We start from the raw sequence: 54171 nt of genomic DNA on the forward strand, positions 1-54171 counted from the left end.
GACACGTTGATCAAGTTCGCGCGGGGTGAGGGGTCTTTGCTGGATGTGGCGTTCGCTGCGCTGGACTGTATTCCGGGGATGCGGGGGCTGACGACGCTGGGCGGTCTCGCCCGTGGCATCCGCGGTGGTATCGGCGCCGCACGCACCGGACTACGCGGCATCACCCAGGGCGTACGCGGTCTCGGCCAGCGCCTGCGCGGCATGGCGAGGGGCGGCGACGACCTGGTCTGCCGCACCGACCCCGTGGACATGGCCACCGGCGAAGTGGTCATGGACGCGACCGACGTCGAACTCCCCGGCGTCCTCCCGCTGATCCTCACCCGGCACCACCGCAGCAGCATGCGGCAGGGCCGCTGGTTCGGCCCCTCGTGGACCTCGACGCTCGACCAGCGCCTCATCCTCGACGACACCGGCGCACGCCTGGTCACCGAGGACGGCCGCGTCCTCGACTACCCGCGCCCGCTGCCCGGCGCGCCCGTCCTGCCCGTGGAAGGCCCCCGCTGGGAACTGACCTGGGACGGCAGCCCCGCCACCCCCCTGACCGTCCACCGCCACGACACCGGCCGCCTCCTGCGCTTCGCCCCCGTCCCCGGCCGCAGAGGCGGCGAACTGCCCCTCACCGCCATAGCCGACCGCAACGGCAACGAGATCCACATCCACCACGACGATCACGGCGCCCCCACCGACATCGTGCACCACGGCGGCCACCACATCGCCGTCACCACCACCGGCCGCCGCATCACCCGGCTGACGCTGCTCAGCGACCCGGCTCACCCCGTTCTCCTGCGCTACGCCTACGACACCCGCGGCGACCTGTCCGACGTCACCAACACCTCCGGCCTCCCCCTCACCCTCACCTACGACAACCATCACCGCCTCACCGGCTGGTGCGACCGCAACAGCACCTGGTACCGGTACGCGTACGACGACGCCGGCCGCTGCGTGGCCACCACCGGCCAGGACGGCGTCCTCTCCAGCCGCGTCGCCTACGACACCGACGCCCACCGCACCCTTTTCACCGACGCCCTGGGCAACACCACCACGTACCAGTTCGACGACTGCCACCAGCTCCGCACCGTCACCGACCCCCTCGGCAACACCAGTCACCACACCTGGGACCGGTACGACCGGCTCCTCACCCACACCGACGCCCTGGGCCACACCACCGCCTACCGCTACGACGAGTACGGGTCGCTCGCCGCCGTCGTCCGCCCCGACGGGCACCAGGTCACCGTCCGCGCCGACGCACGCGGCCTGCCGGTCGAGGTCACCGACGCGGACGGCACGGTCTGGCGCCGCGCCTACGACGGGCGCGGCAACCGCACCGAACTCGTCAATCCGGCGGGCGACCGCACCACGTACCGCTACGACGGACGCGGCGCCCTCCTCACCGTCACCGGCGCCGACGGCGCCACCACGGCCGTGCGCTGCGACGCCGCGGGACTGCCGGTGGAGGTCACCGACCCGCTCGGCGCCACCACCCACTACCGGCGCGACGCGTTCGGCCGCCCCACGGAGATCACCGACCCGCTGGGCGCCGTCACCCGCCTGACCTGGACACCCGAAGGCCTCCTCGCCCGCCACGAATCCCCGCTCGGCGCCACCATGGCCTGGGAGTGGGACGGCGAGGGCAACTGCACCGCGCACACCGACGAGACCGGCCGCACGACCCGCTTCACATACGGCCCCTTCGACCTCGTCCGCACCCTCACCGAACCGGACGGCTCCCGCTGGGAGTTCCGGTACGACGCGGAGACCCGCCTCACCCAGGCGCGCGGTCCGCACGGCCTGACCTGGGAGTACGCCTACGACGCGGCGGGCCGCCCGTGCGGCGAGACCGACTGGGACGGCCGCCGCGTCGCCTACGAGACAGACGCGGCCGGGCGGCTCGCGGCGCGCGTCAACGCGGCGGGTCAGCGTGTCGCGTACGAGCGGGACGGCCTCGGGCGGCTCGTCGGCAAGACGGGCGACGGCGTGGACGCCGCGTTCGCCTACGACGCCGCCGGGCGCCTCGTCGCCGCCCGGCACGGGGACATCGGCCTCACCCGCACCTACGACCCGCTCGGCCGCACGCTCACCGAGACGGTCGACGGCCGGCGCACCACCCACACGTACGACCCCCTCGGCCGCCCCCTGACCCGCACGACGCCGAGCGGGCACACGAGCGCCTGGCACCGCGACGCGACCGGGCGGCCGGAGCGCCTGGTGACGGCGGGGCGTGTCGTCGCGTTCGACCACGACGCCGCGGGCCGCGAGACGCGGCGGCGCCTCCCGTTCGCGGCGGCCCTCGGGCGCGAGCCGGACGCGGCGGGCACCGTCACCGTCCAGACGCTCACCGGCCCCACCGGCTGGCGCCGAGCGTACGAACACCGCGCGGACCGGCTCCTGACCGCCGTGCGCGACTCACGCGGCGGCACCGCCTCGTTCACCCTCGACGCGGCGGGCCGCGTCACCGCCGTGGACGGACCGGAGGCCACGGAGGGCTACGCGTACGGCACGGCGGGCCGCCTCACCTCCACCGCGCGCACCGCACCCCCGTCCGGCGGCGGGGCCACCGACTACCGGACCGTGACGCTGACCGGCACCCGCGTGGAGCGGGCCGGGGCCGTGCACTACACGTACGACGCGGCGGGCCGCGTCACGCGCCGCCGCCGCAAGCGCCTCTCCGGCGCCGACGAGACCTGGGCGTACGCCTGGGACGCCGAGGACCGCCTCACCTCCGCCACCACCCCGGACGGCACCGTCTGGCGCTATCTGTACGACGCCCTCGGCCGCCGCGTCGCCAAACAACGGCTCGCGGAGGACGGCTCGGTCGCCGAGGAGACCCGCTTCACCTGGGACGACACCACGCTCGTCGAGCAGACTTCGGCGAGCGGCGCCCAACGGACGTCGCTGACCTGGGACTACACCGCCGACGTGCCGCTGGCGCAGACCGAACGCACCTCGGCCGACGACATCGACGGCCGGTTCTACGCCATCGTCACCGACCTGGTGGGCGCTCCCGTCGAACTGCTCGACGACGGCGGCGCGACCGTATGGCGTGCGCGGCGCACCCTCTGGGGCGCCGACGACGGCGCGCCCTCACCCGTACCCCTGCGTTTCCCCGGCCAGTACGCGGACGCCGAGACGCAGTGGTCCTACAACCTGCACCGCCACTACGACCCGGACATCGCCGCCTACACCACCCCCGACCCGCTCGGCCTCACCGCGGCCCCCGACTGCTACGGCTACGTGCCGAACCCCACGGCGTGGACCGACCCCCTCGGACTCATCCCCTGCCGCCTATACCACTACACGGACGAGGACGGCCTCCAGGGCATCCTCGACAGCCAGGAGATGTGGCCCTCCCTGCGCGCCACGAACCCCAAGGACGCCCGCTACGGCGACGGCCAGTACCTCACCGACATCGTCCCCGGCACCCGTACGCTCGGGCAGTTGTCCTACGCGTTCCTGCGCATACCGTGGGCGGGCCGCAGATTCACGCACTACGTCGAGATCAATGTGCAGGGTCTCGACGTCATCCAGGCCGCCGACCGTCCGGACGTCTTCGTGATTCTCAACCAGGGTAATCTCGATCTCACCGGCCGGATTCTCAGCAGCGGGAGGAGCACCTAGGGGTGCGGTACTGGAAGGTCTACTGGCACCACGACTTCACCGCGGAGCCCGTCGCGATCTACAGCGAGATCGGCCCTGACGACGGGGAATCGCGCCGGGTGGAGGAGTTCAGGGGCGGCCGCACAGGGTGGGCGGACGAGCGGCGCGAGCACGGCGGCACGTCGCTGGCGGACGTGCCGTTCGGGGACATCGAAGAAGTGCGGGCGCAGGCTGAATTCACCGCTTTCGTCATTCTCCGCGAGGAATTCGAAGGCGCCTGGAGAAGGGCGACGGGAGAATCCGCGTGAGGGGCGCGGCATGACGGTCGAGGAACGCGAAGGCGACCTCTTCTCCGCCGTCACGCTCGCGGACGCCGACGCCCTCGCGCACGGTGTCAACTGCGCCGGAGCCATGGGCCGCGGCATCGCCGTCGCCTTCCGCGACCGCTGGCCCGCGATGTACGAGGACTACCGCGCGGCGTGCCGCGACGGCCGTCTCGTGCCCGGCGCCGTCCTCCCGTGGCGCGCGCCGGACGGCCTGTGGGTCTACAACCTCGGTACCCAGAAGCACTGGCGCTCCCCGGCACGGCTGCCCGACGTCCGCGCCGCCGTCGCCGCGATGGTGGCGCACGCGGCCGGTCACGGCGTGCGCCGGATCGCCCTGCCACGCGTGGCGGCCGGGCTCGGCGGCCTGCCGTGGGAGGACGTCCGCGCGGCCCTGCACGAGGAATCGGCCACCACGCCGGTCGCGCTGGTGGTCGTCACACCGCCGTAGCCCTCACATCCCCCCGCACGGGAGCGGTGAGCAGCGCCGTGTACGCCTCCTCCGCCACCCGGCCGGGCGGCGTGTCCCCGGGGGCGTGGGCGAGGAACGACGCGGTGTCGCCGGTGTGCAGGACACGGCCCTCGTCCAGGACGGTCACGCTGTCCGCCTCCTCCGCCAGGTCCACGACGTCGTGCGTGGACAGCAGGACGTCCACCTCGTCGCCGAGGCCCGCCAGGACCGTGCGGAAGACCCGCCGCTGCCGGGGGTCCATCCCGGCGGTCGGCTCGTCCAGCAGCAGGACCCGCGCGTCGTGTACCAGGGCGCCCGCAAGGCCGACGCGGCGGAGCTGGCCGCCGGAGAGGCGGGTGGTGCGTTCGTCCGCGCGGTCGGCGAGTTCGACGCGCTCCAGCGCGCGCAGGGACCGGTCCCAGGCGTCGGCGCGCGACATGCCCTTGAGCCAGCCGGTGTACGCGACGTACTCGCGCGCCGTCAGCGACCGCAGCGGCGTGATCGTCTGCGGCATCCACGCCACCGCCGCGCGGTACGCCTTCGAGCCGAACGCGACACCCGCCATGCCCACCGCGCCGCCCGTCGGCGCGATCACCGAGGCGGCGAGCTTCAACAGGGTCGACTTGCCCGCGCCGTTGGGCCCCAGCAGGATCGTCAGGCCGGGCGGTACGCGGTAGTCGAGGCCGGTCAGGACGGGGGCGCGGCGCCATCCGTACCGGTAGGTGCAGGAGGAGAACTCCACCGTCATGACGCGCTCCTTGGGCCGCGCGCGGTGGCGGCCAGTCCGAGTAGGAAGACGACGGCGCTCGCCGCCGCCGCGTGGGGTGCCCCGAGCGGCTCGGGCAGCACGGTCCAGGGGTACGGGTCGTGCCGTCCGTGGAAGCCGAGCATCGCCACGGCCACCGGCCACACCACCGTCGCCATGACCGCCGCCTGCCCGGCGAACGGACGCGCGCACAGGGCGAGTCCGGCGAGGAACGGCGCGTTGCGCGCCGCGCTCAGCACGCCGTCCGAGTCCAGCAGGAGCCCGAGCAGCGCGCACAGCGCGACGGCCGCCGCCATGACCGCCGCGACCAGCCCGGCGTCCCATACGGCGATCCGCCGGCCGCCCGACGCCTCGGGCCCCGGCAGGCGCGAGTCGAGCATCAGCAGGAGCGTCGCAGCCAGCGGGATCGGCGCGTACATCATGAGGACGGTCTCCGCCGCGCCCAGGTTCAGCGACGGCAGCATGGCGGTGCTGTCGCGCAGCAGGACGGCGAGCAGCGCGAGCGACCCGAGACCGGCGGGCACCAGGAGGTGGGCGGCCCGTGCCCTCAGCCAGAGGGGCATCAGGGGCCGGTCCGGCATGCCTCGTCCAACTGCGCGTAGTACCAGGCGAGTTGTTCATCGGGCGGCAGCGTGAGTGCCTCCTCGGCCATCGCGCGCACCTCCTCGACGGACCGCCACGTCTCGGGCACGTGCTCCGCGCTCTCGGGGTAGCCCTCGGCGATGCCCATGCGGGTGAGCAGCCACAGGACGGCCGGTCTGGTGTCGCCCGCCCGCCCGGTGCGGCAGGGCAGGTCCATCGCGTCCCACATGACCACGTAGCGCACATCCCCGCGCCGCTCCGCGCCGGTGAGCCCCATGTGCCAGGTGTCCGCCGTCGAGGGCAGGTGCGCGAAGCCCTCGGACGTCGAGTCGGTGACGAGGCGCGGTGGCGGGGCGAGCCCGATCTCGGCCAGGTCCTCCACGGCGGCGGTCACCTCGGCGCGTACGGCCTCGATGTCGCGGACCGTCGCCTCCGGCATGCAGACCTCGGGGGCGGTGCCCGCGCAGCGCATCGCCACGAGGCTGTGGCGCATCGGCGCTCTGAACCCCCAGTCCCGCGTCATGGACTGGGCGGTCAGCGTGCAGGCCGCCACCAGCGCCACCGCCGCCACCAGCCGTACCGGCAGCCGGCTCACACGGACCCAGAGCAGCGCGACGGCCACGGCGAGGGAGGCGGTCGGCAGGAGCGGCGCGACGACGGACTCGAGCGTGGCGCCCTCGCCGAACTGCGGAGTCGTCCCGAAGTCACCGGAGATGTGTCTGCGCCCGGACGACTCGCCCGTGCCGGACGTCGCGACCGTCAGCCACACCGCCACCGCCATGACCGGCGCCGCGATCACGGGCGGCACGCGCAGCCCGGCCGCGAAGCCGATCACGGCGTGGGCGCAGCACAGGGCCAGCCCGAGGAGCAGCGGCGGGAGGCTGTCGGGGGTGGGCCAGGCGCCGCCCTGGGCCAGGGAGAGGCCCGCCGGGACGAGCAGCATCAGCCAGCCGAGGGCGACGACGGGGAGCAGCGCGTCGGCCGCGACCCGGAAGCGGGAACGGGCCGGTGCCAGCGCCCAGATGCCGCCGCGCCGCAGGCGGCCGCTCTCCCAGGCGCCGAGCGCGGACACCGTGGCGTAGGAGAGGGCGTACGCGGCGTTCAGCGGCCTGACGACCAGCGTCGGCGCGTAGCCGTAGTCGTTGCCGTAGGTCTCCGTCGACGCGTAGTAGAACAGCGTCAGCGCCATCGCGAACGGCATCGTCCACAGCGCGCTGCTGGCACGCCATCGCGTGCGTGTCCTCATGGGCCCCCCAGGGCAGAGCGAACGGCGCGTGGGCAGCGCCGCGTGAGCCGCGTCGTCCCCGTGGCTGGGGTGGGGGGCCGGACGACGAAGCGTCAGATGTTAACCACTCGCGACAGAAAGTGACAAGTTCTTGCCGTTGCTGTGAACAGGCATGCCTGCTCAGCGCGTTGGGGACCCGGGGGCAGGCGGTCAGTAGACCCGCACGCGCCAGCGGTCGGCGGTGTGCCGGGTGCGGGTGGCGGAGTCGGTCATCGTGATGCGGTCGCCGTCCACGGAGGCCACCCAGCCGTAGACCGTGCGGTCCGGCAGATCGACGCGGACCACGTCCTCCTCGCCGATGTCCTGCTCGACGGGCCTCGTCCAGCGCGTGCCGCACTCCGCGCAGTGGTACGCCACCAGCGCCCGCCCGTCCCGTTCGACGGGCTCGCCGGGCGCCGGGTCGTGGCCCAGCCTGCCCCTGCACCGCGCCAGCCGGCGGCGCTCGCGCCATGTCCCCATGGGGCGAGGGTACGGGGCGGCGGGTCTCAGACGGAGAACGAGGCGTACATCCCGTGCCCGTCGCGCTCGGCGGCGCGCGCGATGGTGCGCAACTCGCCGATGACGTCCGCCAGTTCGTTCGGGTCCTCGGGCATCACCCAGTTCTCGGACGCCGCCCAGCGCGCGGCCAGGGGCAGCAGCGCGTCGTCGGCGAGGGCGGACAGGACGGTCACGTCCTCGCCGTGCAGCCGCAGCAGCGGCGCCGTGCCCTCCTCCGGCGGCTCGTCGTCGGCGTAACGGGCCACGCCCTCCTCGGCCGTGAAGTCCTGCCCGCGCGCCAGCGCGCACAACTCGCCGAGCAGCACGACGGGATCGACCCACTTCACCTCGGTCTGCGGCACGCCGGTGCTCTCCGGGCCGTTCACCACGCAGGCGGCGGCCTCGTCGGGCGTGGCGGCGAAGTAGCGGAAGTACTGCCCCATTCCAACCTCCCAGCTCCCCGGGGTGCGGCGGTCCGCGCCGCGTCCATCTCTCCCGGGTGCCCGCATCGCACCGCCTTCACCACATCCGTTTCGCCGGGGGTGGCAGTGGGCGTGACGCCGCCCGCGGGGGCGGCCGGTCCGGGTCAGGCGTCGGCGGTCACCGCGTCCAGCAGCGCGTTGACACGGTCGGCCAGGTCGGGGCCCGGCACGAAGCCCCCGTCGCCGCCGATGTGCTCCGCGATGCCGGGGATCGACACGGTCGGCTCGGCCACCCGCAGCCCGACGCGGCCCAGCACCGGCCGCAGCATCTCCAGCGCCGGCGCGCCGCCGGACGGCCCCGCGCTGTAGCTGACCAGCCCGGCCGGCTTGTCGCGCCACTCGCCGTACAGGGTGTCGATCGCGTTCTTCAGCGGCGCGGTGAAGCCGCCGTTGTACATCGGCATGACGATCACGAACGCGTCGGCCGCCGTCACCGTCGCGCTCCACTCCTTCGTGGACGCGTGGACGTACCGGCCCTCGGAGGGCAGTTCGGGCTCGTCGAGGAGCGGCAGGTCGATGTCGCGCAGGTCGATCAGCTCGGTCGCCAGGTGCGAGCGGGCCTGCGCGAGGCCGGTGATCCAGCGGGCCAGGGGCCGTCCGGCCGATACGTGGCGGGTGCTCGCGGAGAGGACGTGCAGGGTGCGGACCATGGGGGTTCCTTCACTTCTTCCGAGGGGGGTCAGGCGGGTGCGGCGGGCGGCGGCACGGTGAGGCGGCGCAGGGCGAGCTGAGTCAGCGGCCCGATGGCCAGCGCGAACAGCACGGTGCCGACGCCCACCGTCCCGCCCAGCAGCCACCCGGCGGCGACGACGGTGATCTCGATGCCCGTACGCGCGGCCCGGACCGAGACGCCCCGCGCGGCGAGGCCGGTCATCAGCCCGTCGCGCGGCCCGGGGCCGAGGCCGGCGCCGACGTAGAGACCGGTCGCCACCGCGTTCAGCACGATGCCCGACAGCAGCAGCGGCGCGCGCACGGCGAGGGCGTCCGGCTCGGGGAGCAGGGCGAGCGCGGCGTCCGCGACGACGCCGACGACCAGCACGTTCGCGATCGTCCCGACGCCGGGCCGCACGCGCAGCGGTATCCACGCGAGGAGTACGAGCACCCCCACCGCGTTGACGACCCAGCCGAACGGCACGCCGGTGCTGTCGGCGACGCCCTGGTGCAGGACGTCCCACGACGGGACCCCGAGCCCGGCCGACAGCATCAGCGCCACGCTGACGCCGAAGAGCACGAGCCCGCCGAAGAGGCGCGCTGTTTGTTGACGTGTCACGCAAGCAGCGTACGGCGGGATAGGTGACATGTCAACTAGGTCGGGCGTACGCTTGTCCCGTGACTTCCTCCCCCCGCTGGCTGACCCCCGAGGAGCAGAGCGCCTGGCAGGCGTACCGCCGCATGACGCTCCTGCTCAACGCCCGCATCTCCCGCGAGCTCGCCGACGACTGCGGCCTCTCCGACCCCGACTACGACGTCCTGTCCACCCTGGGCGAGAGCGCCGACAGCCGCCGCAGGGTCAACGAACTGGCCGACCGCATGCTGTGGTCCCGCAGCCGCCTCTCCCACCACCTGACCCGCATGCAGCAGCGCGGCCTCATCGCCCGCGAGCACTGCGTGGACGACGGCCGGGGCGCCGTCGTCGTCCTGACCGGCGAGGGCCGCCGGAAGCTGGAGCAGGCCGCGGCGGGCCACGTGGAGGCCGTCCGCCGCCACTTCATCGACCTCCTCACCCCCGAGGAGATCACAGCCTTCACCACCATCGGCGACAAGATCACCACCCACCTCACCACCCCCGACCCGGCCTGATCCCCCACCGGGTCGGTACGTGGAGCCGGTCGCCGGACGGCGCCAGCCGGGTGTGCCAGGCCGTCAGAGCCGGCCGGCCGAGCGCGGTCCACCGAGCGGCGTGCCGTACCACGTCGTCGGCGAGCCGCCGCGCGCCGGACGACGGCAGGAGGGTGCCGTCCGGCCGGAGGTAGACGGCGGCCGGCGGCTCCCCGGGGCTGGTGAGCGCGCACCCGGCGTGGGCGCCCCCGGCGCAGGTGGTCCTGCCGTCGTGGAGAGCGAGGTAGAGCCACAGGTCGATGTAACTGCTGTGCGGATCGAGTTCGGCGACGGTGCGCGCGGCGGCCGGGTCGGGCTCCGGCAGGGCCGTGCCGCTGGCCGAGGGGGAAGGGGCGGCGCGCTCGTACAGGGCGCCGGTGGCGGCCATGAAGTCGGCGGAGGCCAGGAGTACGGCCCGGGGCTGTCCGCCGTCGATGGTGACCCGGGTCAGGGGGTGCAGTCCGCCGAGAGCCAGCGGGGCGACGATGACGCCTCCGGGGGCGAGCTGTCGCAGCCAGGCCGTCGCGATCCCCGCCACTCCGCAGGTGACCGCGATCCGGTCGTAGGGGCCGCCGTCCCGACGGCCGGCCAACCCGTCGCCGGTGTGGACGGTGACGCCGGTCGTGCCCGTCGCGGCCAGGGCGGACCTGGCCTCGTCGGCGACGACTGCCGACGCCTCGACCGTGACGACGGGCGCTCCGGTGATGTGGCGGACGAGGGCGGCGTTGTATCCCGTGCCGCTGCCGATCTCCAGGACCCGGTGACCGGGCTGGAGATCCGCCGCGTCCAGCATCCTGGTCACGACGGACGGTTGTGACGCGCTGGAGTACGTCCTGGCCGCGTCGCCCGGCAGGTGGGTCATGATGCCCCGGTTGGCGTAGGCCAGGTCCAGCAACTCGGCGGTGGGGGCCGCCGGATCGGCGGCGATCCGCGTACCACCGGAGTAGTAACCGGGGATGAAGGCATGGCGCGGCACGGCGGCGACGGCACGGCCCACCGCTTCGCTCCGCACGGCCCCCTCCCCGCGAAGGGAGGCGACGAGCGCGGCTGCGCGCGGACGCCAGCCATCAGTAACGGTCACATGTGCTCCCAAGGGTGATGGAAACGGACGGGTACATACATGCGGCGCGGATCGGCGGGCTCGCCCGCAGGCTGTCCTTCCCCCTCGACCCACGCGTGCACCATCGCGGTTCCGGGACGGACGCCGACGACCAGCACGGGCACAGCGCCGTATGTGGCGCGGCAGTACAGCAGGGCGGCGAGCGACCGGGGCAGGCAGGCGCTGGTGCCTCCCAGAGCCAGCCGGACACTTACGACGGCCGCGACGGCATGCGCGGCCTGACCCCATGTCGCGGGCCGGGCTCCTAGCATCACGGCGCGGACGACACGCTCCGGGTGTCGCGCACACCGGGTGGCCACGACAGCGGCCCCCCACGCGCGTAACCGCTGGCGGGGGGTGAGGCCGATACGGGGCGGCAGCGCGACCGGATGGCTCACCGGACCACCCCGGCTTGACGCAGGGGCGCCAGACAATGGGCGAGGTCCGCCCGCAACCGCTCACGGGGTATGTGCGGCCACCGGCGGAGCAGCGCGTCCTCGGCGGCAGTTGCCGATCCCCCTTCCACGAGGGCGGCCAGTGCGGTGGCCGCCGGGGCGTTGAGCAGCCACACGCTGCCGTCGCCGGTCACCAGAGTGGCCCGCCCGCTGGCGGGGTCCGCGACCCATCGGACGTCGGCGGCGATCATCCGTCCTCCCGCGAATGGAGATGGCGGCCCAGGGCGCCGCGCGCCCAGACCTCGGCCTGGAGCGTCAGCGCGACCAGGAGGTCGTCAGGGCCGCCGTCGCCCCACTGCGCGAGGGGCGCTGTCAGCGGGCCGGGGTCCACCAGGCCCAGCTCCACTAGAACGCTGCTTCCTTCCAGCAGCTCAACGGCCGCACGCCGGTGCTGGCGTGCCGCGAGGTCGTCCCCGGCGCCGTAGCCGCTCTTGGTGCGACGGGTCAGGGATACGTCCGGCACGATGCCGCGCATCGCGGCCCGCAGCAGCGGGCGGACTTCGAACGGTGACGTGCGTTCTTCGGCACGGCAGCCCAGCACCGCCTCGATCACCTGGCGGTCGGCGAAGGGGTATCCGATCCGGAGGTCCGTTCTGGCGAGGGCGGCGGCGGCCTGGAGCCGGTTGAGCCTCGCCATGGCACGGACCGCCGCTACGGCGGTGTGCTGGTGCGGCCGGTCGTGCAGGGGGAGAGGTCCCGCCTGGGCAAGGGCCTGTTGCAGCGCGTCGCGGCCCTGCTGGGACAGCCACCGGGGAAGCATCGGTGGGGCCTCCCAGCCAGGCGTGCTCCTGCGCCGTGGGCTCAGCGACAGTGCGAGCCAGCGCTCGTAGGGTCCTGGGTGTGCCGCCTGCACGCGGAGCCGGGCCGGGGGTGCGTTCCACAGCGCCGCCCAGCCCACCAGATGCGCACGGGCAACCAGACGGTTGCGCCGCCGGGCGTGGTGCAGATACGGAAGCGCGGTCAGCATCACCTCGTCGCCGCCTTTTCCGCTCAGCAGCAAACGCGCACCGGTACGGGCGACTGTGCGCCACCAGCCCACCGACCGCCGAGGCGACAGCCCTGTCGGGCCTGGCGCATCCATCGGCAGTACGTCGCCGAGGCCGTCGAGAGGGGCGGCGATGACCTCGGGACCTGCCAGGTGGTGCCGGGCTTCCGGCATTGCCGCAGCGGCGAGTTCCGCCCAGTGCACGTCGTCGGTCGGATCCGCTGCTGCGCCACGGGTGAACAGTTCCACGCGCGCACCGCACTGTCCGTAGGCGATCGAGGCGAGTGACGTGCTGTCCATGCCGCCCGACAGCTCGCATCCCACCGTTCCCCGGTCCGGTACCCGGACTGCGACCGCCCGTTTCAGGGCCGCCCGCAGAGCTGTAGCGGCCTCCCGCACAGGCAGTTCGTCGTCCGGAGGTGTCCACCACCTGCGGGAGGTGATCCGGCCGTCGCCGTCGATCCGCACCGACGACCCCGGCGGAACGCTGCTCACCCTGGTGAAAGCGCTCGCGCCGGACTCGGAGAGGGCCAGGGGCGCCACCGGCGAAAGGAGTGCCGACGCCAGGAAACCGGTGTCCGGCCGACCGTCACCCAGCGCTCCTGCCAGCACCGCAGCGTCGGACCCCACCACCGGGCAGTCGTCGATCCGTGCGGTGAACGCCTGCCGGATGCCCGCCACGTCTCCCGCCACCCATGATCCACCCGCCACGACAGCGATCGCGTGGTAGCAACCGCTGAATACCGTCAGGACGTCTTCCGGCGCATGCCCCCGGGAAATCAGCCCCGCCACCCGGATCAGCTCTCCGGCCGACGCGTCATGGTCGCCGCACAGCATGACGCCCACGTCCCGCCCGTTCGCCATGGACAACGGCCGTGCGGCGCGGCCGACAACCACGATGTCCCGGCCGAGCCGGCCAAGGAGCCCGCTGCCCGGATCGGCGGCTTCCAGCGCACGACGGGCTCGCGGTGCTGCCGGGTGCCGACCCGGCAGCACCGCGAACCATTCAGCGGATGGAACCGACACAACCGCTGCCTTCTGGCTTGTACTTGGTGGTCCAGTAGTCGCCGTCGTCCGACTCGCCGTCGCTGTAGCTGCCGGCGGCCAGCTCGGTCAGCGTGCCTATCCGGGTGGCACTCGGCGGCTCGTACTCCTCGCTCGTTCCCTGCTCCATGCCGCGCTCTCCTCAGCGGTTGACATCCCGGCACCGGAAGTCGGCACCGCAGACACCCTCCACTGTGACCGTCGATGCGCGGTGAGTGAATCTTCAGGGCGTATCAGTCCACCTCCCGATACGGCGCCGGGTGATACGGGACGTAGCAGTCATGTATCAGCGGACGCCCACCGCCGTGCCCAGGATCGCTGCCAGCTTCCGCATCTTCGACGTGGTGGCGTTGCTTGAGCCGACCTTCTGTGCGATGACACCGGGAAGGCCCTGGTGCCGTGCCCACCCGGGGGCGGAAGAGCACACGTCGAGCAGGGTGTCCAGGGCAGCGTCCGGCTGGCGGGTGTCGGCCTGAGCCAGTGCCACGTCGAGCAGCAGGCGGTGACGCGCCGAGGGGGTGAGGGCCGACGTGTCGCCGATCTCCCTGTAGAGACTCAGAGCCTTGGCCGGACGCCCGGAGGACACGCTGATGCCGATTGCCTGTGCGTTCACCGTGGCCGGCCCGAAGGCCGTCCCGTTGACGGCGACATCACGGCCCATCCGCGCAGCGACCGCCCTGCCGTGCGAAAGCATGTCCTCGGCGGTGTCCACGTCTCCCGACCTGGCCGCCACAACGGCGCCGAACGTGACGTGCCACCCGTAGGTCGCGAGATGCGCGGCGTCCCGGTCGCTGTAGCGTGGCTCGATCGTTTCGAACGAATGCCTGGCCGCTACCGCAGCCTGGTCCAGCCGGGAATCCCGAAGACAGATCCAGGACCTCCCCGACGCGATCATGGCCTCCCGCACGATGTCGCCGGAGCGCTCGGCCTGGGCTTGCGCGTGCCCGATGCCCGCGTAGGCGAGGTCCCGGGCACCGAACTGATTCGCCACGTAGGCGGCCAGCCGATATGCGTCGGCGAGCAGCCCCCGTGCCGCTCCTTCCTCCCCCGGGCGTGCCCCTCCCACGGCAACCGCCGTCTCTCTCAGCGCCGGAGCGACCCGTGTTCCGGCGCCGATGAAGTCACCGGCGCGATAGCGCTCCCAGGCGGAGGCCAGCCCGAGCGCCACCTCCCGGGGCGCGATGGGCTCCACGTCGAGACCGACTCCGACCGCCGTGTCGTGAACGGCCGTGGACAGTTCCCGCAGCATCGCGCGATCTCCTCCACGCATCGCCCGCCGGGGCGCCTGCTGCCCGAGGATCACCGACACGTCCGTGTGCAGTGCCGACGAGATGCGCATCAGCGTCGTGAGGCTGACGCCCAGATCCCGCTCGGCCTTGCGGATCGTCGCGACCGATACTCCTGCGGCTTCGGCCAGTTGCTCCTGCGTCAGCTCCGCGCCCCGCAGCAGCTTGATGCGCTCGCCGTCCGAGTAGCCACTCCACTGCACCATGCAGTCCTCCTGCCCGAGGGTCGCCGTCCTCGCAAGGTACCCGCTGAACCGACCCCGGCGGGATGGACGGTCGACTCGGTGCGGACTGCTGATCGGTGAGTGGGGCCGGTGTGGTGGGAGTGTCTGTGGTGCGGGGGCGGCCACGATGCGTTGGAGAACGCCGGTACTCACCCGTGCGTCGCCGTGGGCGACATCGGCGGCCCGGACGCGGCGCCGTCGCGGACGGATTGAGCCTGCTGCACCGCATGGATCTGTACCGTCAGGTCGATGGAGTTGGCGGCCACGCGCCACGTCGCGCCCCCTGCGACCGCCGGAGCGGCGTGGGACAACAGGCCCACGTGGGACAACTGGGCGAAGAGCCCGGCCCCCTTCGACAACCGACCGACCTGGGACAACTGGAACAAGAAGAAGTAGCCGTGCCGCCGGCGGCGCCCTGGGGTGCCGGCGACCGAGTCACCGCGCCGAAAGGCTTTTGATGGACACGCGCACGATCCGCCGTACCAGCGTTGCTCTGCCCGCCCTGGACGAGCCGGGCCTCCGCCTCTCCCACGTCACCTCGCTGGAGAGCAGCCGTGGCCGCGTGGCGGAGTTCCACTACGCCGACGCCGATCTCAGGACCCTTGACCTGGCTGACACCCACCTGCTGGACGGGCGGATCACCGGCCTCAGGGCCCCGCGCGCCCGGCTGGAGGGTCTTCGCGTCGACTCCCTGGAACTCTCCGGCTGCGAGCTGGCCTCCTTGCAGTGGACCGACAGCAAGCTGTCCCGTGTCGTCTTCCGCGACTGCAAGCTGATGGGCGCCGCCCTCGAAGACGTCACACTCGACAACGTCCTGTTCGAGAACTGCAAGCTCGACTACAGCACCCTCACCCGGCTCCGGGCCGCCGGACCCGTGATCTTCACCGGATGTTCCCTGCGAGAAACCGCCTTCTCCGCCGCCGACCTCGGCGCTGCCATGTTCGACGAATGCGACCTGCGACTGACCGAGTTCGACGGCGGGAGCTACCGGGGCACGGACTTCCGGGGCAACGACCTCTCCCACGTTCGCGGTCTCGCCTCCCTCAAGCGGATCATCATCGACCGGGCCCAGACACTGCAGATGGCCGAAGCCCTCACCGCGGAGCTGGACGTCACGTTCGGCGAAGCCCTGGACGACAGGTAGTCCCGCACGTGCCCGGGGACGCACGGCATGGGCCCGCGACTCGTCTTCGGCACCTTCCGCGACATACGCGGCCGGTGTGACGTCGTTCCGGTCCGGTCTGCCGACGGGGGCCGACCACGACGACGGCGTCTTGGTCCCGCTCGCGTTTCCGGTGGAGACGCGGCGTGCGTTCGTGGCTGGAGCGTCGCTCCCGTCGTGCGGCGGGTCGCCGGGGTGGGATGGGTGGGTCCGTAAGGCCGCACGGGACGCGAGGTGAGCGTCATGAGGACCCCGCCCGACTGGCTCGTCGCCCTCTCCTGGGTGTCGCTCGGCGTCGCGTTCGCGTGCGCCGGGTGGATCCTGTACGACACCTACGGGCGCGGGTGCCGTCAGCCGATGCGTGTGATGGAGGCGGTCTGGCCGGTGACCGCGCTGTACTTCGGCCCGATCGCCGTCGCCGCCTACCGCGCGTTCGGCCGCCCCGGGGCGACGAGGCGCCCGCGATGGGCGTCCACCGCGCTCGGCGTCTCCCACTGCGGCGCGGGCTGCACGCTGGGCGACGTGATCGCCGGGTTCGCCGTCTTCGCCGTCGGCGCCGAGATCGCCGGGCACAGCCTCTTCGCCGAGTACGCCGGCGACTTCACGCTCGCGCTGCTCCTCGGCATCGCGTTCCAGTACTTCGCCATCGCGCCGATGCGCGGCCTGTCGCCGCGCGCCGGGCTCGTCGCCGCCGCGAAGGCCGACGTGCTGTCGCTGACGGCCTTCGAGATCGGGCTGTTCGCCTGGATGGCGGTCCAGTACTTCGTCATCTTCCCCGCGCCGGACCACATCGCGCCGGACAGCCCGGTCTACTGGGCGGGCATGCAACTCGGCATGATCGCCGGGTTCTGCACGTCCTGGCCGGTGAACGTGTGGCTGATCAGGCGGGGCATCAAGGAAGCCATGTGACCTCGTGGCGGCCCGGTCCGACCGGGCCGGTGCCCGTGTCGGCGGGGGATCTACGATGATCGGCATGTCGCACGAGGAGCCCCCGTCTTCCGTCTGGCCGGTCCTGCACTACGACGACACGAGGGCGGCGCTGCGCTTCCTCGTGGACGTACTGGGTTTCGAGACGGCGGTCACGGCGCCGGACGAGCACGGCGGCATCGGGCACGCCGAGCTGCGCTGGCCCGGCGGTGGTGCGCTGGTGTTCGGCTCGACCAGGCACAAGGACAGCGTGCACGGGCGGATGCGGGCGGGGACCAGCGCGGTCTACGTGGTCGCCGAGGACGTGGACGCCGTCCACCGGAGGGTGTGCGACGCGGGCGGCGAGGTGCTCGAACCCCCGCACGGCACCCGCTTCGGGTCGGGCGCCGAGGCGTATCTGTGCACCGTCCGGGACCCGGAGGGCAGCCCGGGGCCCGGGTAGCAGGACGGACTGACGTCACGTCACCGTCGGGGCTCGGCTGGGTCGTTCCCCCTCCCGATGTCAGTGCGGGCCCGTAGGATCTGTCGCGGTGGTGCGGGAGACGAAGGGGGGCACACCGTGACATTCGCGCTGACGCTGGCCGATCCGGAGGGGGAGACCTTTCCCTGTCCGGCGTCCCCGGTGATCGTCCGGGCGCGGCGGCGGAGCCTGCGTGTGCGGCTCGTCTTCGTCGCGCTCCTGTGGTGCGTGTCCGGCGCGCTGCTCTCCGGGGTGACGACGGGGCTGTTCGTCGGTGAGCCGTTCGTCCCGGCGCCCGACATGGGCCCGTTCATCCCGCTGAGCACCTACCTCGTCCTGCCGATGATCGCCCTCACCGCGATGTCGGTGGCCGGGAGCGCCCAGAAGCTCATCTACGGCTACAGCACCCACATGCTCATCGGCACGAGGAGCAACAGCAACGCCCCGGCCCACGGGCTGCCCGTCAACCGCTGCACCGCCGCTGCCGGATGCCTCGCGGGCGTGGCCGTCGCGCTCGTCCTGCTGCCCTGGGGCGCGTGGGCCGACGCCGCCTGGTGGCGGCAGGCGCTCGCCGCCCTCTGCACGGTGCTGCTCGTCGTGATCGCGCTGCTCACGCTGCGCTTCGAACTGCCGCAGATACGTGTCGCCCGCGAACGACACGAGGCGGAACGGCAGCGGTTCCGCGCCGTGCTGGACGGTGGCACCCACGAGACCGCGCGCGTCACCCGTGTGGAACGCACCGGCAAATGGCTCGACGCCCTGCCCGTCTTCCTCGTCGGGCTGACCTGGCCCACCCCCGAGGGGCCGCGCGACGTGACGATACGCATCAACGAGTACCCCTGCTGGGCGCCCGTCCTCGGCAACGAGTTCGACGTCTGGTACGACCCCGGTGCGCCCGGCGACGACAGCCGCGTCCACCTGCGCCGCCGGCTCATAGGCCAGCGCTTCCCCGACAACCCCGAACGGCTGCGCGCCCCCGCCGAGGGCGACACCGGCTCAGGGCCCGTCACCCCGCGCTGGATGCCGTCCACGCCCGTGCCGGGCGGGGCAGGCGCACGCTGGTTCTACGCCGTGCTCGCCCTGCTCGGCGCCGCCGTCGCCTGCGCGGCCACCCTCCTGACACCGACCGCGTTCCCCGGCATGCCGGGCGTCGCCTGGCTCGGCATAGCCGGGGAGACCGGCGCTCTCCTCGCCAACGCCGCGCTGTGGCTCGCGCTCGCGTCGCGCCGCCCACGCTTCGCCCAGGGCGCCGACCTGGCGTGGGTGACCGCCCTGCCGTTCCTCGCCGTCTTCGGCTTCATGCCCGCCGTCATCAGCTCGGACCCCGTGTGGCTCTTCGACTTCGACCGGGACGTGGAGGTCCTCACCGTCTGGCTGTACGGCGGCATGGCCCTGGCCGCGCTGATCGCCTTCTTCCTCACCTTCACGATGATCGAGTCCTCCCACCGGATGCTCAACGCGGGCGTCAGCGCGCCGCCCGAGGAGATCGAGGAGGCCCTGCGGCACCACGAGGCGGCGCCCATCGAGCGCCTGCGCACCCGGTACGGCTACCTCGCGGGCGGCGCCAACCTCGGCTGAACGCCACGCCCGGCGGACCGCACATGTGACCGGCACGGCGGAGTGTCGGGCGTGCCTCCGCGCAAACGCCGCCCGCTGCGGCGATGGTGCCAGCGATGAACCACACCAGACGCCGATTCCTCGGCACGGCCGCCGCCCTCGGCCTGTTCGGCGCCGGATTCAGCACCGCGCGCGCCTGGGCCGCCCCCCGCTTCGCCGCCGACCCCTTCGGGCTCGGCATCGCCTCAGGCGACCCGCTGCCAGGCGGCGTCGTCCTGTGGACGCGCCTCGCCCCCGACCCGCTCGCCCTCGACGGGCGCGGCGGCATGCCGGACGGCCGGGTCGCCGTGTCCTGGCAGGTCGCCGAGGACGAACGGTTCACGCGCCTCGCCCAGCAGGGCACCGCGCAGGCCGTCCCCGAACTGGCCCACTCCGTCCACGCCGAGGTCACAGGACTCAAGCCCGGCCGCGACTACTTCTATCGCTTCCGCGTCGACGGCAGCGGCGACATCAGCCCCACGGGCCGCACCCGTACCGCCCCCGACGCGGGCGCGTCACCGGCCGCCGTCACGTTCGCGTTCGCGTCCTGCCAGTGCTGGTACGAGGGCTTCTACACCGCCTACCGGCACATGGCCGCCGAGGACCTCGACTTCGTCGTCCACCTCGGCGACTACCTCTACGAGTACGGCGTCGGCGCGAACGGCGGCGTGCGCGGCATGACGCTCGACGCGTCGTTCCAGCACGAGACGTACTCCCTCACCGACTACCGCAACCGGCACGCGCTCTACCGCCTCGACCCCGACCTCCAGGCCGCCCACCTCGCCTTCCCCTGGATCCTGACCTGGGACGACCACGAGGTGGAGAACAACTGGGCCGGGGACACCGCGCAGATCGACAAGGACGGCTTCCCCGACGACGACCCGGCGAGCTTCCGCGCGCGCAAGACGGCCGCGTTCCAGGCGTACTACGAGCACCTGCCGCTGCGGCTGCCGCAGAAGCCCACCGGCTCGTCCGCGCAGCTCTACCGGCGCCTCGCGTTCGGCGACCTGCTCGGTCTGCACGTCCTCGACACCCGCTCGTACCGCGACGACCAGGTCTGCGGCGACGGCACCAAGCCCGGCTGCGACGCCGAACGCTCCGACCCGGCCCGTACGATGCTCGGCCCCGGCCAGGAACGCTGGCTGCTCGACGGCCTCGAAGCCTCCGGCGCGCGGTGGAACGTCCTCGCCAACCAGACGCTCGTCGCCCAGGTCGACCACGACCCCGACCCGGCGGTGGTCTCCTCGGGGCTCGACATGTGGGACGGCTACGCCGCCGCCCGCGACCGGCTCCTCGGCGGCATGCACCGGCGCGGCGTCAGCAACCCCGTCGTCCTCACCGGCGACATCCACCGCAGCGTCGTCGCCGACCTGAAGCTCGACTTCGACGACCCGGACTCGCCCGTGGTCGCCACCGAGTTCGCCGGGACGTCCGTCAGCTCGGGCGGGGACGGGACGGCGATGGACACGTTCGGCTTCGACTGGATGGCCCCCGGCGTCAACCCGCACCTGAAGTGGCACAACTCCCAGCGCGGCTACACCGTCTGCCGGGCCAGTGAGGCCGACTTCACGGCCGACTACCGCGTGCTGCCGTACGTCAGCAGCCCCGGCTCGGGCGTCACGACGCCCGCGCGCTTCGTCGTGGAGGACGGGCGGCCGGGCGCGCAGCAGGCCTGACCCGGCGCGCGGTCCCGCCGGGGCCGCGCGCCGTTCAGGACGCCAGGAACGCCGCCGTGACGTCCGGCAGCCGCGCCGGGTCGGCCAGCACGTCGATCGCGGCGATCCGTCCGCCCGTGACCGTGAACGCCATGACGGACAGCGGCCGCCCCCGGTGCGCGACGACCACACCGGCCGCCCCGTTGACCAGCGCCGGGCGCACCGCCTCCGCCAGCGCCCGGAACATGACCGCCTGCCCCGCGACCTCCTTCGCGCCCCGCAGCACCACCGCACGCCCCCCGCGCGCCGCGCCGTTGTCCGACCGCAGCACCACGTCGGGCGCCAGCACCGCGAGCAGCGCCTCCAGGTCGCCGTCCCGCGTGGCGGCGAAGAACGCGTCCACCGCCGCACGCTGCCGCGCCCGGTCGGGGTCCGGCACCGGCGCCCCGTCCCGCACGCGGCGCCGCGCCCGGCTCGCGAGCTGCCGCGCCGCCGCCGGGGACCGCTCCACCAGCGGCGCGATCACGTCGAACGGCACGGCGAACATGTCGTGCAGCACGAACGCGACGCGCTCCGCGGGCTCCAGCGTCTCCAGCACCACCATCAGCGCCAGCCCCACCGCGTCGGCCAGCAGCGCCGCCCCCTCGGGATCGCCGTCCGGGGCGCCGATCAGGGGATCGGGCAGGTGAACGCCGAGCGGTTCCTCGGGGTGCCGCTCCCGCGACCGCAGCACGTTGAGGCAGACGCGGGCCACGACCGTCGTCAGCCAGGCGGCGAGGTTGCGCACCTCGCCCGGCTTCACGCGCCCGAGCCGCAGCCACGACTCCTGCACCGCGTCGTCCGCCTCGCTCAGCGAGCCGAGCATCCGGTACGCGACCGAACGCAGACGCGGACGTTCCGCCTCGAAACGGACCGCGAGCGCACTTTCTCCGTCCACCGTGTCACACATCTTCCTTCCGGGGTGTCGTCACTGTAGATCCCTTCACCAGCACCTCGGGAGGAACCATGACCGCGCCCATCCTCGTCACCGGCGGCACCGGCACCCTCGGCCGGCACGTGGTGCCGCGCCTGCGGGCGGCCGGGCACGAGGTCCGCGTCCTCACCCGGCACGCGCGCCCCCCGGAGGACGGCGTCACGTACGTCACCGGCGACCTGGCCGCGGGCACCGGCGCGGCGGCGGCCGTCGAGGGCGTCACGACCGTCCTGCACCTCGCGGGCGACGCCAAGAACAACGAGGCCGTGACGCGCCACATCGCCACCGTCGCGTCGGCGGCCGGGGTGAAGCACCTGGTCAACATCTCGGTCACCGCCGCGGAACACCTCCCGCTCGGCTACTTCCGCTCGAAGCTCGCCGCCGAGGAGATCCTCGCCGCGTCGGGCGTGCCGTGGACGAACCTGCGGGCCGCGCAGTTCCACGACTTCGTGCTGAACGCCTTCCGCCCCATGGGCAAGCTGCCCGTCTTCCCCGCCCCGCGCGCCGTGCGCCTCCAGCCGGTGGACGCGCGGGACGTCGCCGACCGGCTCGTGGAACTGGCGGGCGGCGCGCCGGACGGACACGTCCGCGACCTCGTCGGGCCGCGCGAGTACACCATGGCCGACCTGGCACGCGGCTACCTCGCGGCCCGCGGCAAGCGGCGGCCCCTGCTGCCGGTGCCCTTCCCCGGTGCGGCGGGCCGCGCCTACCGGGCGGGCGCCAACCTGTCGCTCGACGGCGCCGACCGGGGCACCAGGACATGGGAGGAGTTTCTCGCCGAACGGCCGTGGTGACGCGCGCGGCCCGCGTTCGCGCCGGGCGGAACGGCCACGGGGGGCCGCTCCGCCCGGCTGCTCCTACCCTGAGGGGGTGAGCAGCGACGCAGCCGACCCGGTCCTCCGTCCCTCCTCCCCGCCGGTGCCGCCCCCGGCCAGGGAGCCGCTGTGGCGCGACGTCGTCGGCGACGTCCTGCGCCGCGAACGCCGCGCCCAGGAACGGACCCTGAAGGACGTCGCCGAGCGCGCCCGCATCTCCATGCCCTACCTCTCCGAGATCGAGCGCGGGCGCAAGGAGGCGTCCTCCGAGGTCCTGGCCGCCGCCGCCCGCGCCCTCGGCCTGACGCTGGCCGAACTCCTCGCGCTCGTCCACCGCGAGATCATCCGCCTCGCGCCGCCCCGGCCGGACGAACGGCGGCGCGCGGCCACCTCGTTCACCACCCTGCGCGCACGCCCGCTTGGCCGGGGCGACGTACGGCTCGCTGCCTGAGCGGCGCGCTCAGACGGCGGCGGGCCTGCGCCGGCTCAGCACATGGTCGGCCAGCCCGTACGCCACCGCCTCCTCCGCCGTGAACACACGGTCCCGGTCGGTGTCCGCGCGCAGCCGCGCCACGTCGTGCCCGGTGTGCCGCGACAGCACCTCCTCGACCTGCGCCCTGATGCGCAGCATCTCCTTGGCCTGCACGCGCAGATCGGCGACCGTGCCGCGCTGCCCGCCGCTCTGCGGCTGGCCGAGCAGGACGCGCGCGTGCTCCAGGACGATCCGCCGCCCCGGATCGCCCGCCGCCAGCAGCACCGCCGCCGTGGACGCGGCCTGCCCGACGCAGATCGTGGAGATGGGCGAGGTGACGTACGACATCGTGTCGTAGATGGCCATCAGCGACGTGTACGAGCCGCCGGGGGAGTTGATGTAGACGGCGATCTCGCGGTCGGGGTTGTCGGACTCCAGGTGGATCAGCTGCGCGATGACGACGTTGGCCACGCCGTCGTCGATCTCGGTGCCGAGGAAGATGACCCGCTCGGACAGCAGCCGGCTGAAGACGTCGAACGCGCGCTCGCCCGACGACGTGCGCTCCACCACCGTGGGGATCGTGTACTGGCTCATCAGAAACCCGCCCTCCGCTGCGCCGTGCCGGGACGGATGTCGTCCATCGACACCACCACCTTGTCGACCATCCCGTACTCCCTCGCCTGCTCCGCCGTGAACCAGCGGTCCCGGTCGCTGTCCCGCGCGATGACCTCCTCGCTCTGACCGGTGTGCTCCGCGATCAGGCGCTCCATCGTGGACTTGGTGAACTCCAGGTTCTCCGCCTGGATCGCGATGTCCGACGTGCTGCCGCCGATGCCCGCGCTCGGCTGGTGCATCATCACGCGGGCGTTCGGCAGCGCGTACCGCTTCCCCGGCGCCCCCACGGTCAGCAGGAACTGGCCCATGCTGCCCGCGAACCCCATGGCGAGCGTCGCCACGTCGTTGGGGATCAGCCGCATCGTGTCGTAGATGGCGAGCCCGGCCGTGACGGAGCCGCCGGGGGAGTTGATGCACAGGGTGATGTCGGCGCGGGGATTCTCGGCGGACAGGAGCAGGAGCTGCGTGCAGATGCGGTTGGCCGAGACCTCGTCCACCTGCGTGCCGAGGAAGATGATGCGCCGGGTCAGGAGCTGCTCGGCGAGATGGTCGTCGAAACGCGTCGGAGCCGTCTCGTCATCGGCCGCGCGCGGGGGGACGTACAGGTGTGGGGCTGGCGTCATGGGCCGGTCCTCCGTTCGAGAAGCTGTCCCCACCACCCTCGGCCCGGCCACCCCCCGCACGAAGCAATCTCTCCCCTCGGCAGATCAGCCGACAGCAGAGCCCGCCCACCGCTCAGGGAATACGGCTGCTCAGGCCGGGTGGGGGATGAAGGACACGTACGTGTCGTCCGGGTCGACCGACATGTCGAGCTTTGCGTCCAGGGCGGCCGAAAGCGTGCGGAGCAAGGGGAGGGTGGGGGGCGTGGCCCCGCCTTCGAGGCGTTCGATGTCGTCCGGGGACAGGCCGGTACGCTCCGCCAGCGTCGTGTGGTCCAAGCCCAGGGCGGTGCGCCGGTCGTGGACCGCCTGCCCCAGGGCGAGCGCGGCGCCCGCCTCGACGTAGGCGGGGTCAGGGCGGTACGCCGCGGGGATCGTCCACGGCGTGCGGTAGCCCGCGCTCACGGCAGCTCCTCGACGGTCCGGTGGGGAGATGCCCCCGGCCCGGCCCGTACCTCTGGTTCTGCCTCGATCCCGTAGCGCTCCCGCACAGCCGCCAAGGTAGGCGGAGGCACGGGAGCCGGGGGTGGATTGCGCGGTGCTTCGCCCGTTCGGGGGACCCCCGCCGCAAGTGGGGGTCAGCGGGTGTGTGTCGGCAGGCCCACGGGGCACGAGAGGCCTGTGCCGCCCAGGCCGCAGTAGCCGGCTGGGTTCTTGTCCAGGTACTGCTGGTGGTAGCCCTCGGCCGGGTAGAACGTGTGGTCGGCGGCGGGGTGGATCTCCGTCGTGATCGCGCTGTAGCCGGACTGCTCCAGTACGCGCTGATACGCCGCGCGCGACGCCTCGGCGGCGGCCTGCTGGCGTGGCGAGTGGGTGTGGATCGCCGAGCGGTACTGCGTGCCTATGTCGTTGCCCTGCCGGAAGCCCTGCGTCGGGTCGTGCGACTCCCAGAACACCTTCAGCAGGTCCTCGTACGACACCACGTCCGGGTCGAAGACGACGCGGACCGTCTCGGTGTGCCCGGTCAGGCCGCTGCACACCTCCTCGTACGTGGGGTGCGGGGTGAGGCCGCCCTGGTAGCCGGCCAGCGTCGTCCACACGCCCGGCGTCCGGTAGAAGCGCCGCTCGGCGCCCCAGAAGCAGCCGAGGGCGAAGTCCGCCGTCTCCAGGCCCTCCGGGTGGGGGCCGGCCAGCGGCGTGCCGAGGACGGTGTGGGTCCCCGGTACGCCGGACAGCGGTTCGTCGCGGCCCGGCAGAGCCTCCTCCGGGGTGGGGAGGCGGTTCTTGTGTGCCCGCGTGTACAGCATGGTGGTCCACTCGCTCCTTGCGTGGCGCTCCGGTCGGCTTTCTGTTCTATTGTCGCGCGATCGCGAGGGCGCGGAACGCCGTGTACTCCCGCACGGGCTCCCCGCCCGCCACCCACGGCATCGCGCCCACGTACCCGTCCACCGCGCGCACCTGCTCCGCCGCCTCCGGGTACCGCTCCGCGCGCACGAGAAACCACAGCAGCAGATGCCGCACGTGCGGCGCCATCGGGTGGTCGGCGGGCGCCGCGTTCAGGGCGAACTGCGCCCCCTCGATCGCGTCCCCGATCACCGCGCCCTGGAACATGCCCGGCGAGTGCTGCATGTCGGGCAGGTGGTTGTACACCGCGAACAGCGGCAGCGCCGGGAGCAGGCTGCCAGGCCCCGCCGCACCCGCCGCCGCCCGCGCGAAGCCCTCCGCGTCCGCCCGCGACCCGTGCCACTGCTCCGACAGGTACGAGATCGCCGCGATGTGCGCCCCCATGTGCTGCGGCGCCCGCGCCGCGAGCCCGGCCCACAGCGCGTCGAAGTCCTGGCGGCCGCCGAGTCCGCGCGCCGCGTAGAGGTTGATGATGCCCGGCACCGGGTCGTCCGCCGGGGCCAGCCGCGACGCCTCGGCGCACACCGCCGCGGCCTCCTCCAGGATCACCCGCCGCTCGCCCGCCGCCCCGTCGCGCAGCGCCTCCCACACGAGGAACTGCGCGTACAGCTCCGCGCCCCCCGCCTCCTCCGGCTCCTGCGCGCGCCACATGCGCAGCCAGCCCGCGTCCGTGCCCTGGCCGGTCGCGCGGTGCCGCGCCAGCTCCAGGGAAGCCGCCCCGGCGAGCGACTGGACGCGCTGCCAGCGCAGCTCGGGCTCGTCCGTCAGCGCCAGCAGCTTGCCCACCGGGCGCCAGTCCTGCGTGCGCTGCGTCTCCTCCAGGGCGGCGATCAGGTCGTCGTCGGGGCCCGGCAGGCGTACGTCGAGCTGGTCGGCGGGCACGAGGCCGCCCTCGTGGCCCGTGTCGGCGTGGCCGGCGTGGTCCGCCTTGTCGAACGAGACGGGGCCCGGCCGCCGCGTCATGGCGTCCGCCGTCGCGGCGGCCCGTTCGAGATCCTGGCGTTCCCTGCGCCTGCGCAGCGCGGGCATCACCACGACGCCGAAGATCACGGCGATCGCGAACAGCAACATCAGGGCTTCCATGGCGGTGGCGGCTCTCCGTCGTCGTTGTGGACAGTCCTCAGTGCGGTGTGCGCGGCGGCGTGCACGGCTCGCGGCGCACGGACTCCACCGTACGGCCCACTACCGTGGTGCCATGAACGAGCAGCACAGCGCGGAACGCTTCGAGACGCTGGCCATCCACGCCGGGCAGGAACCCGACCCCGTCACCGGCGCCGTCGTCCCGCCGATCCACCAGGTGTCCACCTTCAAGCAGGACGGCGTCGGAGGGCTGCGCGGCGGCTACGAGTACAGCCGCTCCGCCAACCCCACCCGCACCGCCCTGGAGGTGAACCTCGCCGCGCTCGAGGGCGGTACGCGCGGCCTCGCGTTCGCCTCGGGGCTGGCCGCGGAGGACTGCCTGCTGCGGACCGTGCTGCGGCCCGGTGACCACGTGGTCCTGCCGGACGACGCGTACGGCGGCACGTTCCGGCTGATCACGAAGGTCGTGGAGCGGTGGGGCGTCGCCTGGTCCGTCGCCGACACCGGCGACCCGGCGTCCGTACGGGCGGCGCTGCGGCCGGAGACGAAGGTCGTGTGGGTCGAGACGCCGTCGAACCCGCTGCTCGGCATCACCGACATCGCGCTCGTGGCGGAGATCACGCGCTCGGCGGGCGCGCGGCTCGTCGTGGACAACACCTTCGCCAGCCCGTACCTGCAGCAGCCGCTGGCGCTGGGCGCCGACGTCGTCGTGCACTCGACCACCAAGTACCTCGGCGGCCACTCCGACGTCGTGGGCGGCGCGCTCGTGACGGCGGACAAGGGCCTCGCCGACGAGCTGGCCTTCCACCAGAACGCGATGGGCGCGGTCGCCGGGCCGTTCGACTCGTGGCTGGTGATGCGCGGCATCAAGACGCTCGCCGTCCGCATGGACCGGCACAGCGCGAACGCCGCCCGCGTCGTCGAGATGCTGACCGCGCACCGCGCCGTCACCCAGGTGCTCTACCCGGGGCTGCCCGAGCACCCGGGGCACGAGACGGCGGCGAAGCAGATGCGGGACTTCGGCGGCATGGTGTCGTTCCGCGTCGCGGGCGGCGAGGAGGCGGCGGTCGCGGTGTGCGACCGTACGCGGGTCTTCACGCTGGGCGAGTCGCTCGGCGGCGTCGAGTCGCTGATCGAGCACCCCGGGCGGATGACGCACGCGTCGGCGGCCGGTTCGGCCCTGGAGGTGCCCGGCGACCTGGTGCGGCTGTCCGTGGGCATCGAGGCCGTGGACGATCTGCTGGAGGACCTGGCGCGGGCGCTCGGCTGACACGCCCCGCCCATGACCCCGCCCGCCCCTCCCCGGGCGGGGTAACGCCCGCTGTGCCCCGGAACAACAAGGGGTGAACGGGGACGTGGCCGTGGCGAGGGAGACGCACTGTGACGCGGGTGCTGGTCATCGATGGCGGGGACGGACGCGGCGACGCCCTGGTGGCCCTGATGCGGCGGGAGACGTACGAGGTCGTCACCGTCGGGTCGGGGCGCGCCGGGCTGGCGGCGTTCGACCGGTGGCGGCCCGACATCGTGCTGCTCGACTCCGCGCTTCCCGACGCGCCGGGCATCGACGTGTGCCGGAGCCTGCTGACGCGGGCGGGCGGCGCCGGGCTGATCGTCCTGAGCGCCGCGGCCGACGACGACGACGAGACGGAGCGCGTCGTCGGCCTGGAGCTGGGCGCGGACGACTACGTGGGGGCGCTCTGCTCGCCCCGGGAACTGCTCGCGCGGGTCCGCGCGGTGCTGCGGCGGCGCAGGGAGTACGGGGCGGACCGGGAGCAGTCGTCCGTGCTGGAGGCGGGGCCGGTCCGGGTGGACGTCGAGCGGCACGTGGTCGTGGTCGCGGGGCGGCGGACGGAGCTGCCGCTGCGGGAGTTCGACCTGCTCACGCTGCTGCTGCGGAACGAGGGGCGCGTCGTCACCAGGCCGCAGCTGATGGACCGGGTCTGGGGCGTGGACTACGTGGGGGACACCAAGACGCTCGACGTCCACGTGAAGCGGCTGCGGGAGAAGATCGAGCCGGTCCCCTCGCAGCCGCGGTACCTGCTGACCGTGCGGGGCGTCGGCTACAAGATGGTGGCTTCCTGACCAGGGCCTGCGAGGAGCAGCCACACCCGGCGGGCCCTCGGGTCCACGGCGCTGGTCGTCACCGCCAGCTCGTCACCGGGCTCCACCCGCGGCAGCTCCCCCCACCAGACGGCCGGTACGAGCCCCTCCACGCCGCACGGGAGCAGGACGCGGATGCCGGACGGCGCGACCCGCGTCACCCGGCCCGTGAAGCGCGCGCCGAGCCGTTCCGCCAGCCAGGGCAGCGGGTCGGGGCGCAGGGCGCGCCGCGACAGGGACACCAGGCCGCGCTCCGCGTCGACGCGCAGCACCTGCACGGTGACCCGCTCCCGCACGCACACGGTCCCGGCCGGGTCGCCGCACGGCGTCCACGCCAGCTCGGGGACCCTGATCAGGCCGAGGGCGGGGCCGGGCGGCTGGCCGTCCAGCACCACGGACGCGCCGGACGGCGCCAGGGCCGTCACCGTCCCGCCGTGCACCGCGCCCAGGCGCAGGCCCCGCAGGAACGCCCCCGCCTCCGTCGCCACCACAGGCTGCCGGCTACGCGGGCGGGCGGTCGCTGTCGGTGGCGACGGGCGCGCGCCCGGTCGCCGGGGCGTTCTGCCAGTCGCCGATCGCCGCGTTGAACCGCGTCAGCAGCACGGTGAAGTCGGTGCGCTGCTCCGGCGTCCAGTCCTCCGTCAGCAGCGACATCAGCTGCCGCCGCGACGCCCTGACCTCCTCCAGGCGCGCGCCCCCCGCGTCCGACAGCCGCAGGACGACGGCCCGCCCGTCGTCCGGGTCGGCGTCGCGCAGCACGAGCCCCGCGTCCACGAGCGGCGCGACCTGCCGGGTGACCGTCGAGGAGTCGATGCCCATCCCGGCGGCGAGCGCCTTCACACCGGTGGGCCCGTTCTGGTCCAGCCTGCTGAGCAGCAGGTACGCGGCGCGGTCCATGGCGCCCCTGGCCGGTCCCGAGCCCGCCAGCCTGGTCTGCTCGGCGCGGCGGGCGAAGACGGCGACCTGGTGCTGGAGCGCGTCGAGCAGGATCGGGTCGGCGACCTCCCGGGGGAGGGGCGCTGATGCGGTGTCGTCAGGCGTCATGGTCCGGGTCTCGGGTCCGTCTCTCGAACGCGCGGGGTCGCGCGGGCGCGGGGGAGGGGCGTGCGGAAGGGCTATCCGCGGCCGAGCCACAGCGTACTTGGCGGCGCCGACAGGCGGGCCGTCAATGAGCCAACCCGTCAGGCCCTTCCGGCTCCCGGCCTGCGACACTGGCGGCATGCCCGTGAAAGACCACCGGCCCGCGCCGGGCCCGGACGACGTCCTGGCCGCCAGGCGGACCCTCGCCGGGGTCGCCCGGGTGACGGCGCTGGAGAGCAGCCGCTACCTGACCCGGCTCGTGGGCGCGCCCGTCCACCTCAAGTGCGAGAACCTGCAGCGCACCGGCTCGTTCAAACTGCGCGGCGCCTACACCCGTATCGCCGGGCTCACCGCGGAGGAACGGGCGCGCGGGGTCGTCGCGGCCAGCGCGGGCAACCACGCGCAGGGCGTCGCGCTGGCGGCGTCGCTGCTCGGTGTGGAGTCCACGGTGTTCATGCCCGTGGGCGCCCCGCTGCCGAAGATCGCGGCGACGCGGGAGTACGGCGCGCAGGTGCGGATGACCGGTCAGGTCGTGGACGAGACACTCGCGGCGGCGCAGGAGCACGCGGAACGGACGGGCGCCGTCTTCATCCACCCCTTCGACCACCCGGACGTGGTCGCGGGGCAGGGGACGCTTGGCCTGGAGATCCTGGAGCAGTGTCCCGAGGTGGGGACGATCGTGCTGGGCATCGGCGGCGGGGGACTGGCGGCGGGTGTGGCGCTCGCGGTGAAGTCGGTACGGCCCGACGTGCGGGTGATCGGGGTGCAGGCGGCGGGGTCCGCCGCGTACCCGGCGTCGCTTGCGGCGGGGCGCCCTGTGGCGCTGGACAGTGTGGCCACCATGGCGGACGGCATGAAGGTGGCCAGGCCGGGTGACGTGCCGTTCCGCATCGTCGCCGACCTGGTGGACGAGGTGCGCACGGTGAGCGAGGACCAGCTGTCGGCCGCGCTGGTGCTGTGCCTCGAACGGGCCAAGATGGTCGTGGAACCCGCCGGTGCCAGCCCGGTGGCGGCGCTGCTGTCGGCGCCCGGGACGTTCGGGGACCGGCCGGTCGTCGCCGTGCTGTCCGGGGGGAACGTCGATCCGCTCGTCCTCCAGCGCACGCTGCGGCACGGCATGGCCGCGGCGGGCCGCTACCTGTCGCTGCGCCTCACCGTGCCCGACCGGCCCGGGGCGCTCGCCGCGCTGCTCGCGGAACTGTCCGTGGCGGACGCGAACGTCCTCGCCGTCAACCACCTGCGGACCGACCCGCGCCTGGCGCTGGGCGACGCGGAGGTGGAGGTGCAGCTGGAGACGCAGGGCCAGGACCACTGCGCGCAGCTCACGGCGGCCCTGACGGCGGCGGGCTACCGCGTCCTGAACTGACACAGCCTGGACTGACGCGCCCCCCGCACCGGGGCGCCGTCGCCGTGCCGGACGGGTCAGTCCTGCCCCCAGCGTTCCTTCAGGCGGTCCACGCTGTCACGCAGCGCCGAGTGCTCCGCGCCGTCGGACGAACCCGCGATCTCGTCCTTGTGGGAATCCATGGTGCCGAGCACGGCGAAGTCGCGCACCGACCGCGCCTCGCGGGTGCCGCCGTCGATCAGGGCGGCGGCGCCCGAGCTGTCCTGCCAGGTGCGGCTCAGCAGGTTGTCGCGGAACTCCTCGTCGTCGAGCAGCTGCTGCGCACCGGTCTCGCTGCGCGCCGCGTTGCGCAGCACGTCGCTCGCCCCGGTGAACGCCGGGCCCCCGCCGTCGCGCCCGTCGCGGTGGCGGTCCTCCCAGTCGGCCTGGATCTCGACGGCCGTCTTCGCCGTGTTCATGGCCCAGCCCTCGTGCGGCGGGACGGTCGCCTCGGCCAGCAGGTGCCCGACGGCGTTGAGGTTGCGCACGTTCTCCTCGGTCGCGCCGATGTCGGGATCGATCATGAAGTCCGTCCAGTACGTGTCGTGCCGGCCCTGCCAGTCGAAGCGGGGGTCCCCCAGCAGGTTCCAGGCGTTGGCCACGTTCCGCACCGCCTCGCGGTCGAGGGCGACCGCACCCGGGGACATGGCGGTCGCGTCGGGCTGGAGTTCGCCCAGCCTGACGACGCCCTTCTGCCCGAGCTGGTTGAGGAAAGCGCTGAGGTACGTCATCTCCTCGGGGCTCAGCTCCTCGCCCTCCCCGAGCCGGCCGGCTCGCGCCGTGATCTCGCCGAGGACGCTCGTGAGGTCGGCGAGCTTGCTCCGGTCGGCCCCGTGGGCGAGTTCCCAGGCGACGCCGCGCGCGGCGTGCTCGGCCATGAACGGGGACGTCCACAGCTTCAGCGGGCCCTCGGTCAGCCGGTAGCCGTGGCCGATCAGCTCGGCGCCGTAGTCGAGCAGCTTGGCCTGGTACCCGTCGATCTCGCCGCGCACCTTCTCGGCGGCGGTGGTGACGGGGTCCGTCATGCGCTCGACCATCCGCTTCTCGGCCTCCTCGCGCCAGCCCCGCATGATCCCCTCGACCGACATGGACTCGCCCTCGTTGCCCACCCGGCCCCGCACCGAGGACTCCTGGGCGTATTCGAACGCGGCTTCCATGTTCTGGATGTGGTTCTGGGCCTCGCGCACGGCCTCCTTGCGGGTGTCGTCGAGTCCGCCGTCGCCGTAGACGGTCTCGTACACGCGCTTCTCCGTGTCCACCGCCAGGTTCATGACCCGGACGAGCAGGTGCACCACGTCGTCCAGACCGCCGTCGCCCTGCTGGAGGTCCCGGTCGGTGACGGATATGCGCTCGCCCATGCCGATCAGGGGGTCACCGTCGGCCGTCCCTGCCTCGCCCGCCCGCTGCGTCGCGATCCTGGCGAGGTCGGACGCCGTGCCGGCCTCCCCGGCCGCCCGGGCGTAGACGGTGGCGTGCTCGGCCATCTGTCCCGGGTCGATCTCCGCGACGAACGTGTCCGTGTCCGCCCAGGGCGTCTTGCCGATCTCGCCTTCGAAGAATGCCGGCCATGGGTTGACACTCCAATTCCCAGGCTCGTTGTCCGCCATGCGTCCTCCCCGAGGGGTTCATGAGCCGTGCTGGCTTTGCTTCCGTACACAACCGAACGTGTGTGCCGGTCGTCGGTCATCCTAGAGACCCCGATGACACGTCACCAAGCACTTCGGCGCGATCCGTCGGCCACTCACGGGGTGTCACTGCGCACGTGTGTCGAGGAGTTGCGGCGAGTTCGGCCCCGGGTCCGCGGAGGGCGCGCGCCATCGGCGCCGCAGGCGAACGGGCGCCACCCCCCGCCGCGCACAACCGGGACGATCGCCCCGGCAAACCCTCGCTTCCCCACTCCGCGCCGCCCGGCGGGACTTCGGGGGAAAGATGACCCGAATGAGCTACTGTCGCGATGTATCGCGATGATCTAGAGTGGCGGACGCGCCCCGCAGGGGCCACCGTGGATATCCGCCCACCCACGCGCCACCGGGCGGACAGGGCCACCGAGCAGACAGGGGGACAGCAGACATGGCAGGCGCCATCCACGCCGAGGGTCTGGTGAAGACGTTCGGCGACGTCAGGGCGCTGGACGGCGTCGATCTCGACGTGCCGGAAGGCACCGTCTTCGGCCTGCTCGGGCCGAACGGCGCGGGGAAGACGACGGCCGTGCGGGTGCTCACGACGCTCATCAGGCCCGACAGCGGCCGCGCCGAGATCGCCGGGATCGACGTGCTGACCCGGCCGGACGAGGTGCGCCGCTCCATCGGCCTGTCCGGCCAGTTCGCCGCCGTGGACGAGTACCTGACCGGCCGGGAGAACCTGGAGATGGTCGGCCAGCTCTACCAGCTGACGCGGCGCGACGCGAAGCGCAGGGCGGCGGAGCTGCTCGACCGCTTCGCGCTCGCCGAGGCGGGCGACCGCACGGCCAAGACGTACTCGGGCGGCATGCGCAGGCGGCTCGACCTGGCCGCCGCCCTCGTCGTCAGCCCGCCCGTCATGTTCATGGACGAGCCGACCACCGGTCTCGACCCGCGCAACCGGCAGGCGCTGTGGGACGTCATCGAGGAACTGGTCGGCGGCGGGACGACGCTGCTGCTGTCCACGCAGTACCTGGAGGAGGCCGACCACCTCGCCGACAGCATCGCCGTCGTGGACCGCGGCCGTGTCATCGCGCGCGGCACGTCCGACGAGCTGAAGACCCAGACCGGCGGCGACGTGGTCGAACTGGTCGTCCACGACCGCGCCGACCTGGCCACCGCCGAGGAGGTCCTGCGGCGGATCGGCGACGGCGACACGACGCTCGTCGAGCACACCCGCAAGCTGGGCGTCCCCGTCTCGGGCGGCGCCAAGTCGCTCGCCGAGGCCATCCGCGAACTGGACGGGCGCGGCGTCGAGATCGACGACATCGGCCTGCGCCGCCCGACGCTGGACGACGTGTTCATCTCCCTCACCGGCCACTCGGCCGACGACATGGAGATCTCGAAGGACTCGGCCCGGGCGGCGGCCCGCCGCCCCCAGGGCAACGGCGACGGCGACGGCACGGAGACGGAGAAGGGGGAGGACGCGCAGTGAGCATCACCAAGGAGGACGCCACCGTCCGGCCCATGCCGAGGACGGGTGAACGCATCGGCTTCCGGCAAGGGCTGCACGACTCGCTGGTCGTCGCCAGGCGCAACCTGCTGCGGATGCTGCGCATCCCCGAGGTCGTCGTCTTCAGCCTCATCCAGCCCATCATGTTCGTGGTGCTGTTCAGCTACGTGTTCGGCGGCTCCATCAGAATTCCGGGCGCCGGGGACAGCGCCTCGGCGTACCGCGAGTTCCTGATGGGCGGCATCTTCGCCCAGACGGTCACCTTCGCCACGGCCGGTGCCAGCGCGGGCATCGCCGAGGACATGCAGAAGGGCATCATCGACCGGTTCCGCTCCCTGCCCATGGCGCGCGGCGCGGTCCTGACGGGCCGTACGTTCGCCGACCTCGCGCAGACCGCCGTGATCCTCGCCGTCCTGGCCGTCGTCGCGCTGCTCGTCGGCTGGCGCGTGCACAACGGCCCGCTCGACGCCCTGGCGGCCTTCGGGCTGCTCCTGCTCCTCGGCTACGCGTTCACCTGGATCGGCGCCCTCATCGGCCTGTCGGTGCGCTCGCCCGAGGCCGCGACGTCCGGCGGGCTCGTCTGGCTCTTCCCGCTGACCTTCGTGTCGGTCGCCTTCGTGCCCTCCGAGAACATGCCGGGCTGGCTCCAGCCCGTCGCCGAGTGGAACCCGTTCAGCGCCACCGTCCTCGCCGTCCGCGACCTGTTCGGCAACCTGCCGCCGGGCTACGAGGCCCCGGACGCCTGGCCCATGCAGCACCCGCAGCTGGCGACCCTGCTGTGGTCCGTCCTGATCATCGCCGTCTTCCGCGCCCTCGCGGTCCGCAAGTACAAGCGCGCCACCGGCTGATCGCCCCCGGTCGCCTTCCGGCCCCGCCCCGCCGTGAACAAACGGCCTGCTACAACGACTTGGTCTCGGTACGCCTCGGAAGTGGCGTGAAGTGACGGGAGGTGGGCAAGGGGCCGGAAAAGTGACCGAGGGGGAACGCGATGCCGGTCCGCACACACCTGCACCGAGAGCAACTGCCGCACGAACGGCACCTGGCCGACCTCGACGGCATGCTGGCGCGTGCCGTCGAGGCGGAGGTCCGCCGCTCCGACGGCCGGGTGGACGGCGCCCGGCTGCTCGACCGCGTCCGCTCGGCGCTGCCGGAGATCGTCCGCCCGGCCGAGGAGGAGTACGCCGCCTACGCGCGCGCCGAGGCCGAGAGCGCGCCCACCCGGCTCGGCGAACGCTTCGGCGCCCGCGCGCTCGGCGGCACCGCCGCCGGAGCCCTCGCCTCAGGGCTCGCCGCCCTCCTGCTCATCGGGGGCATCGACTCGCCCGCCACCGCGTTCGCCGACGCCGTCATCGTCATCGCCGCCGCCTTCGCGGGCTTCTCGCTCCAGGCCGTCGTCGCCCACCTGTGGACGGCCGAACGCAGCGCGGGCAGCCGCAACCAGCCGGGCGGCGTCGAGCAGCTCCGCCTCGCCTGGCGCAACGCCGTGGAGGTCCGCGGCCTGCGCCCGTTCCTCGAACAGCAGCGCGCCGTCGCGCCGCGCCGTGAACCCCTCGCCACCGCCGGTGCGTCCGGCAGGCAGGACGCGCCCGGGCCCGCCGGGGCACCGGCCGCCGTGGACAGCGGCAGCGGCAGCGGCGCAGCCGCCGACAGCGACGACCCCGGCACCCGCCGCGCCCGCCCGCAGCGCCGCCTCGCGCCCCACCGGACGAGGGACCGCAGCGGCGCCGCACGCACCCGCGCCGTCCTCGCCCGCTCGTTCGACCGCCTCCCGGACCGGGGCGACCCGTTCATCGGCCGCCGCGCCCAGCTCACCCGCATCGTCCAGTGGGTCGGCCGCGACCGCGCGGGCACCGACACCCGCCCCACCGTCGTCGTCCTGCACGGCCCCGCCGGATCGGGCCGCACCATGCTCGCCCGCTGGGCCGCCCACGAGACGCGCGAGCTCTTCCGCGGCGCCTGCCTCGTGGACCTGCGCGGCCAGAGCGAGGACCCCCTCCCCACCCGCGACGCGCTCCTGCACCTGATGAACCGCCTCGGCGCCCCCCGCGACCAGCTGCTCTTCCGGGAGAACGCGGGCCCGGGCGACGACCCCGGCAGGCTGCGCCGCCTCGCCGAGCGCTACCACCAGCACCTCACCGGCCAGCCCGTCGTCGTCATCCTGGACGACGCGACCGACCCCGGGCAGGTCGCCACCCTCGTCCCTGAGCGCTCCGACTCCCTCGTCCTCGTCACCGCCGCCGAACCCCTCGCGCTGCCCGCCGACCTCCCCGCCACCGTCCACCACCTGGAACTCGGCCCCCTCGACACCGCCGCCGCCGAGGAACTGCTGCGCGCCTCCGTCACCGAGACCGGCACCAGCGCCGCCGCCCCCTACGACGAGGACGGCTGGCGCCGCCTCACCGAGCTGGCCGGGGGCCGCCCCCTCCTGCTGCGCCTCCTCGGCGGCGCGCTCGACCACCTCCCGCCCGGCCGGCTCGCCGACGACCTCGCCGCCACCGTTCCCGCGGGCACCGACCCCGCGGGCACCGACCCCGCGGGTGCCGATCCCGCAGAGCGTGTCCTGCTCCTGCGCTACGCCCAGCAGCCCGAGGACGCCCGCCGCCTCCTGCGCCGCCTCGCCCTCGTCGGCCGCGCCAGCCTCGGCGCACGCGCCGCCGCCGCCCTCCTCGACGTCACCGAGCAGGAGGGCGCCCAGGGCCTCGCCGCCCTCACCCGCGCGGGCCTGCTGCACGGCGTACGGGGCGACCGCTACCGGCTGCACGACCTCGTCCGCCGCTTCGCCCGCGCCCGCCTGCACGCCGAGGAGACCGACGAGGACCGCTCCGCCGCCCAGGAACGCCTGATCCGCAGCTACGCCGAGCTGGCGGACACCGTGCTCCGCCTCGTGGACGGCAAGACCTCCACCCGCGCCGACATCCTCCCCGCCGCCGCGGGCGGCCACGGCTTCGGCTCCCTGGACTCCGCGCTGCGCTGGCTCGACGAGGAGACCAGCTTCATCACCGCCACCCTCAGGCACGCCGACCCCCGCGTGGACCGCGACGCCGTCCAGCACCTCCTCGGCGCCCTGTGCGACCACTGCCTGCTGCGCGGCGACCTCTACCGCCTCGGCGAGCTGAACGAGCTGGCGCAGGCGCTCGGCCAGGGCCTGCTGACCCGTTCCGTCCAGTGGCGCACCGGCGTCGCCGCCCGCCAGCTCGGCGAACTCGACCGCGCCAACTCGACGCTCAGCTCCGTCGTCTCCTCCTACCAGCGCGACCACCACGACGCGGGCACCGCCCGCGCCCTGCGCGACCTCGGCATCACCCTCCAGCACCAGGGCCGCCTGCACGAGGCGGGCGAGAAGCTCACCGAGGCCCTCGCCCTCCAGCCCGCCGACTCGCTCCCCGGCGACCGCGCCTGGACCCTCCACGCCCTCGCCGCCGCCGAACGCGAACGCGGCCGCCTCCGCACCGCCCGCACGCTGCTCACCGAGGCCCTCCACCTCCACCAGGGCAGCGGCAGCGTCCACGGCGAGGCGTGGACCCGCTTCGGGCTCGGCCAGACGCTGCTGTACGGCGGCGACGTCCCCGCCGCCGAGCAGGAGCTGCGCCTCGCCCTCGACCTGTACGACCGCTCCCGCGACGTCCGCGGCGTCGCCTGGGCGCGCACCGAGCTGGGCCTCGCCCGCGTCCACGCCGGCGACCCGGCGGCGGCCGAGGAGCAGCTGCGCGAGGCGCTGGCCCAGCACCGCGAGACGGAGGACGCGCGCGGCGAGGCGTGGACGCTCTACGACCTGGGCCACGCCCTGGAGGAGGCCGGCGACCCCGCCGGGGCGGTCAGGGCGCTGGAGAGCGCGCGCGGCATGTTCAGCCGCATGCGGGACATCTACGGCCTCGCCTGCGCCCGCCACCACTCGGCGCGCGTCACGCGCGACATGCGCGCCGCCGCCACCGGTTCCCTGCGCAACAGCGGCTTCGCCCGCCAGCTCCTCACCGACGCCCGCCGCGACTTCGAACGGGCGGGCGTCCCCCACGGCGCCGCCTGGTCCCGGCTCGAACTGGCCGTCGTCGACGCGGGGAACGAGCGGCACGGCCAGGCGCTCGGCCTCGCCGACGAGGCGCTCGCCGCCTTCACCGAGGGCTACGGCGAAGGGCTCCCCGACCGGCGCGGCGCCGACTGGGCGCGCTTCCTGCGCGTCACGCTGCTGCCGCTCGCGTCACCCGGCGGCTCGGTCGTGGGCCAGGCCGTCGCCGAACAGGAGCTGGCCGAGCTGCTCGCCGACGACCACCCGCTGCGCGACCCGCGCCTTGCCGACGCGGCCCGCAGCTATGCCGTGCTGCTGGAGCGCGGCCAGGGCCCGGAGGAGGGATGGACGGCATGGCGCCTGGGCATGGTGCCGGGCCGCGCCGCGCGTGACGTCTTCGGCGTCGGGGAGTGACGGCGGCGGCCACCGGCCGCCGCCCGCCCGCTCCCGGACATCCGAAGACGATAAGTGTTCATCTGATGACCGCAGGTGACCGGTGGATGTCCGGTCCTGCGTCCCTGCCGGCCGACGCCGGTCAGGCCGCCGTCCGCGCCCTCAGGACGCGCGCGACCCCGTACCGGCGGGCTCGCCGTCCCGTGCCCCCTGCTCCGGCTCGTCCTCCGGCACGCTGATCCGGCCCAGGTGCCTGCTCATGGACTTCAGCAGGATCCACACGCCCACACCGAGCACCGCGAACACGATGAAGCCCAGCACACCGGGCGTCACCGTGTACTCGTTCAGGTCCTTCGAAGCGAGGGGCAGCCACGCACTCACATCGTCCATGACGTCAATTCTGTCGGATACCCGCGAAGAGGTCCGACTCGGGTAGGGATGTATCGACACGGGAGACGGCCAGCTCGTAGTCCTCGGTCGGCCAGATCTCCTGCTGGATCTCCATGGGCACGCGGAACCAGCCGCCGTCCGGGTCGATCTGCGTCGCGTGCGCGATCAGCGCCTTGTCCCGTACGGGGAAGTACTCCGCGCACGGCACGCGGGTCGTCAGCGTCCGCTCCGGCATGTCCGACTTGTCCCAGCGCTCCAGCCACTCGGCGTACGGCGACTCCAGGCCGCGCGCCAGCAGCGTCTCGTGCAGCACGACGGTCCGCTGCCGGTTGAAGCCCTGGTGGTAGTACAGCTTCAGCGGCTGCCACGGCTCGCCCGCGTCCGGGAACCGCCCCGGGTCCCCCGCCGCCTCGAAGGCGGCCATCGAGACCTTGTGGGTCATGATGTGGTCCGGGTGGGGATAGCCGCCGTTCTCGTCGTAGGTGAGGATCACCTGCGGGCGGAACGCACGCACGAGCCGCACCAGCCGCTCGGTCGCCACGTCGAGGTCCGTCAGCGCGAAGCACCCCTCCGGCAGCGGCGGGAGCGGGTCGCCCTCCGGCAGCCCGGAGTCCACGAAACCGAGCCACTCCTGCCGGACGCCCAGGATCTCGCGGGCCTCCGCCATCTCCTTGGCGCGGACCTCGTGGATGTGCTCCTCGATGTACGGGTCGCCCTGGAGCTTCGGGTTCAGGATCGAGCCGCGCTCCCCGCCGGTGCAGGTGGCGACCATCACCTCCACGCCCTCGGCGGCGTAGCGCGCCATCGTGGCGGCGCCCTTGCTCGACTCGTCGTCGGGATGGGCGTGCACGGCCATGAGCCGCAGCTTCTCTGTCACCAGCTCGGTCCTCGTCATCTCGTTCCGACTGCGCCTTCTATAGTGACTGATGGACCGGGCCGGCTATTCCGGGATACCCAGGGGTTTCCCGCGGCCCGCCCGGCACCCGTCCCATCCGCGTCCGTCCGGCGAGGAACGTACGACATGGCTCAAGCGCGCGCAGGGCTCCCCGAGGGGCGGTACGGCCGCGACCCGTCGGCCGACGCCCGCACCGACCGGCACCTCAAGGTGACCGGTCTGGTCCTGCTCGCCGTGTTCCTCGCGTTCGTCGGCTGGGCGGGCTGGTCGTACATCGCGGGCCAGCCGGTCACCGGCGAGCTGACGGGCTTCGACGTCGTCTCCGACGAGGAGGTCGACGTCAACCTCCAGGTCCGCAAGCCGTCGGACACCGACGGCGTGTGCACCGTCCGCGCGCAGGCCGAGGACGGTCTCGAGGTGGGCCGCGCCGACTTCCGCTTCGACGACGACACGGACAGCGTCCACCGCACCGTGACGCTGCGCACCACGGGACGGGCCACCGCCGCCGAGCTGCTGAGCTGTTCCGAGGCGGACGGCGGACAATGACCACCGGCCCGGCCGCGCGGCCGGCGCGCCGCCCCGGTGAAAACCGGTGGCGGTTTCGCGCGCGGCAGCGGAGGGTAATCCTTCCGCACACCGATCGTCGTTGTTAGAGTCAACAGTTCGATCGTTGTTTCGCCCGCCCAGGAGCGTAGCCATCCGGGACGGGCTTCGTTTTTATGTTCTCAGTTCCATCCCCCATCACGTACCCGAGGAGCACCTGTGACCCAGACCAGCGACACTGTCACCTGGCTGACCCAGGAGGCGTACGACCAGCTGAAGGCAGAGCTGGATCACCTGTCGGGTCCCGCGCGCATCGACATCGCCAAGAAGATCGAGGCCGCCCGCGAGGAGGGCGACCTGAAGGAGAACGCCGGCTACCACGCCGCCAAGGAGGAGCAGGGGAAGATGGAGGCGCGCGTGCGCCAGCTGACCCAGCTCCTGCAGACCGCGCAGGTCGGCGCCGCCCCGGCGGACACCGGCGTCGTCTCGCCCGGCATGGTCGTGACCATCGCGTTCGACGGCGACGAGGACGACACGATGGCGTTCCTCCTCGCCTCGCGCGAGTTCGCCACCTCGGACATCGAGACGTACTCCCCGCAGTCGCCGCTCGGCGCCGGGGTGCTCGGCAAGAAGGTCGGCGACGACGCGGAGTACACGCTCCCCAACGGCCGCACCGCCCATGTGAAGGTCCTCGCGGCGAAGCCCTACCAGGCCGCCTGACCCACCCCCCGTCCCTGCCCCGACGCGGGCGGGACGACGACGGTACGGGCCCGGCGGCGCGCCGGAGCGGGCGGCGGAACGAACGCCCCCGGCGCGCGGGACACACACCACCGGGCCACCGTCCCCTCTTCGCCGCCGCGTGGCGGCCCGCCGGTCGCGGACCGGCCCCCCACAGCCCCGTACCAGGAGCCCCGTGACGGCCGTGCGCCGTCCGCGGGGGGTCTCAGCCCTCCGCGGACGGCGGGGCCGGGGCGTCGTGGTGGACGTGCAGCTCGCCCTCCATGACGGTGTACGCGGTGCCGTGGTCGCGGGCGGTGGTCGTCTGGGCGGGGCCCGGCGCGGAGTCGCCGGGCCCGGCGGGCGGACGCGCGCCGACCGTGTTGCGGTGACCGGCCACGACCGGGCCGTTGGCGTCACCGCCGATGCTGATCGTGAACCGGTCGCCCTGGGAAGGCGGCATGGTGGGTTCTCCCCTCGCTGACGGGTCTGGTCTCGTCTGGTCGGATCAGGACAGGCGGGTCCAGGTGTCGCTTCCGCAGCTGAAGCACTCCCACGACCCGTCGGACCGTTCGGTGGTCAGGACGTCGGCGCTCGCGCCGTCGGCGGCGAGCGAGATCGTCATGTCGGCCTCCCCCAGGGTCGTACCGCAGGTCGTGTCGTCCCACACCGGCATCGTGCCCCGGTAGCTGCCGGAGCCGCCGGTGATCTCCACGACGCTCGAATCGCCGCAGGTGCCCTGCACGTTGAACCGGTACGCGCCGTCCCCCGCCTCGGCGATCTGGAACACGTTGCCCATCCCGTCCTGCCAGACCCCGGCCAGCTCGCCGGACGCCGACGAGGCCGGGTCGCCGGACGATCCGTCGTCCGACGCCTGCTGGTAGAGGCCCACGCCGATGACGATCGCGGCGATGGCGCCGATCACGGTGGCGACCAGGCCCGCCCCCGCCCCGGCGGCAGCGGCGGTGCCGCCCCCCGCGGCGGCACCCCCGGCCGACGCCGCGGCGGAGGAGTGGGCGGCGGCGGCCGCCGGTGTCGCCGGATCGGCGGGGAAGGGCGGGGCGGCCCACGCGTCCGCGCCGGGCGGCGGGCCGGGGTTGACCGCCGAGGCGGTGGCGGGGTCGGGGGCGCTCCAGGTCGCGGTGGTGGGGTCGGGTTGGGGTGGTGGTGCGGTGGTGCCGGGGTCGGTCCACGTGGCGGTGGTGGGGTCGGGTTGGGGTGGTGGTGCGGTGGTGCCGGGGTCGGTCCACGTGGCGGTGCTCGGGTCGGGCTGGGGTGGTGGCGCGGTGGTTCCCGGGTCGGTCCACGTCGCCGCGCCGGGGTCGGGCTGGGCGGACGGCGGCGGCGTGTACTGCTGCGCGTCGAGCGCCGCCTGCACGCCCGCGTCGTCGCCGAGCTGCCGCCACAGCACCACCGCCTCGGCCAGCAGCGCCGCCGCCACCACGCGCCGCCCGATGAGGAGGCAGCGGATGGCCTTCTCGTGGGTGAAGTACGCCGTGGCCGCCGTGTCGCCCGCCCGCCGCGCGGCGTCGTGCCCCTGGTCCAGCAGCCGCCCCCACACGCCGAAGCGCAGCGACTGCGCGAGGTAGGGCGACACGGCCCGCGCCAGCCGTACGGCCAGGTCGGGCCGCCCCTGCCGCTCCGCCAGCGCGGCGGCCAGCTCCAGCGCGCGCCCGTGGTCCGCGACCTGGGCCGGCGTGGTGGCCGGCAGCTCCGCCCAGCGGGCGAAGTGGTCGCACAGCCGGTCGGCGGGGTACGTCTCCGGGGACCGGCGCAGGATCTCGGGGACGACGTCGGCGGCGCTCCGGTAGCCGCGTTCCGTCGCCGCCAGCAGGCCGAGCCGTGCCAGCCGGCCGCACACCGACGCCGCGCCCTGCACGCCGCACAGCGCGCCGACGTGCACCGGGTCCAGCCCGGCGCCGTTCAGCGTCGCGAACAGCCGCAGGGTGCGGACGGACGCCGCGTCGAGCCGGTCGAGCAGCAGCGGCAGCAGGCCCGTGACCGCGGCGGGGCGCGGCAGGGTGACCCCGCCCGACGCGTTGGGCGCGGCGAGGCCCGCCGCGCGCAGCAGGAACAGGGGGAGGCCGAGGGACAGCGTGCACAGCTCGTCGGCCGCCGCCCGTTCGCCCTCGGGGAGCGGCTGCTCCAACTCCCGTTCCAGCAGGCGGAGTCCGGATGCCGGGTCGAGGCCGCGCAGCTCCAGGTGCCCGCTCTCGCCGGGTAACGAGCGTTCCCGGCACGCGAAGACGAACGTCGCGTCGGGCGCGGCGTCCGCGAGCAGCCGCAGGCCCTCGGGGGTGAGGTCCCCGTCGTCCCCGCCGTCCACGTACACCGTGACCCGTATCCCGGCCATCAGGCGCCGCAGTTCGGGCCCGGTCGGCGCGTAACCCGGCGCGTCGTAACAGGCTTCGAAGACCTCCTGGGCCAGATCCCCCGGCTCCCGGTGCGCGGCGTCGAGGAACAGCACGCCGTCCGGGCCCGGTTCGAGGTGGTGGGCCGCGTGCCGCAGCAGGGTGCTCTTGCCGACGCCTGGCGGGCCCCACACCTGCACGAGCCCGTGCGCGAGCAGGGCGTGCCGCAGTCTCGCCAAGTCGGCTTCGCGGCCGACCGGTTCGGGCTGCCGCCGGGGGAGGAGCGCGACGCGGCCGCGCCGCACGGGCGCCGGCCGCCGCTGGGGCGGGAGGACGTTCACCGTCGAACCGTGCGCGTCGATCACCACGTTGTGGTTCCCCGCGATGAACGTCCCCGTCGCGTCGCCGCCGACGTGCACGCGGTGGTCGCTGCCGCCGCCTTCCGGCGCGTCCCCGTCGTCGCCGTCCGTCTCTGCCATGGCCCTCCCCACTTCCCTCACCCGTTGACTCCGCCTGGCACGCTAGCGGCCGACGCGCGCCGGAAAACCGTCGTACGACTGTTTCCGCGCATTTGCTTTACACACGGTCAGGGCCGCGGGCCGAAGGCGATGGCGGTCAGGCGGGCGAGGTCCTCCACCCGCACGGTGCGGTAGCCGGTGGAGATCACCCCCGACTCACGGAGCCTGCGCAGCACCTTCTGCACGGTCGGCTCGGCGGTGCCCGAGAGGGTCGCCAGCTCCGGCTGGGTGAGGGGCCAGCGGATCACCGCGCCCGCGCCCGACCGTTCGCCGTGGGTCAGCACGATCTGGTGCAGGACGCGGGCCAGCCGGGTCGCGGCGTCGCAGCCGGTGAAGTCCACGCGGCGGGCGTTCGCGACGCGCAGCTTCGAGACGACCGACGCGTTCACCGCCTGCGCGATGCCCGGGTCGCGGCGCGTGCAGCCGAGGAACTCCTCCTGGCTGACGACCCGCGCGACCACGGGCCCGCACGTCGTGACCGTCGCCGACCTGGGCCCGCCGTCCGCCGCCGCCAGCTCCCCGACCAGGTCGCCGCCCATGCGCACGGCCAGCAGCGCGTCCCGGCCGTCCGGCGTCAGCCCGGTCGCCTTCACCACGCCCTGGAGGAGGACGAGGACGAACGTCGTCCGCTCCCCCTCGCGCATCAGCACGCGGCCCGCCTCGTACCGCGTGCGCGCGCCCAGCGCGAGGAGCCGCTCGCGGGCCGGTCCGGCGAGCGAGCCGAGCAGGCTCGACGGCGGCCAGGACGGGCCGCGGCCTGGCGTCGTGCCGTCCATGCGTCCCCGCCTCCCGCCTCCCGCCGCGCGACATCGGGCCGATCCAGTATTGCGACGGGATGTCGCCCGTTCAATCGGGGCAGGGTGGGAGCACGCGCACGACGGGCGCACGACGAGGAGGGGCCGTATGGAAGACGTGCCGGAATACCGGGCCTTGCTCGCGGTGGACATCGCGGGCTCCGCGGGCCGCGGCGACGTGGCGCTCCGGCAGATCCGCGAGGCGCTGGGGACGGCGCTGCGCGAGGCGTTCGCCCGCAGCGGCATCGACTGGGGGGCCTGCCTGCGGCACGACCTCGGCGACGGCGTACGGGTCGCCGCCCCCGCCGGGACGCCCAAGACGCGCCTGCTCCACCCGCTGGTCCACGAACTCACCGCGCGGCTCCGGGCGCACAACCGGCTCGCCGGGCCGCTCACCCAGGTCCGCGTCCGGATCGCCCTGCACGCGGGGGACGTGTACGTCGGGCCGGACGGCACGGTCGTCGGCCGGCCGCTCGAAGTCCTCGCCAGGCTGCTCGACTCGGTCCCGGCGCACGCCGCGCTGGAGCGCGAGCCCGGGGCGACGGCGGCGCTGCTCGTCTCGCGCCACTTCCACGAGGACACGGTGCACCAGGGGCGGCCGGGAATCGACCCGGGGGCGTTCCGGCGGGTGGCCGTGCGGGAGAAGGAGTTCAGCGCGGACGCGTGGCTGCACGTGCCCGCGTACGAGGCGGAGCCGTCCCAGGAGCCGGTGGGGGCGGGGGAGGGCGGGGCGGCGGGCGCGCCGCGCATGATCAACAGGGCGTCGGGCCACGGCGCCGTCTACGCCGTGCAGAACGGCACCATGAACGTCGGCCGGAAAGGCTGAGGGGGCGTCCCATGACCGATGAACTGACGCTGCTGGCCGAGGCGGGGGCCCTGGCCGTGGTGACGACGATGGCCACCGACCTGTGGCACGGCACCCGGGAGGCCGTCCTCCAGCTCTTCCGCCGGGGCGACCCCGAGCGCGGCGACGCCGTCGCGGCCCGCCTGGCGGAGGACGCGGCCACGGTGCGGGACGCGACGGTCCCGGACGACGCCCGGCGGGCCCTGGCGGGCGTGTGGACCGTCGAACTCGCCGGGCTGCTGCTGCGCGAGCCCGCCTGCCGTACGGCGCTCGCCCGGCTGACCGCCGACGTCGGGGCCGCGCTGGCGGGCGACGGGCGGGCGGCCTCCACGCTGGAGCAGCACAACACGGCGCGCGACTCCGGCACGGTCTACGCCGTCCAGCACGGCGACCTCCACACCGGCGGGGCCGGCTAGGGTCTGTCGGCGGCGTCCCCGTCCGCGTCCGTCCCCGGTCCGGTGTGGAGGACCTCGCGGGCCTGCTCGGCGGCGCGGGCGATGCTCTCGCCGACGAAGTCGAGGAAGCGGGCGATGTTCTCCAGCCGGACGGCGGCCGGGGTCCCCGGGCCGAGGACGGCGACGCCCTGCCGCGCGGTCTCGACGAGCCGGGCGTTCGACCTCGCGCTGTCGAGCATGGCCTGGAACCAGACGTCGTTGTCCGAGATGTACCGGTCGCGGCGGCGCTCGTCGCGCTCGCGGCGGACCAGGCCCTGGGCCTCCAGGTAGGCGATGGCCTTGGAGACGGACGCGGGGCTGACCTGGAGGTGGCGGACGAGTTCGGCGGCGGTGAGGCTGCCCTCGTCGGTCGTGTAGAGGCAGGTCAGCACCTTGGCGCCCATCTTGGGCACGCCGGTGGCCATCAGGACGGTGGTGAACGCCTCCTCGTACTCCGCCACCGCGTCCGGGTCGCGCCCGTGGGTCCGGGCGGGCGCCTCGGGGCCCTGGGGGGCGGGCTGCCTGCGGCGGCGGGCGCGGCGTTCGGTGGCGCGGTGGGCCAGTTCGGCGCGGTAGGCGGTGGGGCCGCCGTTGCGCATCACCTCGCGCGTGACCGTCGAGGTGGGGCGGTCGAGGGCGCGGGCGATCTCGGCGTAGGCGAGGCCGTCGGCCAGTCCTGACGCGATCTGACGGCGTTCCTGCTGGGTGAGCCTGCCTCCCGGCATCGCGGGGTCCTCCTCGGTGCGCGTGCGCTGTGACGCGGCCAGCTTAGCGTTCACCGTCATCTCATTGCAACGGATGGCGGAGCTTCGTTGCGTTAGATTCAGAACTGTTGCAACGAAATAGCTGCTCTGAGCTGCGCAAACATTATCTCTGTGCAACAAGCTTGTTGCCCGAACTGCGAACGCAACGTAGCGTTCTCATTGTTCGAAACAGCGAAGCCAAGGAGAGAACCATGCAGGAGTTCGCCACCCCCGCCGCCATCGCCGCCGTCGTCGACGTCCCCGCCGGGCGCGTCCGCCTCATCGCCGCCGACCGGGCCGACACCACCGTCGAGGTCCTCCCCGCCGACGCCGCCAAGGGGCGCGACGTCAAGGCGGCCGGGCAGGTCGGCGTCACCTACGCCGACGGCGTGCTGCGGATCGAGGCCCCCGAGCCGAAGCACCGCGTCCTCGGCTCCTCCGGCTCCGTCGAGGTGACCGTCAGGCTGCCCGCCGGCTCCCGCGTCGAGGTGAAGGCCGCCGACGCCGAACTGCGCGGCGTCGGACGGCTCGGCGACGTCACCTTCGACGCCGCGCGGGCCACGGTCAAGCTCGACGAGGCCGCGCGGGCCGACCTCACCGTCCAGGAAGGGGACATCACCGTCGGCCGCCTCACCGGCCCCGCGGACATCAGCACCAGGAAGGGCGACCTTGCCGTCACCGAGGCCGTACGGGGCGCGCTCACCCTGCGCACCGACTCCGGCGCCATCTCGGTCGGCGCCGCCCGCGGCACCTCGGCCACCCTGGACGCCGGAACCGCGTACGGCCGCGTCCACAACGCTCTGGTCAACACCGGCGCCACCGCACCGGACCTGACCATCCACGCCACCACCTCGTACGGCGACATCACCGCCCGCAGCCTGTGACGGGCGCGGCTCAGCCGGCCCCCCGCCGGTACGCGCCGGGGGGCACGCCGAACCGGGCGCGGAAGCGGCGGGAGAAGTGGAACTCGTCCTCGAACCCGCAGAGCCGCGCGATCTGCCGGACGGTCATGGTGGTCGTCCGCAGCAGTGTGGCGGCCCCCCGCAGCCGGTGCGCGGTCCGGTAGGCGAGGGGGGCCTGCCCCACCTCCGCCGTGAACCGGCGGCGGAACGTGTCGTACGGCATCCCCACCGCCGCGGCCACCTCGCGCAGATTGACGCGCGTGTGCAGATCCGCGGTCAGCAGCGCCTCGGCGGCCGCTATCGGGTCGCCGGGGGAGGGGGACGCGGGCGCGTTCGTGTCGATCAACAGGTCGGCGAGGGCCAGCAGTTGGTGCTCGGCGGCGGCGGTGCTCGGCTGCGCGGCCCCCAGGACCGCGCGGAGGGCGGGCGCCGGCAGGGGGGTCCGGGGGGACCGGGGCCCGTTCCCGTTCAGCACGCCGACCGCCGCGAGCATGTCGGCCAGCGGGCCGGTGACGATGGCGAAGAGTTCGGTCCAGCGGCCCCCGGGCGGGGTGCCGTACGTGTGGGGCACGCCCGGCGCGACCGCCGTGACCATGCCGGGCCCGATGGCCTCCACACGGCCGTCGCCGTCGCGGTACGTGCCGCTGCCCTCGACCACATGCGACAGGACCCAGCCGGGTGCCGTCCGCAGCCCGCGCGACGGGGCGGGCTCGGCGTCGACGACCTCGCCCGCGAGCAGGAGGCGGCCGAGGCGGGTCCGCCGCCCGTCGGTCCGGAGGATCCGTATGCCAGGTGCCATCGGCCCAGAATGTACATACGCCGGTCACGGCGTCCATTCCCCCGCCCCGCCGCCGCGCCATAGCGTCGCCGACACCGGAACCGGAGGACGAACCACCGGGCAGAAGCGATCAGTTCAGGAGACCGCCATGACTCCCACCGCGCACGACCGCACCCCACTGGTCACACCCGAAATGGCCGCCCAGTACCGGGAGGAGGGCTGGTTCGTCATCGAACGCGCCCTGGAGCCCGACGCACTCGAACTGCTGCGCGGCGGCGCCCGGCACGCCGTGGAGAAGGCGGACGCGGCGATGGACGCGGCCGGGGTGGACCGGCTCGGCATCAACGCGCGGGGCAAGCGCTACTTCAGCAACATGATCTACCAGGACCTGCCGGAGCTGCGCGGCTTCCTCTTCGGCGAGACGATGGCCGAGATCTGCCGGGCGACCCTGGGACCCGACGCCTACCTCTTCTGGGAGCAGTACGTCATCAAGGCCGCCGACAAGGACACCTCGTTCGCCTGGCACCAGGACTCCGGCTACGTCCACGAGGACCACGAGCCGTACGTCACCTGCTGGATCGCCCTCGACGACGTGACGGAGGAGAACGGCGCGGTCCACCTGCTGCCGTACTCGCGCTCCGGCATCCGGTCGTACGTCCGGCACATCAAGGACGAGCGGACCAACGACCAGGTCTGCTACTTCGGTTCCGACCCCGGCGTGCCCGTGACCGTGCCCGCCGGGTCCATCGCGGTGTTCTCCAGCGTGATGATCCACCGCAGCGGCCCGAACCTCACCGACCGCTACCGCCGCGTCTACCTCGCCCAGTACTCCCGCGAGGTGATCACCGCCAAGACGGGCGGCGAACCCATCGGCTCCTTCGAACGCTTCCTCGACGCGGGCCGCGTCACCGGCTCCTGAACCGGTGACGGACCCGGCGCCGTCAGCCCTTCACGGCGCCGGTCACCAGGCCCGCCACGTAGAAGCGCTGCAGTGCCGCGAAGAGCACGACGCACGGGACCATCGCCACCACCGCGCCCGCCGCCAGCAGGCCGAAGTCCACCTGGCCGTACGTGCCCTGCTGGAGGTTGGCGAGGCTCACCGGCAGCGTGTACAGGTCCTCGTCGGTGAGGAACGTCAGCGCGCCGAGGAACTCCGTCCACGACGCCAGGAACGCGTACAGCGCCACCGTCGCCGCGCCCGGTGTGATCAGCGGGCGCAGCACCGAGAGCAGCATGCGCGCCAGCCCCGCCCCGTCCACGTGCGCCGAGTCCTCCAGGCTCTCGGGCACGGCGGCGAACGCGGACCGCATCACGAACACCCCGAACGGCATGTTGACCGTGGTGTAGAAGAGGACGAGGCCGAGCAGCGAGTCGGTGAGCCGCATGGTGTTCAGCTGCAGGTAGAGCGGCGTCAGGATCGCCTGGAAGGGCACCATCATCGTCAGCGTGACCGCGCCGAACATGGCGCCCCGGCCGCGGAACGAGAAGCGCGCGAAGCCGTAGCCGGCCAGGGTCGCGAGCACGGCGGTGAGGGCGGCCGTCGCGAGCGAGACGAGCAGGCTGTTGAGCACCGGGCGGCCGAGGATGCCGGTGGTGATGATGTCGGTGAAGTTGTCCGTGGTCCAGTCGAAGAAGGTGGACGCGCTCGGCGCGTTCATCACGACGTCGGTGGGCTGCACCGCGCGGACGAGCGCGAGGGCCAGCGGCACGAGGAAGACGAGCGCCGCGCCGACCCCGGCCACGGCGTACAGCAGGTTCCTGAGGCGGCGGTCGGCCCGTTCGGCGCGCAGCCGCCGCGCCGGGGGCCGGGGGGAGTGCTGCTCCGCCTCGGGGCGGTTCGTCAGGGTGGTGGTCATGGCACTCAGTCCTTTTCCCTAAGCAGCCAGAACTGCAGGCCGACGACGGCGGCGACGATCAGTACGAGGACGAGCGACATCGCCGCCGAGGCGCCCAACTGCAGGTCCACGAAGGCGCGTCGCCACAGCGCCATCACGGCGGTCGTCGTGTCCGAGCCGGGACCGCCCTGGGTGAGGATGTAGAACTGCGGGAAGGCGAGCAGCGATCCGACGACGGACAGGACCGTGCTCAGCGTGATCGCGCGGCGCAGCATGGGCAGGGTGATGTGCCGCTCGGTGCGCCACCAGCCGGCGCCGTCCAGCTCGGCCGACTCGTAGACCTCGCGGGGGATGCCCTGCATGGCGGACATCAGCAGCACCATGGTGAGCCCGGACGTCCCCCAGACCACCATGGCGATGATGAGGCCGGTGGCCAGCGGGCCGTCCACCAGCCAGGCGGTCGTGCCGTCGGTGAGGCCGAGCGCCTCCAGGGCCGTGTTGAGCATCCCGCTGCTCGGCTGGGCTTCGAGGAGGGTGACGAAGCTGATGGTGCTCAGCCCGATGATGAACGGGAGGAAGAAGATGGTGCGCAGGACGGTGGCGCCGCGCCGGTTCGAGCGGACCAGGACGGCGAGTCCGTAGCCCAGGCCGAGGATCAGCGGTGTCACGATGACCGTGTAGAGCAGCGTGAATCCGATGGAGCGCCCGAACGCCGGGTCGGACCAGAGGAGTTCGTAGTTCTTCAGGCCGACGAACCGGTGCGGTCCGATGAGGGGGAAGTCGGTGAGGGAGATCCAGGCGGCGACGCCCAGCGGCGCCAGCGCGAACACCGCGACGAGCACCACGGCGGGCGAGACGAGGAGCAGGCCGGTGCGCGGGCGGTGGGTGAGGGAGCCCGAACGGGCGCGGGGCGCCTTCGGCTTGGTCTCGGTCTGGGTGTCGGCGGCGAGCGTGCTCATGCGTCCCCCTGTCGAAGGATGTCGTCGAACGCCTGCTGCGCGTCCCGCAGGGCCCGTTCGACCTGGCCGCCGAAGACTGCCTGGCGGACCATGGCGAGCCAGGGACCGTCGGACTGGTTGAAGATGCGGTTGTACGCGAGGTTGAGCGGCGCGCGCCCCGCGTCGATGTCGTCCAGGGGCGGCACGGAGAGCGGGTACTCGGCGCGGAAGTCCGCCGACGCCGCGTCCGCGCGGACGGGGGTGTAGCCGTTCTCCGGAAGCCGCCGCTGCTGCGGCAGATCGAGGCTGAAGCGCATGAACGCAAAGGCACCGGCGGGGTTGCCGGAGCCGTTGGGTATACAGAAGTTGCTGCCGCCGTCGAAGAACGCGCGGCCGCCGTCGGGGCCGCTCAGCAGCCGCACCGCCAGCTCGTCGCGCAGGTCCTGCGACGCGTCCGGGTAGACGACCCCGTAACCGGCGGGCAGCATGGCCACCTTGCCCGCGTGGAAGTCGGCCGACCAGCGGATACCGTCGTCGGAGTAGCAGCCCTGCGGCACGAGTTGCTCCTCCCAGAGGGTGCGCAGGAACTCCAGGGTCTGGCGCAGCGGTTCGTTGTCCACGATGTGGCCGCGCTGGCGTTCGACCGGACCGGTGACGAAGTCGGTGCCGCCCGCCCAGACATGCGGCGGGACGGTGAAGGCGAGCGCCCCGCTGGCGTTGCCGGGGAAGGACCAGCCGTACATGTCGTCCCCGAGCGCGGAGACGGCCCGCGCCGCTTCGAGGTAGCCGGCGAACGACCCCGTGGCCTCGTCGAGTCCGATCCCCGCGCGGTCAAGCAGCGCGCGGTTGCACCAGAGCGCGGACGCGTCGGCCAGGGACGGTACGGCGTAGTGGCCGCCGTCGCGCTTGCCGACCGCGAGGTGCCCGGGGCTCAACTGGTCGCGGTAGGGCAGCGTGTCGAGCAGCGGGGTGAGGTCGGCGAAGACGCCGCGGTGGATGAACAGGGCGGAGTTGACGTCGTCCATGTCGACGAGGTCGGGCTCGCGGCCGCCGCGGATGGCGGTGGCGAGCTTGGTGACGAACTGGCCGTCCTGCACGGGCGTCAGCTCGACGTGGACCCTGTCCTGGGCCGCGTGGAAGCGGTCCACGACGTCCTGCACGGTGGCGCTGAGGCCGCCGCGCGCCCACAGCCGCACCGTGCCCGAGGGCTCGGGGTCGCGCGCGGCGTCGCCGACGTCGAGCGGCGCCGACGCCCGGGAGCAGCCGGCGAGCGCCAGTGCCGCACCGCCGCCGCCGAGGAGTGCGAGGAAGCGGCTCCGAGTGAGTTCCATCTCATGTCTCAACTTCCCGAAGAGGAAACCCTGAAGAAAATTAGGAAACCGGTTTCCGGTGACGGTAGGCTGCTCTTCGCGGGGCGTCAACCCCGAAGTCCACAGTTGAAGCGGCATGTCGGCGCCATGATGGGCGTTGACGGGTGGGTCCTCGTAGTGTCAGATGGAACGCACGGAAAACCGGAGGAACGATGAAGCAGGAAGGTCGGTCCGTGCGCCTCGTCGATGTCGCGCGGGCCGCCGGCGTCTCCCCCAGCACCGCCTCGAAGGCCCTCAACGACGCGGGTTCCCTCAGGCCCGCGACCCGGGAACGGGTACGCGCGGCGGCCGAGCGCCTCGGCTTCGTGTCGGACGCGGGCGCCCGCGCGCTGTCGATGCGGCGGACGTTCATCGTGGGGTTGCTGAGCACGGACGACGTCGGCCGGTTCAGCATGCCCGTGATGCTCGGCGCGGAGAACGCCCTCACCGTCGGGGAGATCTCCACGCTGGTGGCCACCGCGCGCCACGACTCGGTGCGCGAGCAGCACCACTTGAGGACACTCGTCGCGCGGCGGGTCGACGGCATCATCGTCACCGGCAAGACCACCGACGCCCGCGCGCCGATCCACGTCCCCGTGCCCGTCGTCTACGCCCTGGCGCCGTCGACCGATCCCGACGACATCTCCGTGGTCCCCGACGACGCGGCCGGGGTCCGCATGGTCGTCGACCACCTCCGCGCCCTCGGCCACCGCCGGGTGGCGCACATCGGCGGCCGCCCCGACCAGAACAGCTCCCGCGTGCGCCTCGCCGCGCTCCGGGAGGCCCTGACCGCGGCCGGGATGGAACTCGTCGGGGAGCCCCTCTTCGGCGAGTGGAGCGAACCGTGGGGCCGGCAGGCGGTCGGCCTGCTCCTGCGCGACCGGGAGACCCCGTCGTTCACCGCCCTCGTGTGCGCGTCCGACCAGCTCGCGCGGGCCGCCGTCGACCGGCTGCGGGAGAGCGGCCTGCGCGTCCCGCACGACGTCGCGGTCACCGGCTACGACAACTGGGAAGTGATGTGGGCCGCCAGCCGGCCGCCCCTCACGACGGTGGACATGGAGCTGGAGCGGCTCGGCCAGCGGGCGGCGGAACGCCTGCTCGGCGAGATACAGCCCGAGACCGGCGCGGACACCGGACCGCGCGGCACCGAGTTCGTCGCGCCCCGGCTGGTGGCGCGCGGCTCGACCATCGCAGACGACTGACCCCGCGGCGAGTCCGCGGCACGAGAGGAACGCACCCCCATGGGCATCCGCCACGAACCCGTACGCCTCGGCGAGATACGGCCCGAGGGCTGGCTGCGCCGCCAACTGGAGCTCCAGGCCACCGGCCTCACGGGCCGCCTCGACGAGATCTGGCCGGACACCGGCCCCCGGTCCGCCTGGCTCGGCGGCGACGGCGAGGACTGGGAACGCGGCCCCT

The 54171-nt window shown here is 73.6% G+C and carries 58 protein-coding genes (1 of these 58 only partly in view); 26 read left to right on the plus strand and 32 right to left on the minus strand.

The window, feature by feature from the left end; genetic code table 11:
• Positions 1–78: 78 nt before the first annotated feature.
• The 3 genes from ACIBPC_RS00005 to ACIBPC_RS00015 are packed head-to-tail and all read left to right on the plus strand — an operon-like array spanning position 79 to position 4368.
• Positions 79–3615 (plus strand): HYD1 signature containing ADP-ribosyltransferase family protein, encoded by a 3537-nt coding sequence (locus ACIBPC_RS00005; protein ID WP_398840150.1) that lies wholly within the window; start codon positions 79–81, stop codon positions 3613–3615.
• 2 nt (positions 3616–3617) lie between these two features.
• Positions 3618–3902, plus strand: coding sequence for a DUF6881 domain-containing protein (locus tag ACIBPC_RS00010; protein ID WP_362966338.1), 285 nt, complete (start codon positions 3618–3620; stop codon positions 3900–3902).
• A 10-nt stretch (positions 3903–3912) separates the two neighbouring features.
• Positions 3913–4368 carry a macro domain-containing protein gene (locus ACIBPC_RS00015; RefSeq protein ID WP_398840152.1) on the plus strand — a complete coding sequence of 152 codons (456 nt, stop codon included), beginning with the start codon at positions 3913–3915 and terminating at the stop codon, positions 4366–4368.
• Here ACIBPC_RS00015 and ACIBPC_RS00020 read toward each other — a convergent pair.
• The 7 genes from ACIBPC_RS00020 to ACIBPC_RS00050 all read right to left on the minus strand — a co-directional run bounded on the left by ACIBPC_RS00020 (position 4355) and on the right by ACIBPC_RS00050 (position 9260).
• The gene (locus ACIBPC_RS00020) at positions 4355–5116 is read right to left on the minus strand and encodes an ATP-binding cassette domain-containing protein (RefSeq protein WP_398840154.1); all 762 of its coding nucleotides are present in this window, start codon (positions 5114–5116) and stop codon (positions 4355–4357) included. The genes ACIBPC_RS00015 and ACIBPC_RS00020 overlap by 14 nt on opposite strands.
• A complete protein-coding gene (locus ACIBPC_RS00025) occupies positions 5113–5715 on the minus strand; it encodes a hypothetical protein (protein WP_398840155.1) in 603 nt (200 codons plus the stop codon). The genes ACIBPC_RS00020 and ACIBPC_RS00025 overlap by 4 nt, the downstream gene beginning before the upstream one ends.
• Positions 5697–6962 carry a hypothetical protein gene (locus ACIBPC_RS00030; protein WP_398840157.1) on the minus strand — a complete coding sequence of 422 codons (1266 nt, stop codon included), beginning with the start codon at positions 6960–6962 and terminating at the stop codon, positions 5697–5699. The genes ACIBPC_RS00025 and ACIBPC_RS00030 overlap by 19 nt, the downstream gene beginning before the upstream one ends.
• A gap of 189 nt (positions 6963–7151) precedes the next feature.
• Positions 7152–7460, minus strand: coding sequence for a hypothetical protein (locus tag ACIBPC_RS00035; protein ID WP_362966328.1), 309 nt, complete (start codon positions 7458–7460; stop codon positions 7152–7154).
• 26 nt (positions 7461–7486) lie between these two features.
• Entirely contained in the window at positions 7487–7921 is a 435-nt protein-coding gene (locus tag ACIBPC_RS00040; protein WP_362966325.1) for a hypothetical protein, read from the minus strand.
• A 143-nt stretch (positions 7922–8064) separates the two neighbouring features.
• Positions 8065–8610, minus strand: a complete 546-nt coding sequence (locus ACIBPC_RS00045; protein WP_398840158.1) for an NADPH-dependent FMN reductase — start codon at positions 8608–8610, stop codon at positions 8065–8067.
• Positions 8611–8639: 29 nt separating this feature from the next.
• Entirely contained in the window at positions 8640–9260 is a 621-nt protein-coding gene (locus ACIBPC_RS00050; RefSeq protein ID WP_398840160.1) for a YitT family protein, read from the minus strand.
• A gap of 29 nt (positions 9261–9289) precedes the next feature.
• Between ACIBPC_RS00050 and ACIBPC_RS00055 the strand changes: the two genes are divergently transcribed.
• A complete protein-coding gene (locus ACIBPC_RS00055; RefSeq protein ID WP_362966319.1) occupies positions 9290–9760 on the plus strand; it encodes a MarR family transcriptional regulator in 471 nt (156 codons plus the stop codon).
• On the opposite strand, the gene ACIBPC_RS00060 is transcribed toward ACIBPC_RS00055, so the two are convergent.
• From ACIBPC_RS00060 to ACIBPC_RS00085, 6 genes are all read right to left on the minus strand, one after another.
• Positions 9738–10952: a protein-L-isoaspartate O-methyltransferase gene (locus tag ACIBPC_RS00060; protein WP_398840161.1), complete on the minus strand. Its 1215-nt coding sequence runs from the start codon at positions 10950–10952 to the stop codon at positions 9738–9740. The genes ACIBPC_RS00055 and ACIBPC_RS00060 overlap by 23 nt on opposite strands.
• On the minus strand, positions 10856–11275 hold the full coding sequence (locus ACIBPC_RS00065) for a lasso peptide biosynthesis B2 protein (protein WP_398840163.1): 420 nt from the start codon (positions 11273–11275) through the stop codon (positions 10856–10858). The genes ACIBPC_RS00060 and ACIBPC_RS00065 overlap by 97 nt, the downstream gene beginning before the upstream one ends.
• Positions 11272–11523: a hypothetical protein gene (locus tag ACIBPC_RS00070; protein WP_398840164.1), complete on the minus strand. Its 252-nt coding sequence runs from the start codon at positions 11521–11523 to the stop codon at positions 11272–11274. Before ACIBPC_RS00070 ends, ACIBPC_RS00065 begins: the two co-directional genes overlap by 4 nt.
• Entirely contained in the window at positions 11520–13343 is a 1824-nt protein-coding gene (locus tag ACIBPC_RS00075; RefSeq protein WP_398840166.1) for an asparagine synthase-related protein, read from the minus strand. Before ACIBPC_RS00075 ends, ACIBPC_RS00070 begins: the two co-directional genes overlap by 4 nt.
• Positions 13324–13491 carry a hypothetical protein gene (locus tag ACIBPC_RS00080; RefSeq protein ID WP_398840168.1) on the minus strand — a complete coding sequence of 56 codons (168 nt, stop codon included), beginning with the start codon at positions 13489–13491 and terminating at the stop codon, positions 13324–13326. Before ACIBPC_RS00080 ends, ACIBPC_RS00075 begins: the two co-directional genes overlap by 20 nt.
• Before the next feature lie 156 nt (positions 13492–13647).
• Entirely contained in the window at positions 13648–14853 is a 1206-nt protein-coding gene (locus tag ACIBPC_RS00085; protein WP_398840170.1) for a helix-turn-helix domain-containing protein, read from the minus strand.
• Positions 14854–15120: 267 nt separating this feature from the next.
• Here ACIBPC_RS00085 and amcA point away from each other — a divergent pair, with 267 nt between their 5' ends.
• The 6 genes from amcA (at position 15121) to ACIBPC_RS00115 (ending at position 20692) form a co-directional block, all read left to right on the plus strand.
• A complete protein-coding gene (gene amcA / locus ACIBPC_RS00090; protein WP_398840171.1) occupies positions 15121–15267 on the plus strand; it encodes a multiple cyclophane-containing RiPP AmcA in 147 nt (48 codons plus the stop codon).
• 61 nt (positions 15268–15328) lie between these two features.
• A complete protein-coding gene (locus tag ACIBPC_RS00095; protein WP_398840173.1) occupies positions 15329–16015 on the plus strand; it encodes a pentapeptide repeat-containing protein in 687 nt (228 codons plus the stop codon).
• A gap of 261 nt (positions 16016–16276) precedes the next feature.
• On the plus strand, positions 16277–16942 hold the full coding sequence (locus ACIBPC_RS00100; protein ID WP_398840174.1) for a DUF4396 domain-containing protein: 666 nt from the start codon (positions 16277–16279) through the stop codon (positions 16940–16942).
• A gap of 64 nt (positions 16943–17006) precedes the next feature.
• Positions 17007–17402, plus strand: a complete 396-nt coding sequence (locus tag ACIBPC_RS00105; protein ID WP_398840176.1) for a VOC family protein — start codon at positions 17007–17009, stop codon at positions 17400–17402.
• A gap of 117 nt (positions 17403–17519) precedes the next feature.
• Positions 17520–18998, plus strand: coding sequence for a hypothetical protein (locus tag ACIBPC_RS00110; protein ID WP_398840178.1), 1479 nt, complete (start codon positions 17520–17522; stop codon positions 18996–18998).
• 95 nt (positions 18999–19093) lie between these two features.
• Positions 19094–20692 carry an alkaline phosphatase D family protein gene (locus tag ACIBPC_RS00115; protein ID WP_398840180.1) on the plus strand — a complete coding sequence of 533 codons (1599 nt, stop codon included), beginning with the start codon at positions 19094–19096 and terminating at the stop codon, positions 20690–20692.
• 34 nt (positions 20693–20726) lie between these two features.
• Here the strand turns inward: ACIBPC_RS00115 and ACIBPC_RS00120 are convergent, their stop codons facing one another.
• Positions 20727–21608: a sigma factor gene (locus ACIBPC_RS00120; protein ID WP_398840182.1), complete on the minus strand. Its 882-nt coding sequence runs from the start codon at positions 21606–21608 to the stop codon at positions 20727–20729.
• Positions 21609–21676: 68 nt separating this feature from the next.
• Between ACIBPC_RS00120 and ACIBPC_RS00125 the strand changes: the two genes are divergently transcribed.
• Positions 21677–22438, plus strand: coding sequence for an SDR family oxidoreductase (locus ACIBPC_RS00125; RefSeq protein ID WP_398840184.1), 762 nt, complete (start codon positions 21677–21679; stop codon positions 22436–22438).
• 76 nt (positions 22439–22514) lie between these two features.
• Positions 22515–22910, plus strand: a complete 396-nt coding sequence (locus tag ACIBPC_RS00130) for a helix-turn-helix domain-containing protein (RefSeq protein WP_398840186.1) — start codon at positions 22515–22517, stop codon at positions 22908–22910.
• Positions 22911–22919: 9 nt separating this feature from the next.
• Here ACIBPC_RS00130 and ACIBPC_RS00135 read toward each other — a convergent pair whose 3' ends face one another.
• The 5 genes from ACIBPC_RS00135 to ACIBPC_RS00155 all read right to left on the minus strand — a co-directional run bounded on the left by ACIBPC_RS00135 (position 22920) and on the right by ACIBPC_RS00155 (position 26620).
• Complete coding sequence (locus tag ACIBPC_RS00135) at positions 22920–23525, minus strand: ATP-dependent Clp protease proteolytic subunit (protein ID WP_362966287.1); 606 nt, start codon at positions 23523–23525, stop codon at positions 22920–22922.
• On the minus strand, positions 23525–24169 hold the full coding sequence (locus ACIBPC_RS00140; protein ID WP_398840187.1) for a ClpP family protease: 645 nt from the start codon (positions 24167–24169) through the stop codon (positions 23525–23527). Before ACIBPC_RS00140 ends, ACIBPC_RS00135 begins: the two co-directional genes overlap by 1 nt.
• A gap of 129 nt (positions 24170–24298) precedes the next feature.
• Positions 24299–24610: a helix-turn-helix domain-containing protein gene (locus ACIBPC_RS00145; protein WP_398840189.1), complete on the minus strand. Its 312-nt coding sequence runs from the start codon at positions 24608–24610 to the stop codon at positions 24299–24301.
• A gap of 173 nt (positions 24611–24783) precedes the next feature.
• Entirely contained in the window at positions 24784–25452 is a 669-nt protein-coding gene (gene msrA / locus ACIBPC_RS00150; protein ID WP_398840191.1) for a peptide-methionine (S)-S-oxide reductase MsrA, read from the minus strand.
• 46 nt (positions 25453–25498) lie between these two features.
• Positions 25499–26620 carry a hypothetical protein gene (locus ACIBPC_RS00155; RefSeq protein WP_398840193.1) on the minus strand — a complete coding sequence of 374 codons (1122 nt, stop codon included), beginning with the start codon at positions 26618–26620 and terminating at the stop codon, positions 25499–25501.
• Between the two features lie 124 nt (positions 26621–26744).
• Between ACIBPC_RS00155 and ACIBPC_RS00160 the strand changes: the two genes are divergently transcribed.
• Both ACIBPC_RS00160 and ACIBPC_RS00165 read left to right on the plus strand, forming a co-directional pair.
• Entirely contained in the window at positions 26745–27899 is a 1155-nt protein-coding gene (locus tag ACIBPC_RS00160) for a cystathionine gamma-synthase (protein WP_362966271.1), read from the plus strand.
• A 110-nt stretch (positions 27900–28009) separates the two neighbouring features.
• Positions 28010–28711, plus strand: a complete 702-nt coding sequence (locus ACIBPC_RS00165) for a response regulator transcription factor (protein WP_398840195.1) — start codon at positions 28010–28012, stop codon at positions 28709–28711.
• On the opposite strand, the gene ACIBPC_RS00170 is transcribed toward ACIBPC_RS00165, so the two are convergent.
• Positions 28690–29220: a S1 RNA-binding domain-containing protein gene (locus ACIBPC_RS00170; RefSeq protein WP_398840197.1), complete on the minus strand. Its 531-nt coding sequence runs from the start codon at positions 29218–29220 to the stop codon at positions 28690–28692. The two genes, ACIBPC_RS00165 and ACIBPC_RS00170, sit on opposite strands and share 22 nt — an antisense overlap.
• A 10-nt stretch (positions 29221–29230) precedes the next feature.
• Entirely contained in the window at positions 29231–29773 is a 543-nt protein-coding gene (locus ACIBPC_RS00175; RefSeq protein WP_398840199.1) for a MarR family winged helix-turn-helix transcriptional regulator, read from the minus strand.
• Between the two features lie 175 nt (positions 29774–29948).
• Here ACIBPC_RS00175 and ilvA point away from each other — a divergent pair, with 175 nt between their 5' ends.
• Positions 29949–31175: a threonine ammonia-lyase gene (gene ilvA / locus ACIBPC_RS00180; RefSeq protein WP_362966263.1), complete on the plus strand. Its 1227-nt coding sequence runs from the start codon at positions 29949–29951 to the stop codon at positions 31173–31175.
• A 56-nt stretch (positions 31176–31231) separates the two neighbouring features.
• On the opposite strand, the gene ACIBPC_RS00185 is transcribed toward ilvA, so the two are convergent.
• Positions 31232–32800: a hypothetical protein gene (locus ACIBPC_RS00185; RefSeq protein ID WP_398840201.1), complete on the minus strand. Its 1569-nt coding sequence runs from the start codon at positions 32798–32800 to the stop codon at positions 31232–31234.
• A 463-nt stretch (positions 32801–33263) separates the two neighbouring features.
• Here ACIBPC_RS00185 and ACIBPC_RS00190 point away from each other — a divergent pair, with 463 nt between their 5' ends.
• The 3 genes from ACIBPC_RS00190 to ACIBPC_RS00200 all read left to right on the plus strand — a co-directional run bounded on the left by ACIBPC_RS00190 (position 33264) and on the right by ACIBPC_RS00200 (position 38742).
• The gene (locus ACIBPC_RS00190; RefSeq protein WP_398840202.1) at positions 33264–34307 is read left to right on the plus strand and encodes an ATP-binding cassette domain-containing protein; all 1044 of its coding nucleotides are present in this window, start codon (positions 33264–33266) and stop codon (positions 34305–34307) included.
• Positions 34308–34339: 32 nt separating this feature from the next.
• The gene (locus ACIBPC_RS00195) at positions 34340–35173 is read left to right on the plus strand and encodes an ABC transporter permease (protein ID WP_362966348.1); all 834 of its coding nucleotides are present in this window, start codon (positions 34340–34342) and stop codon (positions 35171–35173) included.
• 140 nt (positions 35174–35313) lie between these two features.
• A complete protein-coding gene (locus ACIBPC_RS00200) occupies positions 35314–38742 on the plus strand; it encodes a tetratricopeptide repeat protein (RefSeq protein WP_398840204.1) in 3429 nt (1142 codons plus the stop codon).
• Positions 38743–38883: 141 nt separating this feature from the next.
• Here the strand turns inward: ACIBPC_RS00200 and ACIBPC_RS00205 are convergent, their stop codons facing one another.
• Entirely contained in the window at positions 38884–39111 is a 228-nt protein-coding gene (locus tag ACIBPC_RS00205) for a hypothetical protein (protein WP_398840206.1), read from the minus strand.
• Between the two features lie 4 nt (positions 39112–39115).
• On the minus strand, positions 39116–39988 hold the full coding sequence (gene mca, locus ACIBPC_RS00210) for a mycothiol conjugate amidase Mca (RefSeq protein WP_398840208.1): 873 nt from the start codon (positions 39986–39988) through the stop codon (positions 39116–39118).
• Positions 39989–40132: 144 nt separating this feature from the next.
• Between mca and ACIBPC_RS00215 the strand changes: the two genes are divergently transcribed.
• Both ACIBPC_RS00215 and greA read left to right on the plus strand, forming a co-directional pair.
• Positions 40133–40552 (plus strand): DUF4307 domain-containing protein, encoded by a 420-nt coding sequence (locus ACIBPC_RS00215; RefSeq protein WP_398840209.1) that lies wholly within the window; start codon positions 40133–40135, stop codon positions 40550–40552.
• A gap of 216 nt (positions 40553–40768) precedes the next feature.
• Positions 40769–41269, plus strand: coding sequence for a transcription elongation factor GreA (gene greA / locus ACIBPC_RS00220; protein ID WP_362966249.1), 501 nt, complete (start codon positions 40769–40771; stop codon positions 41267–41269).
• 223 nt (positions 41270–41492) lie between these two features.
• On the opposite strand, the gene ACIBPC_RS00225 is transcribed toward greA, so the two are convergent.
• The 3 genes from ACIBPC_RS00225 to ACIBPC_RS00235 all read right to left on the minus strand — a co-directional run bounded on the left by ACIBPC_RS00225 (position 41493) and on the right by ACIBPC_RS00235 (position 44911).
• Positions 41493–41729, minus strand: a complete 237-nt coding sequence (locus ACIBPC_RS00225; protein ID WP_398840210.1) for a hypothetical protein — start codon at positions 41727–41729, stop codon at positions 41493–41495.
• A 45-nt stretch (positions 41730–41774) separates the two neighbouring features.
• Complete coding sequence (locus ACIBPC_RS00230) at positions 41775–44096, minus strand: AAA family ATPase (protein ID WP_398840211.1); 2322 nt, start codon at positions 44094–44096, stop codon at positions 41775–41777.
• Positions 44097–44203: 107 nt separating this feature from the next.
• Positions 44204–44911: a Crp/Fnr family transcriptional regulator gene (locus ACIBPC_RS00235; protein WP_362966243.1), complete on the minus strand. Its 708-nt coding sequence runs from the start codon at positions 44909–44911 to the stop codon at positions 44204–44206.
• Between the two features lie 127 nt (positions 44912–45038).
• On the opposite strand from ACIBPC_RS00235, the gene ACIBPC_RS00240 reads away from it, so the two are divergent.
• Both ACIBPC_RS00240 and ACIBPC_RS00245 read left to right on the plus strand, forming a co-directional pair.
• Positions 45039–45755, plus strand: coding sequence for a hypothetical protein (locus tag ACIBPC_RS00240; RefSeq protein WP_398840213.1), 717 nt, complete (start codon positions 45039–45041; stop codon positions 45753–45755).
• Between the two features lie 11 nt (positions 45756–45766).
• Positions 45767–46189, plus strand: a complete 423-nt coding sequence (locus tag ACIBPC_RS00245) for a hypothetical protein (RefSeq protein ID WP_362966239.1) — start codon at positions 45767–45769, stop codon at positions 46187–46189.
• Here ACIBPC_RS00245 and ACIBPC_RS00250 read toward each other — a convergent pair.
• Entirely contained in the window at positions 46186–46932 is a 747-nt protein-coding gene (locus ACIBPC_RS00250) for a helix-turn-helix domain-containing protein (protein WP_398841731.1), read from the minus strand. The two genes, ACIBPC_RS00245 and ACIBPC_RS00250, sit on opposite strands and share 4 nt — an antisense overlap.
• Before the next feature lie 230 nt (positions 46933–47162).
• Here ACIBPC_RS00250 and ACIBPC_RS00255 point away from each other — a divergent pair, with 230 nt between their 5' ends.
• Positions 47163–47834 (plus strand): DUF4097 family beta strand repeat-containing protein, encoded by a 672-nt coding sequence (locus ACIBPC_RS00255; RefSeq protein WP_398840214.1) that lies wholly within the window; start codon positions 47163–47165, stop codon positions 47832–47834.
• Positions 47835–47844: 10 nt separating this feature from the next.
• Here the strand turns inward: ACIBPC_RS00255 and ACIBPC_RS00260 are convergent, their stop codons facing one another.
• The gene (locus ACIBPC_RS00260; RefSeq protein ID WP_398840216.1) at positions 47845–48651 is read right to left on the minus strand and encodes an AraC family transcriptional regulator; all 807 of its coding nucleotides are present in this window, start codon (positions 48649–48651) and stop codon (positions 47845–47847) included.
• Between the two features lie 127 nt (positions 48652–48778).
• Between ACIBPC_RS00260 and ACIBPC_RS00265 the strand changes: the two genes are divergently transcribed.
• The gene (locus tag ACIBPC_RS00265; protein ID WP_398840217.1) at positions 48779–49549 is read left to right on the plus strand and encodes a phytanoyl-CoA dioxygenase family protein; all 771 of its coding nucleotides are present in this window, start codon (positions 48779–48781) and stop codon (positions 49547–49549) included.
• 22 nt (positions 49550–49571) lie between these two features.
• Here ACIBPC_RS00265 and ACIBPC_RS00270 read toward each other — a convergent pair whose 3' ends face one another.
• Genes ACIBPC_RS00270 through ACIBPC_RS00280 form a run of 3 tightly spaced genes read right to left on the minus strand, consistent with a single transcriptional unit; the run spans position 49572 to position 52734 of the window.
• Positions 49572–50486 (minus strand): carbohydrate ABC transporter permease, encoded by a 915-nt coding sequence (locus tag ACIBPC_RS00270; RefSeq protein ID WP_398840219.1) that lies wholly within the window; start codon positions 50484–50486, stop codon positions 49572–49574.
• Positions 50487–50491: 5 nt separating this feature from the next.
• On the minus strand, positions 50492–51424 hold the full coding sequence (locus ACIBPC_RS00275) for a carbohydrate ABC transporter permease (protein ID WP_398840221.1): 933 nt from the start codon (positions 51422–51424) through the stop codon (positions 50492–50494).
• Entirely contained in the window at positions 51421–52734 is a 1314-nt protein-coding gene (locus ACIBPC_RS00280) for an ABC transporter substrate-binding protein (RefSeq protein ID WP_398840223.1), read from the minus strand. The genes ACIBPC_RS00275 and ACIBPC_RS00280 overlap by 4 nt, the downstream gene beginning before the upstream one ends.
• Positions 52735–52925: 191 nt before the next feature.
• On the opposite strand from ACIBPC_RS00280, the gene ACIBPC_RS00285 reads away from it, so the two are divergent.
• Complete coding sequence (locus tag ACIBPC_RS00285) at positions 52926–53954, plus strand: LacI family DNA-binding transcriptional regulator (protein WP_398840225.1); 1029 nt, start codon at positions 52926–52928, stop codon at positions 53952–53954.
• Positions 53955–53993: 39 nt separating this feature from the next.
• On the plus strand, positions 53994–54171 hold the start of the coding sequence (locus ACIBPC_RS00290) for a beta-L-arabinofuranosidase domain-containing protein (RefSeq protein WP_398840227.1). 1691 nt of this gene lie beyond the right edge of the window; only the first 178 of its 1869 coding nucleotides appear in the window; it begins with the start codon at positions 53994–53996; its stop codon lies off the right edge, out of view.

Source organism: Streptomyces sp. NPDC049879, from assembly GCF_044461265.1.
Classification (GTDB): domain Bacteria; phylum Actinomycetota; class Actinomycetes; order Streptomycetales; family Streptomycetaceae; genus Streptomyces.

Excerpts from the sequence above, each read along its gene's own strand:
- ACIBPC_RS00005 (WP_398840150.1), top strand. The coding sequence starts at position 79 with ATGCGGGGGCTGACGACGCTGGGCGGTCTCGCCCGTGGCATCCGCGGT.
- ACIBPC_RS00015 (WP_398840152.1), top strand. The coding sequence starts at position 3,913 with ATGACGGTCGAGGAACGCGAAGGCGACCTCTTCTCCGCCGTCACGCTC.
- ACIBPC_RS00020 (WP_398840154.1), bottom strand. The coding sequence starts at position 5,116 with ATGACGGTGGAGTTCTCCTCCTGCACCTACCGGTACGGATGGCGCCGC.
- ACIBPC_RS00025 (WP_398840155.1), bottom strand. The coding sequence starts at position 5,715 with ATGCCGGACCGGCCCCTGATGCCCCTCTGGCTGAGGGCACGGGCCGCC.
- ACIBPC_RS00030 (WP_398840157.1), bottom strand. The coding sequence starts at position 6,962 with ATGAGGACACGCACGCGATGGCGTGCCAGCAGCGCGCTGTGGACGATG.
- ACIBPC_RS00035 (WP_362966328.1), bottom strand. The coding sequence starts at position 7,460 with ATGGGGACATGGCGCGAGCGCCGCCGGCTGGCGCGGTGCAGGGGCAGG.
- ACIBPC_RS00040 (WP_362966325.1), bottom strand. The coding sequence starts at position 7,921 with ATGGGGCAGTACTTCCGCTACTTCGCCGCCACGCCCGACGAGGCCGCC.
- ACIBPC_RS00045 (WP_398840158.1), bottom strand. The coding sequence starts at position 8,610 with ATGGTCCGCACCCTGCACGTCCTCTCCGCGAGCACCCGCCACGTATCG.
- ACIBPC_RS00050 (WP_398840160.1), bottom strand. The coding sequence starts at position 9,260 with ATGTCACCTATCCCGCCGTACGCTGCTTGCGTGACACGTCAACAAACA.
- ACIBPC_RS00070 (WP_398840164.1), bottom strand. The coding sequence starts at position 11,523 with ATGATCGCCGCCGACGTCCGATGGGTCGCGGACCCCGCCAGCGGGCGG.
- ACIBPC_RS00080 (WP_398840168.1), bottom strand. The coding sequence starts at position 13,491 with ATGGAGCAGGGAACGAGCGAGGAGTACGAGCCGCCGAGTGCCACCCGG.
- ACIBPC_RS00085 (WP_398840170.1), bottom strand. The coding sequence starts at position 14,853 with ATGGTGCAGTGGAGTGGCTACTCGGACGGCGAGCGCATCAAGCTGCTG.
- amcA (WP_398840171.1), top strand. The coding sequence starts at position 15,121 with ATGGAGTTGGCGGCCACGCGCCACGTCGCGCCCCCTGCGACCGCCGGA.
- ACIBPC_RS00095 (WP_398840173.1), top strand. The coding sequence starts at position 15,329 with ATGGACACGCGCACGATCCGCCGTACCAGCGTTGCTCTGCCCGCCCTG.
- ACIBPC_RS00100 (WP_398840174.1), top strand. The coding sequence starts at position 16,277 with ATGAGGACCCCGCCCGACTGGCTCGTCGCCCTCTCCTGGGTGTCGCTC.
- ACIBPC_RS00105 (WP_398840176.1), top strand. The coding sequence starts at position 17,007 with ATGTCGCACGAGGAGCCCCCGTCTTCCGTCTGGCCGGTCCTGCACTAC.
- ACIBPC_RS00115 (WP_398840180.1), top strand. The coding sequence starts at position 19,094 with ATGAACCACACCAGACGCCGATTCCTCGGCACGGCCGCCGCCCTCGGC.
- ACIBPC_RS00125 (WP_398840184.1), top strand. The coding sequence starts at position 21,677 with ATGACCGCGCCCATCCTCGTCACCGGCGGCACCGGCACCCTCGGCCGG.
- ACIBPC_RS00135 (WP_362966287.1), bottom strand. The coding sequence starts at position 23,525 with ATGAGCCAGTACACGATCCCCACGGTGGTGGAGCGCACGTCGTCGGGC.
- ACIBPC_RS00140 (WP_398840187.1), bottom strand. The coding sequence starts at position 24,169 with ATGACGCCAGCCCCACACCTGTACGTCCCCCCGCGCGCGGCCGATGAC.
- msrA (WP_398840191.1), bottom strand. The coding sequence starts at position 25,452 with ATGCTGTACACGCGGGCACACAAGAACCGCCTCCCCACCCCGGAGGAG.
- ACIBPC_RS00155 (WP_398840193.1), bottom strand. The coding sequence starts at position 26,620 with ATGTTGCTGTTCGCGATCGCCGTGATCTTCGGCGTCGTGGTGATGCCC.
- ACIBPC_RS00160 (WP_362966271.1), top strand. The coding sequence starts at position 26,745 with ATGAACGAGCAGCACAGCGCGGAACGCTTCGAGACGCTGGCCATCCAC.
- ACIBPC_RS00175 (WP_398840199.1), bottom strand. The coding sequence starts at position 29,773 with ATGACGCCTGACGACACCGCATCAGCGCCCCTCCCCCGGGAGGTCGCC.
- ilvA (WP_362966263.1), top strand. The coding sequence starts at position 29,949 with ATGCCCGTGAAAGACCACCGGCCCGCGCCGGGCCCGGACGACGTCCTG.
- ACIBPC_RS00185 (WP_398840201.1), bottom strand. The coding sequence starts at position 32,800 with ATGGCGGACAACGAGCCTGGGAATTGGAGTGTCAACCCATGGCCGGCA.
- ACIBPC_RS00190 (WP_398840202.1), top strand. The coding sequence starts at position 33,264 with ATGGCAGGCGCCATCCACGCCGAGGGTCTGGTGAAGACGTTCGGCGAC.
- ACIBPC_RS00195 (WP_362966348.1), top strand. The coding sequence starts at position 34,340 with ATGCCGAGGACGGGTGAACGCATCGGCTTCCGGCAAGGGCTGCACGAC.
- ACIBPC_RS00200 (WP_398840204.1), top strand. The coding sequence starts at position 35,314 with ATGCCGGTCCGCACACACCTGCACCGAGAGCAACTGCCGCACGAACGG.
- ACIBPC_RS00205 (WP_398840206.1), bottom strand. The coding sequence starts at position 39,111 with ATGGACGATGTGAGTGCGTGGCTGCCCCTCGCTTCGAAGGACCTGAAC.
- ACIBPC_RS00215 (WP_398840209.1), top strand. The coding sequence starts at position 40,133 with ATGGCTCAAGCGCGCGCAGGGCTCCCCGAGGGGCGGTACGGCCGCGAC.
- ACIBPC_RS00225 (WP_398840210.1), bottom strand. The coding sequence starts at position 41,729 with ATGCCGCCTTCCCAGGGCGACCGGTTCACGATCAGCATCGGCGGTGAC.
- ACIBPC_RS00230 (WP_398840211.1), bottom strand. The coding sequence starts at position 44,096 with ATGGCAGAGACGGACGGCGACGACGGGGACGCGCCGGAAGGCGGCGGC.
- ACIBPC_RS00235 (WP_362966243.1), bottom strand. The coding sequence starts at position 44,911 with ATGGACGGCACGACGCCAGGCCGCGGCCCGTCCTGGCCGCCGTCGAGC.
- ACIBPC_RS00240 (WP_398840213.1), top strand. The coding sequence starts at position 45,039 with ATGGAAGACGTGCCGGAATACCGGGCCTTGCTCGCGGTGGACATCGCG.
- ACIBPC_RS00245 (WP_362966239.1), top strand. The coding sequence starts at position 45,767 with ATGACCGATGAACTGACGCTGCTGGCCGAGGCGGGGGCCCTGGCCGTG.
- ACIBPC_RS00250 (WP_398841731.1), bottom strand. The coding sequence starts at position 46,932 with ATGCCGGGAGGCAGGCTCACCCAGCAGGAACGCCGTCAGATCGCGTCA.
- ACIBPC_RS00255 (WP_398840214.1), top strand. The coding sequence starts at position 47,163 with ATGCAGGAGTTCGCCACCCCCGCCGCCATCGCCGCCGTCGTCGACGTC.
- ACIBPC_RS00260 (WP_398840216.1), bottom strand. The coding sequence starts at position 48,651 with ATGGCACCTGGCATACGGATCCTCCGGACCGACGGGCGGCGGACCCGC.
- ACIBPC_RS00265 (WP_398840217.1), top strand. The coding sequence starts at position 48,779 with ATGACTCCCACCGCGCACGACCGCACCCCACTGGTCACACCCGAAATG.
- ACIBPC_RS00270 (WP_398840219.1), bottom strand. The coding sequence starts at position 50,486 with ATGACCACCACCCTGACGAACCGCCCCGAGGCGGAGCAGCACTCCCCC.
- ACIBPC_RS00275 (WP_398840221.1), bottom strand. The coding sequence starts at position 51,424 with ATGAGCACGCTCGCCGCCGACACCCAGACCGAGACCAAGCCGAAGGCG.
- ACIBPC_RS00280 (WP_398840223.1), bottom strand. The coding sequence starts at position 52,734 with ATGGAACTCACTCGGAGCCGCTTCCTCGCACTCCTCGGCGGCGGCGGT.
- ACIBPC_RS00285 (WP_398840225.1), top strand. The coding sequence starts at position 52,926 with ATGAAGCAGGAAGGTCGGTCCGTGCGCCTCGTCGATGTCGCGCGGGCC.